Origin of the sequence: Vibrio sp. Y29_XK_CS5, assembly GCF_024181835.1 — a bacterium.
Taxonomy (GTDB): domain Bacteria; phylum Pseudomonadota; class Gammaproteobacteria; order Enterobacterales; family Vibrionaceae; genus Vibrio; species Vibrio harveyi.
Genome location: NZ_JAMZAM010000002.1, coordinates 57,672 through 115,342, shown reverse-complemented (window position 1 = coordinate 115,342; position 57,671 = coordinate 57,672). Strand labels below are relative to the sequence as shown.

At 45.4% G+C, this 57,671-nt stretch carries 56 protein-coding genes, 1 tRNA gene and 1 pseudogene (2 of these 58 cut by a window edge); 30 read left to right on the top strand and 28 right to left on the bottom strand.

Annotated features, from left to right (window positions below; genetic code table 11):
- Positions 1-863 carry the 5' portion of a hypothetical protein gene (locus NL647_RS10810; protein WP_253650133.1) on the bottom strand. Its footprint begins 244 nt before the window's first position, so 863 of the gene's 1,107 nt are visible here — the first part of the coding sequence; its start codon is at positions 861-863; its stop codon lies off the left edge, out of view.
- Positions 864-955: 92 nt separating this feature from the next.
- On the opposite strand from NL647_RS10810, the gene NL647_RS10805 reads away from it, so the two are divergent.
- The gene (locus tag NL647_RS10805; protein ID WP_253650132.1) at positions 956-1,747 is read left to right on the top strand and encodes a 2,3-dihydro-2,3-dihydroxybenzoate dehydrogenase; all 792 of its coding nucleotides are present in this window, start codon (positions 956-958) and stop codon (positions 1,745-1,747) included.
- Positions 1,748-1,771: 24 nt separating this feature from the next.
- On the opposite strand, the gene NL647_RS10800 is transcribed toward NL647_RS10805, so the two are convergent.
- From NL647_RS10800 to NL647_RS10775, 6 genes and pseudogenes are all read right to left on the bottom strand, one after another.
- On the bottom strand, positions 1,772-2,491 hold the full coding sequence (locus tag NL647_RS10800) for a transglycosylase SLT domain-containing protein (RefSeq protein WP_239911750.1): 720 nt from the start codon (positions 2,489-2,491) through the stop codon (positions 1,772-1,774).
- Positions 2,492-2,634: 143 nt separating this feature from the next.
- Complete coding sequence (locus tag NL647_RS10795; RefSeq protein ID WP_026000136.1) at positions 2,635-3,762, bottom strand: HNH endonuclease; 1,128 nt, start codon at positions 3,760-3,762, stop codon at positions 2,635-2,637.
- A gap of 23 nt (positions 3,763-3,785) precedes the next feature.
- Positions 3,786-4,367, bottom strand: a pseudogene (locus NL647_RS10790) (class I SAM-dependent methyltransferase); the annotation flags it as partial.
- Between the two features lie 144 nt (positions 4,368-4,511).
- The gene (locus NL647_RS10785; protein ID WP_050924279.1) at positions 4,512-5,756 is read right to left on the bottom strand and encodes an NAD(P)/FAD-dependent oxidoreductase; all 1,245 of its coding nucleotides are present in this window, start codon (positions 5,754-5,756) and stop codon (positions 4,512-4,514) included.
- Positions 5,757-5,764: 8 nt separating this feature from the next.
- On the bottom strand, positions 5,765-6,832 hold the full coding sequence (locus NL647_RS10780) for a class I SAM-dependent methyltransferase (protein WP_009696050.1): 1,068 nt from the start codon (positions 6,830-6,832) through the stop codon (positions 5,765-5,767).
- A 30-nt stretch (positions 6,833-6,862) separates the two neighbouring features.
- Positions 6,863-7,258 carry a hypothetical protein gene (locus tag NL647_RS10775; protein WP_005446495.1) on the bottom strand — a complete coding sequence of 132 codons (396 nt, stop codon included), beginning with the start codon at positions 7,256-7,258 and terminating at the stop codon, positions 6,863-6,865.
- A 75-nt stretch (positions 7,259-7,333) separates the two neighbouring features.
- Here NL647_RS10775 and NL647_RS10770 point away from each other — a divergent pair, with 75 nt between their 5' ends.
- The 17 genes from NL647_RS10770 to NL647_RS10690 are packed head-to-tail and all read left to right on the top strand — an operon-like array spanning position 7,334 to position 22,575.
- Positions 7,334-8,059 (top strand): beta-ketoacyl synthase chain length factor, encoded by a 726-nt coding sequence (locus NL647_RS10770; RefSeq protein ID WP_050921858.1) that lies wholly within the window; start codon positions 7,334-7,336, stop codon positions 8,057-8,059.
- Complete coding sequence (locus NL647_RS10765; RefSeq protein ID WP_005446490.1) at positions 8,056-8,820, top strand: 1-acyl-sn-glycerol-3-phosphate acyltransferase; 765 nt, start codon at positions 8,056-8,058, stop codon at positions 8,818-8,820. The genes NL647_RS10770 and NL647_RS10765 overlap by 4 nt, the downstream gene beginning before the upstream one ends.
- 16 nt (positions 8,821-8,836) lie before the next feature.
- Entirely contained in the window at positions 8,837-9,109 is a 273-nt protein-coding gene (locus NL647_RS10760) for a phosphopantetheine-binding protein (RefSeq protein ID WP_009696047.1), read from the top strand.
- 15 nt (positions 9,110-9,124) lie between these two features.
- Positions 9,125-9,382 (top strand): acyl carrier protein, encoded by a 258-nt coding sequence (locus NL647_RS10755; RefSeq protein ID WP_005446488.1) that lies wholly within the window; start codon positions 9,125-9,127, stop codon positions 9,380-9,382.
- The gene (locus NL647_RS10750; RefSeq protein ID WP_009700647.1) at positions 9,382-9,942 is read left to right on the top strand and encodes an intracellular septation A family protein; all 561 of its coding nucleotides are present in this window, start codon (positions 9,382-9,384) and stop codon (positions 9,940-9,942) included. The genes NL647_RS10755 and NL647_RS10750 overlap by 1 nt, the downstream gene beginning before the upstream one ends.
- Before the next feature lie 5 nt (positions 9,943-9,947).
- Positions 9,948-11,318, top strand: coding sequence for an AMP-binding protein (locus NL647_RS10745; RefSeq protein ID WP_047513078.1), 1,371 nt, complete (start codon positions 9,948-9,950; stop codon positions 11,316-11,318).
- Positions 11,319-11,329: 11 nt separating this feature from the next.
- The gene (locus tag NL647_RS10740) at positions 11,330-11,689 is read left to right on the top strand and encodes a hypothetical protein (protein ID WP_009700649.1); all 360 of its coding nucleotides are present in this window, start codon (positions 11,330-11,332) and stop codon (positions 11,687-11,689) included.
- Between the two features lies 1 nt (position 11,690).
- A complete protein-coding gene (locus NL647_RS10735; protein WP_253650131.1) occupies positions 11,691-13,433 on the top strand; it encodes a glycosyltransferase family 2 protein in 1,743 nt (580 codons plus the stop codon).
- Complete coding sequence (gene hutH / locus NL647_RS10730; protein WP_253650130.1) at positions 13,417-14,970, top strand: histidine ammonia-lyase; 1,554 nt, start codon at positions 13,417-13,419, stop codon at positions 14,968-14,970. Before NL647_RS10735 ends, hutH begins: the two co-directional genes overlap by 17 nt.
- Positions 14,970-15,416: a thioesterase family protein gene (locus tag NL647_RS10725; protein ID WP_005446478.1), complete on the top strand. Its 447-nt coding sequence runs from the start codon at positions 14,970-14,972 to the stop codon at positions 15,414-15,416. The genes hutH and NL647_RS10725 overlap by 1 nt, the downstream gene beginning before the upstream one ends.
- Complete coding sequence (locus NL647_RS10720) at positions 15,416-16,045, top strand: outer membrane lipoprotein carrier protein LolA (RefSeq protein WP_045490503.1); 630 nt, start codon at positions 15,416-15,418, stop codon at positions 16,043-16,045. The genes NL647_RS10725 and NL647_RS10720 overlap by 1 nt, the downstream gene beginning before the upstream one ends.
- Positions 16,017-18,359 carry an MMPL family transporter gene (locus tag NL647_RS10715; RefSeq protein ID WP_253650129.1) on the top strand — a complete coding sequence of 781 codons (2,343 nt, stop codon included), beginning with the start codon at positions 16,017-16,019 and terminating at the stop codon, positions 18,357-18,359. Before NL647_RS10720 ends, NL647_RS10715 begins: the two co-directional genes overlap by 29 nt.
- Complete coding sequence (locus NL647_RS10710; RefSeq protein WP_239911743.1) at positions 18,356-18,967, top strand: DUF3261 domain-containing protein; 612 nt, start codon at positions 18,356-18,358, stop codon at positions 18,965-18,967. The genes NL647_RS10715 and NL647_RS10710 overlap by 4 nt, the downstream gene beginning before the upstream one ends.
- A gap of 21 nt (positions 18,968-18,988) precedes the next feature.
- Entirely contained in the window at positions 18,989-20,176 is a 1,188-nt protein-coding gene (locus NL647_RS10705; protein WP_239911741.1) for a beta-ketoacyl-[acyl-carrier-protein] synthase family protein, read from the top strand.
- Positions 20,169-20,633: a hotdog family protein gene (locus tag NL647_RS10700; RefSeq protein WP_239911739.1), complete on the top strand. Its 465-nt coding sequence runs from the start codon at positions 20,169-20,171 to the stop codon at positions 20,631-20,633. The genes NL647_RS10705 and NL647_RS10700 overlap by 8 nt, the downstream gene beginning before the upstream one ends.
- Positions 20,630-21,355 carry a 3-oxoacyl-ACP reductase FabG gene (gene fabG, locus NL647_RS10695; protein ID WP_005446468.1) on the top strand — a complete coding sequence of 242 codons (726 nt, stop codon included), beginning with the start codon at positions 20,630-20,632 and terminating at the stop codon, positions 21,353-21,355. Before NL647_RS10700 ends, fabG begins: the two co-directional genes overlap by 4 nt.
- Complete coding sequence (locus NL647_RS10690) at positions 21,352-22,575, top strand: beta-ketoacyl-ACP synthase (protein WP_005446466.1); 1,224 nt, start codon at positions 21,352-21,354, stop codon at positions 22,573-22,575. Before fabG ends, NL647_RS10690 begins: the two co-directional genes overlap by 4 nt.
- A 49-nt stretch (positions 22,576-22,624) precedes the next feature.
- Here NL647_RS10690 and NL647_RS10685 read toward each other — a convergent pair whose 3' ends face one another.
- Both NL647_RS10685 and NL647_RS10680 read right to left on the bottom strand, forming a co-directional pair.
- On the bottom strand, positions 22,625-23,221 hold the full coding sequence (locus tag NL647_RS10685) for a hypothetical protein (RefSeq protein ID WP_005446464.1): 597 nt from the start codon (positions 23,219-23,221) through the stop codon (positions 22,625-22,627).
- Between the two features lie 112 nt (positions 23,222-23,333).
- Positions 23,334-23,410: transfer RNA gene (locus NL647_RS10680), tRNA-Arg, on the bottom strand.
- A 203-nt stretch (positions 23,411-23,613) separates the two neighbouring features.
- Here NL647_RS10680 and folD point away from each other — a divergent pair.
- The 3 genes from folD (at position 23,614) to NL647_RS10665 (ending at position 27,399) form a co-directional block, all read left to right on the top strand.
- The gene (folD, locus tag NL647_RS10675) at positions 23,614-24,474 is read left to right on the top strand and encodes a bifunctional methylenetetrahydrofolate dehydrogenase/methenyltetrahydrofolate cyclohydrolase FolD (RefSeq protein ID WP_005446463.1); all 861 of its coding nucleotides are present in this window, start codon (positions 23,614-23,616) and stop codon (positions 24,472-24,474) included.
- A 196-nt stretch (positions 24,475-24,670) separates the two neighbouring features.
- A complete protein-coding gene (locus NL647_RS10670; protein ID WP_253650128.1) occupies positions 24,671-25,996 on the top strand; it encodes a hypothetical protein in 1,326 nt (441 codons plus the stop codon).
- Positions 25,997-26,385: 389 nt separating this feature from the next.
- On the top strand, positions 26,386-27,399 hold the full coding sequence (locus NL647_RS10665) for a DNA cytosine methyltransferase (RefSeq protein ID WP_005446460.1): 1,014 nt from the start codon (positions 26,386-26,388) through the stop codon (positions 27,397-27,399).
- Positions 27,400-27,506: 107 nt separating this feature from the next.
- On the opposite strand, the gene NL647_RS10660 is transcribed toward NL647_RS10665, so the two are convergent.
- The 4 genes from NL647_RS10660 to NL647_RS10645 all read right to left on the bottom strand — a co-directional run bounded on the left by NL647_RS10660 (position 27,507) and on the right by NL647_RS10645 (position 31,260).
- The gene (locus NL647_RS10660; protein WP_253650127.1) at positions 27,507-28,706 is read right to left on the bottom strand and encodes a NupC/NupG family nucleoside CNT transporter; all 1,200 of its coding nucleotides are present in this window, start codon (positions 28,704-28,706) and stop codon (positions 27,507-27,509) included.
- 236 nt (positions 28,707-28,942) lie between these two features.
- Complete coding sequence (locus NL647_RS10655; RefSeq protein WP_005446456.1) at positions 28,943-29,887, bottom strand: LysR family transcriptional regulator; 945 nt, start codon at positions 29,885-29,887, stop codon at positions 28,943-28,945.
- 71 nt (positions 29,888-29,958) lie between these two features.
- Positions 29,959-30,930 carry a lytic transglycosylase domain-containing protein gene (locus NL647_RS10650; protein WP_005430863.1) on the bottom strand — a complete coding sequence of 324 codons (972 nt, stop codon included), beginning with the start codon at positions 30,928-30,930 and terminating at the stop codon, positions 29,959-29,961.
- Positions 30,931-30,978: 48 nt separating this feature from the next.
- Entirely contained in the window at positions 30,979-31,260 is a 282-nt protein-coding gene (locus NL647_RS10645) for a YcgL domain-containing protein (protein WP_012127285.1), read from the bottom strand.
- A gap of 197 nt (positions 31,261-31,457) precedes the next feature.
- Here NL647_RS10645 and minC point away from each other — a divergent pair, with 197 nt between their 5' ends.
- From minC to minE, 3 genes are read left to right on the top strand one after another with little or no spacing between them, the layout of a single operon-like run.
- Entirely contained in the window at positions 31,458-32,120 is a 663-nt protein-coding gene (minC, locus tag NL647_RS10640; RefSeq protein ID WP_005437686.1) for a septum site-determining protein MinC, read from the top strand.
- A 17-nt stretch (positions 32,121-32,137) separates the two neighbouring features.
- Positions 32,138-32,950: a septum site-determining protein MinD gene (gene minD / locus NL647_RS10635; RefSeq protein ID WP_009700098.1), complete on the top strand. Its 813-nt coding sequence runs from the start codon at positions 32,138-32,140 to the stop codon at positions 32,948-32,950.
- A 2-nt stretch (positions 32,951-32,952) separates the two neighbouring features.
- Positions 32,953-33,216, top strand: a complete 264-nt coding sequence (gene minE, locus NL647_RS10630; protein WP_005437690.1) for a cell division topological specificity factor MinE — start codon at positions 32,953-32,955, stop codon at positions 33,214-33,216.
- A 348-nt stretch (positions 33,217-33,564) separates the two neighbouring features.
- On the opposite strand, the gene rnd is transcribed toward minE, so the two are convergent.
- From rnd to NL647_RS10595, 7 genes are all read right to left on the bottom strand, one after another.
- Complete coding sequence (rnd, locus tag NL647_RS10625) at positions 33,565-34,683, bottom strand: ribonuclease D (protein WP_005437016.1); 1,119 nt, start codon at positions 34,681-34,683, stop codon at positions 33,565-33,567.
- A gap of 87 nt (positions 34,684-34,770) precedes the next feature.
- Positions 34,771-36,462: a long-chain-fatty-acid--CoA ligase FadD gene (gene fadD, locus NL647_RS10620; RefSeq protein ID WP_005437015.1), complete on the bottom strand. Its 1,692-nt coding sequence runs from the start codon at positions 36,460-36,462 to the stop codon at positions 34,771-34,773.
- A gap of 106 nt (positions 36,463-36,568) precedes the next feature.
- On the bottom strand, positions 36,569-37,423 hold the full coding sequence (locus NL647_RS10615; RefSeq protein WP_253650126.1) for an alpha/beta fold hydrolase: 855 nt from the start codon (positions 37,421-37,423) through the stop codon (positions 36,569-36,571).
- A 6-nt stretch (positions 37,424-37,429) separates the two neighbouring features.
- The gene (locus NL647_RS10610; protein WP_045412609.1) at positions 37,430-37,987 is read right to left on the bottom strand and encodes a Slp family lipoprotein; all 558 of its coding nucleotides are present in this window, start codon (positions 37,985-37,987) and stop codon (positions 37,430-37,432) included.
- Positions 37,988-38,012: 25 nt separating this feature from the next.
- Positions 38,013-38,318, bottom strand: coding sequence for a hypothetical protein (locus NL647_RS10605; RefSeq protein WP_054822927.1), 306 nt, complete (start codon positions 38,316-38,318; stop codon positions 38,013-38,015).
- 60 nt (positions 38,319-38,378) lie between these two features.
- Positions 38,379-39,080, bottom strand: coding sequence for a tRNA (adenosine(37)-N6)-threonylcarbamoyltransferase complex dimerization subunit type 1 TsaB (gene tsaB, locus NL647_RS10600; RefSeq protein ID WP_253650125.1), 702 nt, complete (start codon positions 39,078-39,080; stop codon positions 38,379-38,381).
- A gap of 45 nt (positions 39,081-39,125) precedes the next feature.
- On the bottom strand, positions 39,126-41,051 hold the full coding sequence (locus NL647_RS10595; protein ID WP_026000138.1) for an ATP-dependent DNA helicase: 1,926 nt from the start codon (positions 41,049-41,051) through the stop codon (positions 39,126-39,128).
- Between the two features lie 217 nt (positions 41,052-41,268).
- On the opposite strand from NL647_RS10595, the gene purU reads away from it, so the two are divergent.
- Entirely contained in the window at positions 41,269-42,102 is an 834-nt protein-coding gene (purU, locus tag NL647_RS10590) for a formyltetrahydrofolate deformylase (RefSeq protein WP_253650124.1), read from the top strand.
- Positions 42,103-42,418: 316 nt separating this feature from the next.
- Here the strand turns inward: purU and NL647_RS10585 are convergent, their stop codons facing one another.
- A complete protein-coding gene (locus NL647_RS10585; RefSeq protein WP_253650123.1) occupies positions 42,419-43,015 on the bottom strand; it encodes a VOC family protein in 597 nt (198 codons plus the stop codon).
- A gap of 220 nt (positions 43,016-43,235) precedes the next feature.
- Here NL647_RS10585 and argS point away from each other — a divergent pair, with 220 nt between their 5' ends.
- The 3 genes from argS to NL647_RS10570 all read left to right on the top strand — a co-directional run bounded on the left by argS (position 43,236) and on the right by NL647_RS10570 (position 46,223).
- Positions 43,236-44,969, top strand: coding sequence for an arginine--tRNA ligase (gene argS, locus NL647_RS10580; protein WP_239970160.1), 1,734 nt, complete (start codon positions 43,236-43,238; stop codon positions 44,967-44,969).
- A gap of 153 nt (positions 44,970-45,122) precedes the next feature.
- Positions 45,123-45,551 (top strand): HIT domain-containing protein, encoded by a 429-nt coding sequence (locus tag NL647_RS10575; RefSeq protein ID WP_005446436.1) that lies wholly within the window; start codon positions 45,123-45,125, stop codon positions 45,549-45,551.
- 150 nt (positions 45,552-45,701) lie between these two features.
- Entirely contained in the window at positions 45,702-46,223 is a 522-nt protein-coding gene (locus tag NL647_RS10570; RefSeq protein ID WP_005446434.1) for a YqhA family protein, read from the top strand.
- Between the two features lie 109 nt (positions 46,224-46,332).
- Here the strand turns inward: NL647_RS10570 and NL647_RS10565 are convergent, their stop codons facing one another.
- The 5 genes from NL647_RS10565 to znuA form a co-directional block, all read right to left on the bottom strand.
- Entirely contained in the window at positions 46,333-46,563 is a 231-nt protein-coding gene (locus NL647_RS10565) for a FeoC-like transcriptional regulator (RefSeq protein ID WP_005382192.1), read from the bottom strand.
- On the bottom strand, positions 46,560-48,836 hold the full coding sequence (gene feoB, locus NL647_RS10560; RefSeq protein WP_005446432.1) for a Fe(2+) transporter permease subunit FeoB: 2,277 nt from the start codon (positions 48,834-48,836) through the stop codon (positions 46,560-46,562). Before feoB ends, NL647_RS10565 begins: the two co-directional genes overlap by 4 nt.
- Entirely contained in the window at positions 48,836-49,063 is a 228-nt protein-coding gene (locus tag NL647_RS10555) for a FeoA family protein (RefSeq protein ID WP_005426705.1), read from the bottom strand. The genes feoB and NL647_RS10555 overlap by 1 nt, the downstream gene beginning before the upstream one ends.
- 804 nt (positions 49,064-49,867) lie before the next feature.
- Positions 49,868-53,245, bottom strand: a complete 3,378-nt coding sequence (locus NL647_RS10550; RefSeq protein ID WP_009698579.1) for an AraC family transcriptional regulator — start codon at positions 53,243-53,245, stop codon at positions 49,868-49,870.
- 212 nt (positions 53,246-53,457) lie between these two features.
- Positions 53,458-54,339: a zinc ABC transporter substrate-binding protein ZnuA gene (gene znuA / locus NL647_RS10545; protein WP_017188397.1), complete on the bottom strand. Its 882-nt coding sequence runs from the start codon at positions 54,337-54,339 to the stop codon at positions 53,458-53,460.
- 78 nt (positions 54,340-54,417) lie between these two features.
- Here znuA and znuC point away from each other — a divergent pair, with 78 nt between their 5' ends.
- Together znuC and znuB are read left to right on the top strand one after the other, a co-directional pair.
- Positions 54,418-55,206, top strand: coding sequence for a zinc ABC transporter ATP-binding protein ZnuC (gene znuC, locus NL647_RS10540; protein WP_009698581.1), 789 nt, complete (start codon positions 54,418-54,420; stop codon positions 55,204-55,206).
- Positions 55,199-55,984: a zinc ABC transporter permease subunit ZnuB gene (gene znuB, locus NL647_RS10535; protein ID WP_009698582.1), complete on the top strand. Its 786-nt coding sequence runs from the start codon at positions 55,199-55,201 to the stop codon at positions 55,982-55,984. Before znuC ends, znuB begins: the two co-directional genes overlap by 8 nt.
- A gap of 70 nt (positions 55,985-56,054) precedes the next feature.
- Here the strand turns inward: znuB and sucD are convergent, their stop codons facing one another.
- Positions 56,055-56,927 (bottom strand): succinate--CoA ligase subunit alpha, encoded by an 873-nt coding sequence (sucD, locus tag NL647_RS10530; RefSeq protein ID WP_005436989.1) that lies wholly within the window; start codon positions 56,925-56,927, stop codon positions 56,055-56,057.
- Positions 56,927-57,671 carry the 3' portion of an ADP-forming succinate--CoA ligase subunit beta gene (sucC, locus tag NL647_RS10525; RefSeq protein WP_005446426.1) on the bottom strand. 422 nt of this gene lie beyond the right edge of the window, so only the last 745 of its 1,167 coding nucleotides appear in the window; its start codon lies beyond the right edge, outside the window; the stop codon is at positions 56,927-56,929. The genes sucD and sucC overlap by 1 nt, the downstream gene beginning before the upstream one ends.

Sequence of the window (57,671 nt, the reverse complement as noted above, 5' to 3'; positions counted from 1 at the left end):
TTTGGTAATAAATCGATAAACCTCAGATCAGCAATCGGACTTTTTGCGACCTCAAGAAGCGCCGGAGCTTTTACGTCATGAAACGTCTTCACCACTTCTGGTTCCGTCATTGGCCAAATCAAGTAGGTACTATTGGGAAACGCTTGCTCTAATCGTGTCGCCAATGGCCAAGCACTGGCTTGTGTTTTTGCAACGTAATCCCGCGGCGCATTCACCAAATGGAAAGCCCCAAAAATCAACAGTGCTTTCTGATTGTATTGTATACGCTCAGCAGCAACTTGATAAAAATGATCCGTCTTGTTTTTAGCAGCTTGCTGCCATACCTTTTCATCACTCACAGTGCTCCAATCAAACGGTGCTTCGGCTAAATGCACATGGATTTTTTTCCCTTTAGGTAGCGTTTGATTTCGCACTTTTATCGCTTTGAAGAAATCGGCATAAGCATCTGGCATCCAAGCCATAAAGTAGATCGAACCTCGCAAAATTGAGCGAAGCTGTTCATCACTCACGTCCCCACCAGCTAAGTAGTTATCCAGTACAGGTTGGTACTTTGCATTGCCAAACTCCACCACAATATGCGTGACCTGATCTGAAAATGCAGGAGTCGAAACCAGCTCAGTTGCATAGCGCAAGAAAGCATCATTCCAATGATAATCGCCAATACCCACAAAGTTATGTTGCTTAAACGCATTAAGAATCGCAGCGTCTGCTGATTTAGCTTGCTCGACCACTTGTTCGACTTTTTGCTCGGACAGATCTACCTCTGCGTAGTGTGGTAAATACTCACATCCAGCCAACCCGACAAGCCCTAACGTGAGCAACCAAGGTTTGATTTTCCAACCTAGTTTGTTCGTCAATTTCATTACCTCCTTGTTAACATTATGACAACGATAACAAAAATCATTATCATCTATCTAGTTTGGATGTGATATTTGCAGCACGAAGGGAGAGGGTTATGAGTGAAAACAACACAGAATTCAAAAGTAAACTGTGCCTAGTGACTGGTGCAGGGCAAGGTATTGGACTTGCCTGTGCCAAAAGCTTATTGGAACAAGGGGCTACTGTGATTGCCTGCGATATCACGCAAGCTCTGCTAGAGGAATTCAAACAATCTTTGCCAAAAAAACAGCAAGCTCGAACGTTGCTACTTCCCTTTGACTTAGCCAACACCACAGCCGTTCAGTATGCGTGTCATTATCTTGCTCAAGACAAGCTCATTCCTGACTACGTGATTACATGCGCCGGTGCGCTACATCTTGGTTCTGTTCTGGAACTCCCTCCTGAAGCGCTCATTAAAACGTTAGACGTGAACCTAAAGGGGACCATGCTACTGACACAACAACTGGCGAAATTGCTGGTTCAAAATAACAAAAAAGGCGCAATTGTTGCGGTAGGTTCGAACGCAGCAGACACCCCAAGAGTCAACATGTCGGCGTATTGTTCGTCTAAAGCGGGACTTCATATGTGGATGCAATGTTTGGGGTTAGAACTCGCGGCATACGGCATTCGCTGTAACATTGTTAGCCCAGGCTCAACCAGAACAGCGATGCAAGAACAAATGTGGAATGAGTCCTATGGAGAACGAGAAACGATTCAGGGTAACTTAGCGTCACACCGGATTGGTATTCCTTTGAACAAGATTGCAGAAACCAAAGACATAACCAATGCGATTGAATTTTTACTGAGTGAGAAAGCGGGTCACATTACCATGCACGATTTAAGAGTGGACGGCGGAGCAACTTTCTAGTTGCTCCAGATTTAAGAGAATGAGCTAGCCTAAGAACTTAGGATGCAGTCCCTTTTCTAGCTTACGTCTCACTTTATATGACACATCGCCTAGTGTGATTTTCCCAGCGTTATTGCGGTCGATCCCTGCATTCTGGCGATAAGCAATTGATCCTTGTTTAAATAATACATGAGCAGCGGGTTTACCAATAGCCGCAGGATACAGGATCGCCATATACACATCCTCAAGAGAAGACAGGCGGTTTCGGTAAGGCATAAAATACGCTTTCACATAATCGAGTTGCTCTAACGCACTCATTTGAGCAAGCTTCTTTGTGCTCGTACCAAGTGCTTCCGCGGTTGATGGCATAAATTGAATCAAACCCGTCGCCCCACTCCCCGAGCCGTTTTTAATGCTGGGGCTGAATGTCTCTGCTGTTTCAAAAGCCATGCAAGCCATCAGATGATTTGGATCGATGTTGAGATCTCGGGAAATATCATTCACCTTACTTTTAAACTCAGGAGATACGCGACTCCCCCAAGCAAGAGCATCTACAGAAGGCGTCGAAAAGGGCACAGGAACATGACCTTTCTTGTAGAAAAATGAAGATGGAGAGAGGATTTTTAGAATTTTCTGATTCTTTTGAGTGAACGTATCAGAAAGGGGAAAAACCTTATCTTTCTTGTGTTTAAGCTGCTTAATTTTTGTCAACTTATACAATAACTTAGAAACCGTTTTCACGATAAAACCACATTTGGAAAACATGCTCCAAACTGTAATCCATTTCTCACTTATTTAACATCGTTATCAGTAATAACAAACAAAAGTGTGAGATAGATCTTTTTAGCTTTCTGAGAGCGAACGAAGAAAGGACATAAATGCTGATTTCATCTTCATTCGTGTTCAATTTATAAACCTTTAAATATTACCCCTCTATGGTGACCTAAGTAACGCTTATGTCTATGATGCACCTGAAAGGACATGTCTTCTTGTAATCCAAGAACCTCGGGTTTCTCTAGATAACTTGAAATCAAAACCTTCCCACTATCATTGAATGATATGAATCCAAGATCGAATGCCTTATCGATATTTGGAATTAACAACAGCCCGTTAAATCTATCTAATCGCTCTTCGTTATCCGATTCACGCCAAGGCTTAATATGAGATGCCAATAGCAACTGCGTGTTCTTAAAACCCGTAACGGCACAACCCCCCCACATATCAATTAATTTTGACCTGAAGTGCCCCTGTCCCATTCTTGTATTAACTAAAATAGTCTTTTCCGTCGAGCTGAGCTGCTTATCGTTCATTACTTGTCGAATATCTGCATTAACATCTATCTGAGATAAGTCGACAAAAAAGTTTTCGTAGTGAGAAAGCGCAGCACTGTACATCCCTTTCCCCTTGATATCTCGAATTTTAAACTCAGGTAAACTTTGGGCTTTGAGCTTATAGTTCTTAAATTCGCCGTATGATTTCACATCTGTAATTGGTTCTTGAATCTGTCCAGCATCCATAAGCCAGTTCGATATTGAACCACGAATTGCGCCCAAATAGTTTTTCGCTGTTTTCTCTGATTTACCTAGGTCAATCAACCAGCGATAAAACAAAGACGCTAAATCTGAAAGGTTTGAAACAAGAGCATCTTTCAATTCATTTGAAACGATATAGCTACTCATATACTCATAAAGCTCATCATCAAGATAAGCATAAGCAATCGCTTTTGACGAGTATCGTTTGGTAGATTCCGCTTGAAAACCATCATTGTAAGACAAGTGCCAAAATCCCTCACTTCTCAGAAAAAAGTAAGGATTTTCCGGTGTATCTCTATCATTCCCAGTAGCAAAGTTTGCTAAGTGATGAGTGAAACGCTCTTTGAGGACCTGATTAAACTCTATTTTGTTGGAAGAGATATGTCCCGCCTGAATGAGCTCCATAACCGTGAGCAACATGCACACTTTATGAGGGCTCTTTTTCCCATTAGAGCTATTCATATTCAGGCTACGGAATTTATCTACATAATATTGAAGTGACACGGCTTGTTCTTCTTTCACTTTAAAATCACAACGGTTTGCCAGTAAACATCATCCCTCTTGAGCTGATCTTTACTGTCAGAAACTTGTCTAACGATAAGCGCATTGTTCTTTGCCAACTGCTCTAACTCTTGAACAGAAACAGGATAAGCTTTGCGCCCATCAGTGAACTCTCCATGGCGAAGGCTTATGACCAATCGACCATTGGGCGCAAGCAGATTAGAGAGCTTACGGAAAGCACGTTCACGATGAGAAGTAGCAAGATGCATCCAAACCGCGCTCACTAACACAAGATCAAAGCGAAGCCCCAAGTTGGTGGTTTTCTCAAGTGCTGGCAAAGAATCTTCCAACCAAACGACAGAATCATCAGTTTCAGCTTTTCCTAGTTTTAACAGCGACGTTGCAGGTTCCAGCGCAATAACCTCGCAGCCTTTTTTGGCCATCCATTTAGCATCTCTTCCGGAGCCTGCGCCAACATCCAACACACGATCACCAACAAGAGGCCAAAAAGCCTGCCAACTTGTATGCACTTGCTCAAAAGTTGTTGAATCATATTGCTCTGCTAATGAGCCAGCATTCTGATTATAAAAATGAAAAGTCGAAGACATGGTTGTGCTGCTGTTATTAAACTCATTAAATCATAAGGTTAAACGAGGACAGACGCCATCATGAGTGTTTAAAAATTTAGGTTCAACCGACGAAAAAGCCCCGCGATTTTTTGCGGGGCTTCGGTATTAAAAAGAGTGGGAGGATTACATCCCCTCATCTCTCACTAGCTCAGCTAGGGTCGCTAAGCGTTGTTCACTCTGTTTTACGTATGGGTTGGCTTCATCCCACGCGTAACCCGCAAGAATCGCGCTGATCATCTGTTTGATACGTGGATTGGGGTTTTGGTAGAAGATAACATCTTGCAACATGCCGTTGTACCAACCTTCCACGTAAGTACGGAAAGTATTGACGCCCACCATTAGGCGATCAGCATAATCAGATTGCCAATCGACCGTTTCACCATTTAGCTGGCGTTCAATGCAGTCTGCTGCAAATTGTGCTGACTTCATGGCAATAGTCACGCCTGAAGAGAAGACAGGATCAAGAAACTCACCAGCATTACCAAGCAACGCGTAGTGTGGTGTCGCTAAGTGTTTTACGTTCGCTGAATAGCCACCCAGTTCACCAGCAGGATTTGAGTACTGAGCTTGGTTAAGGAGTTGCGCAAGCCCTGGTTCTTCACTTGCTAACTGCTTAAGAGCGGCAATCTTATCCTCGGGATAGTTTTCAAAGAACGTCGGTTCGCCAACCACACCAAATGAGCAAGTACCATTTGAGAACGGGATCAACCAATACCACACATCATGATTTTCAGGATGCACAGAGATCAGGATCTTGTTGCGATCGTATTCAATCCCTTCTGCAGTAATGTTGTCTTCAATGTGCGTAAAAATTGCTTTTCTTGGTGGCAGGCATGAAGGCTCTTCTAGCGCGAGCAAACGAGGAAGAACGCGACCAAAACCACTAGCATCTAGCACGTAATCGGCTTCAATTTGGTAAGCTTGTTTGTCAGCGTCAAGCACATTAAGAATCGACTTGGCACCTTCAAAGTCGATGCTTGTCAGTTCGTGCTGGTAACGAATTTCAACACCTTGCTCCACTGCACTGTCTGCCAGTACTTTATCGAAGTTACCGCGTTGAACTTGGTAAGTGGTACCCGGTCCTGCAGTGAATTTGTCGGTGAAATCAAATTGGGTATAAACGCCATTGCGACGAAACGCAGCACCATCTTTGTACTGGAATCCATATTGGTTCACCGCTTCCAACATACCGGCTTGCTCTACCACTTCCATGCAGGCAGGAAGAAGGCTTTCACCGATCGAAAAACGTGGGAACAACGCTTTCTCAATCACAACGACATTAATTCCGCGCATATTGAGCAATGCGGAAACGGTAGAACCTGACGGTCCTGCACCAACGACGACGACTTGCTTTTGTTCTTTTATCATTCTGCTTTCTAGTTTGCTTGTAGTTTTAATAACGTATGACCGAGACCAATGTTGTCGGTTCTTTCTGTCACGACTAAGCCTGCCGCTTCAACAATTTCCAGGAAATCATCGCTGCGGTAGAAACGACTGTTGCCGTTTGCTAAACAGGTAAAGTAAAGCGAGGTCGCATTCAAGCTATAAGAAGCACCCGCGTATTTTTGTGCATCCCAGAACAGTTCTAAGATATACACCGTATCGCCTTCTCGAAGCTGCGCTTTCACTTTCTTAAGAATATTGAGAATTTCGATTGGTGAGAAGCAATCAAGGAATTGACTCATCCACCAGATATCAGCGTGCTCAGGTAACACTTGAGCTTTATCCAGCATGTTGGCTGGGAATGGAGTGATGCGCTCACTCAGTTGATTTTCCTTGGCATTTGCCATCGCAACTTCTAGCTGCTGAGGAAGATCAACAATTGTAATGTTCACATCTTGATCGTGGTTACAGCACTGCATTGCCCACTTACCAGTATTGCCACCAATGTCCACAATGTGACTTGGTTTATTAGCAAATACTTCTTTAAGTAATAGTGGGAAAGAGCGATCAGAGTAAAAGTGGTCAAACTTGAACCAGCTTTGTTTCGCTTGTTCTGGCAATGTTGATAACCCTTGGTAAATGGTTTCCCAATCACCAAGTTCTTTAAGACCTGACGGCTTGCCTTCTTTGATCGCATCCGTTAGGTGCATCATAGCGGCGTAACAAACATCGGCAGTGAAATCCATGTTTGCTTGCGTCATGCCATCATAAAGTAAGTAAAAGCCTAGGTTAGCCAAGGAATAGTTAGGTTTTTCCCACAAAACAATGTGCGCACTAATGGCCATATCCAACAATACTTTCACGCCGTATTCAGACACACCCGTTTTTTCTGCAATTTCTACAGCGTTCATACCCTTTGAGCCTGCACTGTCGAGCGCGGCTAAGATACCAAGTTCTCTTAATGTTCTCGCAGTGTGGAAAACGATAGGGGCAAAAGATAATTTTTGAGCTTCTGTTTTAGCTTCAAAAGCGTTGAAAGGATCAATATTTTGATTTAACACGAAAAAACCTAACTTCAATTAATATAATTATTACTGGGACTCTGCGCCTAAAAGTGCAAGCGCGCGTTGAATATCAACATTTAAGTTGTTCACCCAACGGTTGTAATTACGATGGATTTTGCCATCACTTGCTTTTAGATTTACTGAGTTGAGATAAATAATTGAATAATATTTGTTGCTATATGGAATTTTTACTTCCGCAAAGTGACTACGAACGTTGATTTTTGCAATTAATACACCTGGGCTTGTTTCTTCAATCGTCCAACCGCGATTAGTTGCTGATTGAACAATCGCCGCTTTTACTTGTTTATTTTGAAGATCATAAGCAACTGGAGTATCCTCCACATTCAATACAGGTTGCACTCGGCCACAACCGACAAGAAGCAAAGTTAATAGCACTGATATAAACAGCTTTAAACGTGACATGATAATTTCCTTTATTATGGTTTCTGCTGAAGCTTAAATTGTATCGAGCGGTAAAATAAAGCAATTTAATCAAATATGCCAAACTCCAAGATCAAAATTTCGTTTAATATCGACGCTTGGTCAGCTAACTCTCAAGGGCTTAGTCAAGTCGATGAGTGGAAACAATGGACCTCTACCGGTCAGTGGCCAGAAGAAGGCAAACTGAACGTATCTGATATCCCACCTATGATGCGCAGACGTATGAGCCAACTGAGTAAGTTAGCGGTTCAAACGGCGATTGAGTTGCTCAAGCAGCACGATGTTGACTACCTTGTTTTCTCTAGCCGTCATGGTGAACTTCATCGCAGTGTGGCGTTGGTAGAAGACATCCTCAAGGGTGAAGAAGCTTCGCCAATGGCATTCTCTCAGTCTGTGCATAATACCGCCGCGGGGCTTGCTACCATCGCAACTAAACAGCCGATCCCTCTCACCTCTATCGCAGCTGCTGAAAATACCTTCCAAAGCGCGTTAATCGAAGCGTGGCTATTCCTGTATGACAACCCTGACAAGAAAGTTCTGATTGTCGATTTTGATGAGCCACTCCCAGAGTCATATTCTGAGTTTGAAACGCACGCTTACCATGGATATGGTTTAGGTCTGGTGCTTTCTCATGGCGATACTTTTAGCGTTCAAGCAACAACCGAGAAAACAGACGAAGATGCCTTTCCGCAAGGGCTTAGCTTTATTCAGCACTTTTTATCATCAGCAAACAATTGGACGATTCATTCGCCTCAACAATCATGGGAATGGCGTCGTCAATGAGAATGTTGAATCAATATTGGCGAGTATTCGCGACAGGATTTTGTTTCTCGGTTTTTGGTTTAGGTGGCTTGGCACTCAGCTTTATCGTCATTCCACTTATTCACCTGACTACATCGGATATAAAACAGAGAGAATATAAAGTTCAAGGGGCGATTCAATATTCTTTCAACACTTTTTGTAATTTGATGAAGCTTTGCGGCGCAATTGATTACCAAATCATTGGTGCCGACATTCTTCAACAAGATAAAAACTGTCTCATAGTTGCGAACCACCCAAGTTTAATTGATTACGTTTTGATCGCATCCCAATTAAAGCGCTGCGACTGTTTAGTTAAGTCCGCAATTTGGGCAAACCCATTTATGAAGCACATTGTTAAGGCTGCAGGTTATATACCCAACGAAGCACCTGATGATTTATTAGCAATGTGTGAAGAAAGATTTGACGATGGTAACGTTTTGCTTATTTTTCCTGAAGGCACAAGAACCACTCCAGGTGTAAAATCGAAATTACAAAGAGGCGCTGCGCAAATAGCGGTTAGAACCGAGCGAGATTTGCGTGTCGTACATATTACGGTCACGCCAAGCTTCCTGACAAAAGAGAAAAAATGGTATCAAGTTCCAAAGACAAAACCATTTTTCAAGGTTGAAGTTAAGGATAAAGTTGAGATTGAGCCTTTTATAAAGCAAACTACGTCCCCAACGATAGCGGCTCGTCGCTTACAACAGCATTTGGCTGAAACTATATTTCCAGAAAATTCGTAATTATAAGCAGGTCCCAGTGGAACAATTACACAACGATATCAAGCAACTTATTATTGACGCTCTAAACCTAGAAGATTTAACCGTCGACGATATTGAAACAGAAGCACCACTTTTTGGTGATGGTCTTGGCTTGGATTCTATCGATGCTCTTGAACTTGGATTAGCAATTAAAAAGCAATACAACATTGTCATTGATGCAGACGATTCGAACACTCGTGAGCACTTCGCTTCTGTAGCTAACCTTGCGAAGTACATTTCTTCTCAAACCTCTTCTCAAGATAATGAATAGTTTTTAGGTATATTCATGACAGACGTAAATAAAGATCAAGTATTTGAACAAGTTAAAGATGCGCTTGTGGAGCTATTCGAAATTGAAGCTGAAGACATTCAGCCAGAAGCCCATCTTTACACCGATCTAGACCTAGACAGCATTGATGCCGTAGACCTTGTTGTACACCTACAAAATGTCACTGGCAAAAAGATCAAACCAGCAGAATTCAGCACAGTTCGTACTGTCGATGACGTGGTTAATGCAGTAACTGAACTTCTCAAGGAAAGTTAATGCGCCAATTGCTGACGGTTTTGTCTGCAATTGTATTATTTGCCTACCCCTTCGCGGTTTACTTCGGTATCGACCGATTTGGTTTAAATCTGGTTGGTGGCTTATTGGTTGCAGCGTTGCTTTTGCGGTTACTCGCTGCAAACAAAACACCACTCAAAGAGTTTAAGTTCCTTGCGATCACCACGGGCGTTGTGGGTATTGTCTTAGTCACCTTAGGTGTTGTTTTTAAGCAGCACGGGTGGCTAAAGTTCTACCCTGTTGTCGTCAACCTTTGCATGCTTGGCGTGTTCTCACTGAGCTTGAAGCAACCGCAAACCATCATCGAGAGACTGGCTCGCCTTCAAGAGCCTGAACTTCCTCAAAGTGGCGTGATCTACACACGAAAAGTTACGATCGTGTGGTGTGGATTCTTTATCTTGAATGCATCGGTAGCACTGTATACCTGTTTTCAACCTATCGAAATCTGGACGCTGTACAACGGCTTAATCAGTTATTTACTCGCTGGTAGCTTGTTTGCTGGTGAATGGATAGTGCGTCAATTTGTACGAAAGGAACATTAAATCGTATGAACACAAGTTCGTTAAACTTCTCCTCTATTGCGACCTTAATGACAGCCAATAGAGAGGCACAATCCACGATTGCGTATGACAGAAACCAAACCATGACGTGGGAGTCTTTTCAGCATAACGTCGCCAGTTTGCGAGCAACGTTAGAAGCGCTTGATGCCCAACGAATCGCGCTCTGTTTTGGCAACAGCTACCTTTTTGCGCTCAGTTTCTTTGCTTGTTGCCATGCTGGAAAATCCATCGTCCTTCCCGGCAATTACCAACCTGAAGCTTTAAAAGAGCTCGACGAGCACTTCGATCTTGTATTGCACGACACTGAAGTGATGATTCCGACAGGGCTCTCAGCTTTGCACGTGAATACAAGTTTCGATTCTCTCATTTGTGAATGGCAAGCCTTGCCACTTGCGAATATCAACGTCACGCTGTTTACCTCAGGTTCAAGCGGTAAACCAAAAGCGATCAGAAAAACACTCAAACAACTGGATGTGGAAGTCGCCATTCTTGACGGCTTATGGGGAGACAAACTGGAAGGTTCTCATATCGAGAGCACAGTATCTCACCAACATATCTACGGATTGCTATTCCGCGTTCTCTGGCCATTGTGCTCTGGGCGCCCTTTTGCCGCTCATAACTTAGAATTTCCAGAGCAGATTGTGCATTTTGCCTCTACTGAGACAACATTGATCAGTAGCCCTGCATTACTTAAACGCCTGACAGAAGAGCATCAACCATCGGCGTTACGCTGCGTTTTTTCTTCTGGAGGTCCTTTACCTAATGATGCTGCCAATCACAGCCAGCAATTGTTTGGTGATTACCCATTAGAGGTCTTCGGCAGTACCGAAACGGGTGGTATCGCTTATCGACAGCAACTATCTGCTACTCAACCTTGGACTCTTTTCCCCGGTGTTGAAGCCGCTCTAAATCATGAAAACTGTTTAAAGCTTCGCTCCCCCCACATTGATGAAAACGCGTGGTATCAAACTGCAGATGAATGCTATTTCCATGATAGTATTTCCTTCGAACTACGCGGTCGCACCGACAGAATCGTCAAAGTTGAAGAAAAGCGCGTTTCGTTGGTCGAAGTCGAGAAGCGTTTAGAACAATTGCCGTGGGTAAAAGAAAGTGCCGTCATCCCGATGGAAGATGCCGGTCGGCTGTCTCTATTTGCAGTGATAGTCTTGACCAACGAAGGCGATCAAACACTGCAAGAACTCGGGAAAGGTAAGTTCTGGTTAGCGCTAAGAAAAGCCTTGCGTAACTGGTTAGAGCCGATTGCTATTCCAAGAAAATTCCGCGTTTTAGACGAGATTCCGCTCAATAGCCAAGGCAAGCGCCAGATCGCTGAAATAGAAAAACTGTTCCAAGAATAAAAGAACTCATCATGGACAAAAGAAAACCAACGCTCAAACAGGTTGATATCGACAATCACATCGCGACGATTAAAATGCGTGTCGATGCCGACATCTTGGATTTCCAAGGTCACTTTACCCATTTCCCATTGTTGCCAGGCGTAACACAAATCGATTGGGCGCTGTTTTATGCGGTCGAATACTTGAACACACCAACACTGTTCAAAGGCATGGAAGTCATCAAATTCCAAGAACCTATCCTACCGGACATGTGCGTTAGCCTCACGCTTTCCTGGGATGCAGAGCGTGAAAAACTGGCATTTAAGTACACGTCGATCTCGGGCGAACAAACCGTAGTTCATTCTTCAGGCAAAATGAAGCTAGGGAATTAACGTGACAAGCGCAAGCAACGAGAACCAATACCACCCTTGTTTTCTTATTCCATGCTACAACCATGGCAGCACGATTGCGGCTGTAGTTGAGTCGTTGTCTGTTTTTTTCCTGCCAGTTTTAGTCGTTGATGACGGCAGTAATGAAGAGACAAAATGTGCTCTAGATGCTTTAGCAAATGAAGAGAAAATCGCCTTGATTCGCCTTTCAGAAAACCAAGGTAAAGGTGGCGCAGTAATGGCTGGTATTAAGCAAGCGCTACTACAAGGGTTCTCTCATGCAATTCAGATAGATGCCGATGGGCAACACGACCTTGAGGCTGTGCCAACGTTATTGCAGGCTTCGCAGGCTAATCCAAACAGACTGATTTCTGGACAACCGGTTTACGACGAAAGCGTACCTAAATCACGTCTCTACGGACGATACGCGACCCATGTTTGGGTGTGGATTGAGACGCTATCGCTTTCTATCAAAGACAGCATGTGTGGCTTTCGAGCTTACCCTCTTACCCAAACTGTGGACGTGCTCCACAAGTACGACATTGGTAAGCGCATGGACTTCGACATTGAGATCTTAGTTCGTATGTATTGGGAAGGCACCGATATTGATTTCGTACCAACACGCGTGATTTACCCTGAAGGTGGCATTTCTCATTTTGATGCACTTTGGGACAACGTAAAAATCAGTTGGATGCACACACGTTTGTTCTTTGGCATGTTGCCTCGCATCCCTTCATTGCTGGCTCGTAAGCACAAGCGTGCAAACGAATCCAAGCAAGCAACATCTCGCGACGCTCATTGGTCAAAGCGAAAAGAACAAGGCACCGTGTTGGGTATCAAAACCCTATTAGCCGTTTATCGAGTATTTGGACGCAAAGTTTTTGACCTCATTTTGAAGCTCGTAATGCGTTACTACCACCTAACAGGTAAGTCTGCTCGACAAGCTTCTGAGATCTACTTAGATCAATTGCAACAACACGCGAAACAACAGAACATCACCCTACCTCAACCTTTGGACAGCTATCAGCACCTGCTGTCATTTGGGCGAACCATGCTTGATAAGTTGGCAGCTTGGCAAGGTGATTTCAGTGTGGACAATCTTACCATTCATGGTCAGCACCACTTCGAAGAGATGGCTGAAAAACAACAAGGCGTGGTCATTCTTGGTTCCCACCTTGGTAACATCGAATTGTGTAGAGCGCTTGGTCGCCGACATTCACACGTGAAAATCAATGCATTGGTGTTCACCGAGCACGCCGAGCAATTTAATGCCGTGATGAAGGCCGTTAACCCAAGCTCCGAGCTTAACCTTATCCAAGTGAGTTCGATGGGACCTGATACCGCCATTTTGCTTCAACAAAAAATAGAGCAAGGTGAATGGGTGGTGATTGTTGGCGATCGCACTTCCACCAGCGTTGAAAGCCGCGTCGTTTGGGCGGACTTTTTAGGCAAGCCAGCGCCCTTCCCACAGGGACCATTTATGTTGGCTTCAGTGTTGAAAGCTCCAGTTTATCTGCTGTTTGGTCTACGAGACGATAACGCCGAAACGCCGCACTTTAACGTATATTTTGAACATTTTAGTGATCAAATCGTCTTACCACGTAAGAGTCGCCAAGAAGCGCTGGACAACGTGGTGCAGCAATATGCGCAACGATTAGAACATCACACACTGCAAGCTCCATTGCAGTGGTACAACTTTTTTAATTTCTGGACTTTAAGTAATCAGCAACATGACAATAAACAATAATCAAAGCATCACCTTTGGTGCAGAACGCCTTTCGATTGAAGATGTCGTCGCGATTGCACATGGTGCAAAAGCAAACATGAATGCGTCACCGGAATTCACATCGAAGATTGATCGCGGTGTGGCATTCCTAGAAAAATTACTTAAAGAAGAAGGCGTAATTTACGGCGTAACCACTGGGTATGGCGACTCTTGCACTGTTGCAATCCCACCAGCATTGGTCGATGAATTACCCCTTCACCTCACTCGCTTTCATGGTTGTGGTTTAGGCGAGATCTTGTCTCATGAGCAAGCAAGAGCCGTGCTGGCAACTCGCCTATGTTCTCTATCACAAGGGGTTTCTGGTGTTTCGCATGATCTATTGAACCAAATCGTCAACCTGATCAACCACGACATTGCACCACGCATCCCGCAGGAAGGCTCGGTTGGCGCTAGTGGCGACTTAACACCACTGTCTTACCTTGCTGCGGCGCTTATTGGTGAGCGCGATGTGCTTTACAAAGGTGAAGTACGCCCAACTCTTGATGTATTTACTGAACTTGGCATTACTCCAATTACGCTCAAACCAAAAGAAGGTTTGGCGCTGATGAATGGCACATCCGTGATGACTGCTCTGGCGTGTATTGCTTACAAACGCGCAGAATACCTTGCTCAGTTGTGCACTAAGATCACGGCGATGGTATCGGTAGGTATGCAGGGCAATGATTTCCACTTTGATGAAGCCCTCTTCGCAGTGAAACCTCATCCGGGTCAACAACAAGTTGCGGCATGGCTACGTAACGACCTTAAAGCGGAACGCCCACCACGCAACAGTGACCGCCTGCAAGATCGTTACTCTCTGCGTTGTGCTCCACACGTGATCGGCATGGTTCAAGATTCTCTTCCTTGGTTGCGTCAATTGATCGAGAACGAGCTTAACAGCGCAAACGACAACCCAATCATCGATGGCGACAACGAACGCGTACTGCATGGTGGACACTTCTACGGCGGTCATATTGCAATGGCGATGGACACACTGAAAACAAACATCGCGAACCTAGCGGATCTACTGGATCGTCAGATGGCTCAGTTAATGGACTACAAGTTCAACAATGGTCTGCCATTCAACCTGACGGGTGCGGAAGGCGAACGTAAGCCAATCAACCATGGCTTTAAAGCGGTGCAAATTGGTATTTCAGCTTGGACAGCAGAAGCGCTAAAACACACCATGCCTGCAAGCGTGTTCTCACGCTCAACAGAGTGTCACAACCAAGACAAAGTGAGCATGGGTACGATTGCAGCTCGCGACTGTATGCGCGTTCTTGAGCTGACAGAACAAGTCGCAGCGGCATCTTTGCTGGCGAGTGTTCAAGCGGTAGAGATTCGTCGCCGCCATAATGAGCTAGACGAACACCACATGAGCAGTAACTTGAAGATGATTCGCGATGCGGTACTGGAAGAGTTCGAGTTTGTTGTCGAAGACCGTCCACTAGAGCACGATCTACGTAACTTCATCGCTAAAATCCAACAACGTCACTGGTTGTTGTACGCGGAGGCGTAATGCAAGAACAAGTCCTTTACCCGCTAGAAACCGAGGTGACAATGGTCACCTCATTTCAGGATGCTGATCCGATGGGCGTCATCTATCACGGTAACTTCTTTCGTTACTTCGAAGAAGCACGCCGAGTGCTAATGGAGAAGATTGAGTACAGCTACCGTGATATGCAAGCGTCGGGCTACATGTGGCCAATCATCGACACCCGCGTGAAGTATGTAAAGGCAATCCCATTCAACCACGAGATTCGCATTACCGCGACGCTCACTGAGTGGGAAAACCGCTTGCGCGTAGACTACGTGATTTATGATGCCAAAACCGATCAGCGCATGTGTAAAGCTCATACCACGCAAGTGGCAGTTTCTATCGAAAAACAAGAAATGTGCTTTGTTTCTCCTGCCGCTTTTCTAGATAAAGTAGAGCAGTGGCATAAGTGTGGGAGCCTATCTTAATGCGCAAATCCTTGTTCTCTTTATTTGTGTCTATGGCTCTGCTCGTATCATTCTCGACTCCGAGCTGGGCAAAAGTGGTGGATCTCGACTCATTGCAGGCGCAGCTGTCACAAAACGAAGTAATCCGCGGCGATTTTAAGCAAAGCCGTCACCTAGAGATGTTTAATCAACCGCTTACTTCAACAGGCATTTTTACTCTCAGCAAATCGCACGGTTTACTTTGGCAACAGCAGATCCCATTTGCCGTAAACTTGGTTTTAACTCAAGACAAGTTACGCCAGACCTTTGCTAACCAAGCGCCAAAAACCATCACCGCACAAGAAAACCCAATGGCATTCTATTTTAGCCATGTATTTCTATCGGTTTTCCATGGTGATACCGCAGCATTGAAAGAACAGTTTACGCTGGACTTTTCTGCTCAAGATAGTGGTCAATGGCAATTGGTTCTCACTCCAAAACAAGCGCCACTTAACGCGGTGTTTAAAGCCATCACGCTCTCTGGTAACACTCATATTGACCAATTAATGCTAGAAGAACTGCGCGGAGACAAAACAGAGATTGAGTTTACTCAACAAGCGTCTTTGCCAAAGGAATTAACGGATGCAGAAAAGGCTCAATTTGATTTCTAAATTCCGTCTAGGTTCATACGCATTGGCTTGGCTTTGGTTAAGCTTAGTTGTGATCGCAAGCGCTCTGCTATTAAAACAATGGGTGGGGAGCGAACACTCGCCGATTGAAACCAACATCCTAAAACTGCTGCCTGAAAATCAGCAAAATCCAATCGCAGAGCAAGCGTTTGAAGCAGTCTCCACCAGCATGAGTGATCAAGTCATCTTTGTGCTGACCGCTGCCGACAAAACACAATTGCTAAAAGCCGCTGGCGCATTTGAAAAAGGGTTAAGAGAAACCCAACAGTTTACCAACGTCATCGGGAAAATATCACCTGACGCTCAACAAGTTTGGGCAAGCTACTACTTCAATCATCGTTTCCAGCAACTGACTCAAGCACAACGAGAGCGATTAAGCCAAGACCCACAAGCTCAAGTGCAATACGTGGTTCAATCCCTTTACAACCCGTTCTCGGGCGTAACAGGTCAAGAGCTACAAAACGATCCGTTCTTACTGTTTCGTGATTACTTAAGTCAAGTCACGCAGCAAACATCAGCGTTTAGACTCGATAATGGCTACTTGTCTGTCGAAAAAGATGGTCAACAATACCTCTTAATCACTGCGACACTCAGTGGTTCTCCATACGCTCTCTCGACTCAAAGTGTCGTCCCAAAAATCGAACAGCTAGAGCAATCCATCGCCGCACAGTTTGGTGCTAAAACCGCGCATACCGGCGTACTGTTTTACGCAGACTTTGGCACTCAGAGTGCGAAATCAGAAATCAGCACTATTGGCGTGTTCTCTTTATTGGGCATCGTCGTGTTGTTCTTGGTTGTGTTCCGCAGTTTAATGCCACTCTCTTTAGCGCTGTTATCCATTTCGGTTGGCTTGCTGATTGCTCTTAGCGTCACCACTTGGGTATTTGGCAAAGTCCATCTATTCAGTTTGGTCTTCGGTGCAAGCTTAATTGGTGTTTCAATAGACTACGCTTTCCATTATCTGACTGAACGTTTATCTGAAGGCAGCCAGTGGGACAGCCGAAAAGGTCTCAAACATATTTTTGCTGCCATCACTTTAGGTCTTATCACCAGTTTGATTGGCTATTTAGGCATGTTGATTGCGCCCTTCCCTGGCTTGCAGCAACTTGCTCTCTTCTCCTCTATCGGACTGATTGCCGCTTACGCAACTGTAGTAGCTTGGTACCCGATTCTCGCAGTGAAACCTTCTCGCAATGCGGTGAAAGTACCGGGTCATCGGTTGTTGTCTGCATGGTTATCTGTGTGGCAACGTCCTAGCGTGAAAGTTGGGCTGCCGCTTACCTGTCTTATCATCAGTGGCTATTTTCTCACTCAGTTGAAGTACGACGATGACATTCGCCAATTGCAAGCCATGCCAGAAACGCTAAAGCAGCAAGAGGCTTTGATTACAAAAGTCAGTGGAATGCAGGCTTCTCAGCAAATGCTTGTGGTCACCACCGACACGGATCAATCTCTGCTTCAACGACTAGAGCAACTTGACCCCACGCTACAGCAATGGCAACAAACCAACATCATTGAAGGCTATCAAAGTTTGAGTAAGTATCTGGGCTCAATCGAACGCCAACAAAGTGATTTTGCTCTGATAGCAAATCTGTACCAAACGCAAGCTTCTGCTTTAGCATCAGGCTTACAACTGGCACACAAGCCAAAACTGACAAACACCCTTGTGCCAGTCAGTTTGCCAGACTATCTAAACAATCCGGTGTCCGAACCAATTCGCTTCCTCTACTTGGGAGAAATCGAAGGTCAATCGGCAGCGGTCATCACGTTAAACAAGTTGAACGACCCAGAAATTGTAAAAGCATTTGCGCAGTCTCAATCAGATATCAGTTACTTAAACAAAGCCGAAGAGATCTCGACATTATTTGGCGAGTACCGCATTAAAATCATGGAGCTGTTATTTGCTGCTGCCGCGATTATTTTTGCCGTTCTAGTCAAACGCTACGGCTTTCACCACGGTTGGCGTATTTTACTCCCTTCAGCAATTGCTTGTATTGGAGGTCTCGCTGCCGCGGTTGCTGCTGGCTCGACACTCAACTTATTTAACTTGTTAGGCTTGATCCTGATCTTGGGAATCGGTATCGACTACACCCTATTTTTTGCTGAGAAAGCACGCAGTTTGAGCACTCTTCTCGCGATTACGCTCTCTGCCATCACAACGGTATTGTCTTTTGGGTTACTCTCTCTCAGTCAAACCCATGCGATTCATAGCTTTGGTGTGACCGTTTTAAGCGGCATTTTCATCGCTTGGCTACTCTCGCCAATTGCTATTATGACTAAGGAAAAATCACAATGAGCACTTCCACGGCCGTGCGTATTTTCATCGCAATGATTTTTGTAACTACGCTCAGTGCTTGCAGCTTAGTACCCAAACAATCAACGCCTAGCGTCGAAATAGAACAAGGCGTCTCTGTCGCGCTCCCTGCCCCGAACGATCTCGGTTATCACCTCACAGCAAGCCAGTTGATTACTGCGACTTGGACCGCAGAAGGAAAAGAGAGACAAGAACAACTGCCAGTGCAATTACAAGTGAACAGCAACGATGTCACACTAGCCGGCTTTTCCTCTTGGGGTACCCGAATTTTATCCCTCAACTACAATGGTGAGCAGATAAATACAGAAGTTTTAACCGGTCTCGATGGCACGTTGCCAGAACCGGAGCAAGTACTATTCAACCTAATGATCACGCTGTGGCCGAGTTCTGCTTGGGAAGCGCCGCTAAATAAGGTAAGGTGGCGAATGATTGATGATGAATATTCTAGAGCCGTGTTTAATAGCGACGGCGAAAAGATCATAGACATCCGCTATGAGAATCACGACAAACTGAAAGGTAAGATTAGCTTTAATCACCTTCAACATCCGTTTTCGATTTCTATTCAAACACTGCAGTATCAATTAAATTAAGAACGATCCTAATACAACACTATGTCTACTCGCTCTCCTCAACCTTTGTATATTCAGGCCTGCGGCTTTCATTCCGCGATGGGTAACGATGATGCAAGCATTCATCAATGTCTATCAGGTTCTAAGCCATCGAACATGGTCGCGGATAAAACCATTCTGAATAACGATCGAGAAACCGTTATTGGACGCGTCTTAGAGCCATTACCAACGCTTCCGCAGGCGTTGCATTCGTTTGATTCTAGAAACAACCGACTCGCACTCTCTGCCATTTTGCAGATCGAACCCAAAGTCCGCGAAGCCATTAGCCAATATGGCTCAGACCGCATTGCCGTGGTGATCGGGACCAGCACCTCCGGCATTGCAGATGGTGAAATTGCCTTTGCAGAAAAGCTCTCAGATGGTGCGTTCCCAGACGATTACCATTACCGTAAGCAAGAGCTTGGTCATTGCAGTGACTTTGTCGCCGCGTATTTTGGATTGACAGGTCCTCATTACGCCGTATCGACAGCTTGCTCTTCCAGTGGACGCGTATTTATCACCGCTCAACGTCTTTTAAAATCGGGGCTAGTCGATGCCGTGATTGTTGGTGGTGTCGACACCATATGTCGCCTGACCTTAAATGGCTTTAGTGGTCTAGAAGCCCTGTCAGACAAACACTGCTTACCATTCGATGCAGATCGTTCGGGTATTAATATCGGAGAAGCCGCGTCCATCATGCTATTGAGCCACACGCCCGCCAAAGTGGCGTTGTTAGGCGCAGGAGACAGCTCTGACGCACACCATATCTCTGCACCACACCCAGAGGGACTCGGTGCAGAAGAGGCCATGAACAAAGCCCTTTCAAACGCTGGCTTAACGGCTGAAGATATTGGTTACATCAATGCGCATGGAACCGCGACCCCATTGAACGATTCGATGGAAAGCAAAGCCATTTTCCGCTGCTTTGGCGATGCTGTATCAGTGAGCTCAACCAAACCGTTAACTGGTCATACTCTAGGTGCCGCCAGCGCAACTGAAGCGGCAATCGCATGGCATATTTTGAATTACGATCTCGATCTCCCCGTCCAGCATTGTGCAAACAAAGCGGAAGATATCGAAATATCCCTCGTTGAAGCACCATCAAAACTTGGTGGAAAAGCGATTTTAAGCAACTCTTTTGCTTTCGGCGGTAATAACGTTAGTCTTATTTTTGGTTACGCTCATGACTAAACTTCCCCCAATTGAACAACTGCTTCCGCACGATAGACCAATGATCTTGGTTGATCGTGCTATCGATATTCAAGAAGACACTATCCATTGTCAGGTTGATATTGGCGAGCACAACCCTTTTTTCAACCGTGATACTCAAACGGTTCCGGCGTATGTCGGTATAGAGTTTATGGCACAGTCTGTTGCCGCTTGGTCTGGCTACCATGCCCTTATTCAAGGACAGGAGCCACCTATTGGGTTCTTATTAGGCAGTCGACGTTACACTTCTGAGTGCGATGCCTTTACTCAAGGTCAACAGCTCGACGTGTATGCCGAGAAAATGATGGAAGACAATGGCATGGCGGTGTTTTCTGCTCGCATGGAGTGGCAAGAAAAAACCATCGCTACCTGTCAGTTGAACGTATACGTTCCATCAGAAGAAAAATTAAAAGAAATGAAAATCAGGAGTCAACAATGACCCGACAAGTCCTCGTAACTGGTGCCAGTAAAGGCATTGGTAAAGCCATCGCCGTTCAACTTGCCAAAGACGGTTTCCACATCGTCGTGCATTACATGGGCGATCAACAAGGCGCACAAAACACTTTAGAGACCATTGAACAACATGGTGGCTCAGGTCGTCTGATCCAGTTTGATATCAGCAACCGCGAAGAATGCCGTACTAAACTAGAAGCCGACATCGCAGAGCATGGTGCTTACTACGGTGTCGTCAACAATGCTGGCATCACTCGCGACACTGCTTTCCCAGCGATGACGGAAGAAGAATGGGATGGCGTGATTCATACCAACCTAGATAGTTTCTACAACGTGCTGCACCCTTGCGTAATGCCAATGGTACAAAAACGCAAAGGCGGTCGTATTGTGACTCTCGCGTCGGTGTCTGGTCTGATGGGCAACCGTGGTCAAACCAACTACAGCGCGGCAAAAGCTGGCGTGATTGGTGCAACGAAATCTCTCGCGCTTGAACTCGCAAAACGTAAGATCACCGTGAACTGTGTGGCACCAGGTCTTATTGATACTGGCATGGTGGATGAGCACGTAAAAGAGCACGCGATGCCGCAAATCCCTCTTCGTCGCATGGGTGAACCAGAGGAAGTGGCTGGTCTGGTAAGCTACTTGATGTCTGATATCGCAGGTTACGTTACCCGCCAAGTTATCTCAGTAAATGGAGGCTTAGTATGAGTCGTCGAGTCGTTGTGACAGGTATGTCCGGTGTTACCGCCTTTGGTAACGATTGGTCAGCAGTAGAGCCTAAACTGCGCGACTGCCAGAACGCCACTCAATACATGCCCTCTTATGAGCAATATGATGGTTTGAACACCAAGCTTGCTGCACCTGTAACTGACTTCGAACTACCGAAGCATTACAAACGCAAACAAGTCCGCGGTATGGGTCGTGTCTCTAAGCTTGCGACTGTCGCAACAGAAAACGCGCTAAGCCAAGCCGGTCTGATTGGCAATGATGTTCTCACTAACGGTCAAACCGGTATTGCTTACGGCTCATCTACAGGCAGTACCGATGCCATTGGCGCATTTGGTGTAATGCTAAATGACAAAACCACCAAAGCGATTACCGCGACAACTTACGTACAAATGATGCCACACACGACTGCAGTTAACGTTGGTCTGTTCTTTGGCTTAAAAGGTCGCGTGATCCCAACCAGTAGCGCATGTACTTCTGGCAGCCAAGCGATTGGTTACGCCTACGAAGCCATTAAGCACGGTTACCAAACCGTGATGGTTGCAGGTGGCGCTGAAGAGCTTTGCCCAACAGAATCGGCTGTGTTTGATACCCTTTTCGCGACCAGTTTGAAAAACGACGCACCGAAAAGTACCCCAAGACCCTACGATACCGAGCGCGATGGCTTAGTAATTGGCGAAGGCGCAGGTACATTGGTTTTAGAAGAGTACGAACACGCAGTGGCTCGCGGCGCGAAAATCTATGCCGAGATCATTGGTTTTGCAAGCAACTGCGATGCTGCACACGTAACACAACCTCAAATGGAAACCATGCAAATCTGTATGGAGATGGCGCTACAGAACGCAGGCATTTCGGCAGATCAAATCGATTATGTATCGGCGCACGGTACGGCGACTGACCGCGGCGACATTGCAGAAAGCAACGCCACGGCAAATGCACTCGGTAAAGTGCCAATCAGCTCATTGAAGAGCTACTTTGGTCATACCCTAGGTGCTTGTGGTGCTATCGAGGCGTGGCTAAGCCTAGAGATGATGCACGGAGGTTGGTTTAACCCGACCCTTAACCTAGAGAACCTAGACCCACAGTGTGGCGACCTAGATTACATCTCAGGACAAGGTCGCGAGCTCAATGTTGAATACCTAATGAGCAATAACTTTGCGTTTGGCGGTATCAACACCTCACTCATCTTTAAAAAGATCTAAACCCCTTTTAAACAAAAAGCGCTAGCTTCTTAGCTAGCGCTTTTTTGTTCTATTCGTAAGCTACAGAGCGGTGCTTACAGCGATAAATATCTGCTGAAACTGACGTTGGATTTTGTCCATCGGTTTCTATCACCTTCACCACGTGATATCGGTTACCACCCGCCATATAAACTTGGTTTGCAAGTTCCTCAAATAAGGAACCTTTTTGTTGCTCAGACACAACTTGGTTACCGATGACTTTACACTCATTGTTTTCCACCTCTGCAAATGAGATTGGCTGCACCTCATTGGCACCAGGCAGTAACATGGTTTTGGTTGCTTTAGCCACACTTACGCTCGGTGCCGATGGACAGTGATACAACTCAGCAACCACACTGGAAGGACGACCACGACTGGTATCGAGCACGGTAGCAATGTGATAACGGTTACCTCCCGATGCGTACGTTTGATTCTTCAACATACGGTCAACGTTGTTAGGATGGATATCTTCAATCGTGTAAGAGTCCACCATCTGACAATTAAGATTTTTAATTGCTACGTCAGTAATCGGAGAAATATTGACAGCTTGTGGAAGCACACGAACTTTACGCGTGACACATCCACTTAAAATAGAAAGCACAACTGCGGTTAGAATTATTTTTTTCATGATTTACTAAATGGAATAGAAGAGAACCAAATTCTATGAAATGAGTCATTTTGGACAATCCAAAACGACAAAACCCCGACAACTCAGAGAGTTATCGGGGCTTTTGAATAAATGGCACGCCCTATAGGATTCGAACCTATGACCACATCCTTAGAAGGGACGTGCTCTATCCAGCTGAGCTAAGGGCGCGCTACAGGGACAGGATTATACGAGTTCAAGCGCTTAAATCAACGAGTTTTCATAACATTCTGATCTGAATGCCTAAAAAAAGGGCACCAAAAGACTAAATGTTCAAAAACACCACAAAGCAAACGTTTGCGTATGGATGTTAAATAGATTTTCTGCGACAATGCGCCGCAAATAATTTGCCTTCTCAATTTAAAAGGAAAGTCATGACTGCTCAAAATATAGATGGAACTCTTATTTCCCAAACTGTTCGATCCGAAGTTGCAGCACGTGTGAAAGCTCGTATTGAAGCTGGTCTTCGCGCTCCTGGTCTTGCAGTTGTTCTAGTTGGTGAAGATCCAGCTTCTCAAGTATACGTTGGCAGTAAGCGCCGTGCGTGTGAGGAAGTTGGCTTTGTCTCTAAGTCTTTTGACCTTCCTGCGACAACGTCGGAAGAAGAATTGCTGGCTCTAATTGATGAGTTGAACAACGACGCAGAAATCGACGGTATTCTTGTTCAGTTACCTCTTCCTGCTGGCATCGATGCAACGCACGTTCTTGAGCGCATTCACCCAGAGAAAGACGTGGATGGCTTCCACCCTTACAACGTGGGTCGTCTAGCGCAGCGCATTCCTAAGCTTCGTTCTTGTACACCAAAAGGCATTATTACGCTTCTTGACCGTTACAACATAGAACTACGTGGCAAACACGCAGTTGTGGTTGGTGCATCAAACATTGTTGGTCGCCCAATGACTCTTGAGCTGCTTCTTGCTGGCTGCACAACAACGACTTGTCACCGCTTTACCAAAGACCTAGAAGGTCACGTTCGCCAAGCAGACCTTGTTGTAGTTGCGGTTGGTAAGCCGAACTTCATTCCTGGAGAGTGGATTAAGAAAGGCGCGGTTGTGGTTGATGTGGGTATCAACCGTCTTGAGTCAGGCAAACTAGTGGGTGACGTGGAATACGATAAAGCGCGTGAAAACGCGAGCTTCATTACCCCAGTACCAGGTGGTGTTGGTCCGATGACAGTGGCAAGCCTAATTGAGAACACAATGCTGGCATGCGAACAGTTCCACACCAAAAAGTAAGTACGCCCCCCGATGAAAAAAGGCTCCAGCGGAGCCTTTTTTATTGGCTGTAACTCTAACCCCAGCCGTTAATAACAATATGACTCAATAGAGAGTGAGTATTTTTTGAACCACTTCTAAGTTCATTCAAACACAGCCAATACACAATTTAGTCGCGGTATAGTGGTTTTCATTTGTTTCTGTACAGCTAAATACCATGCGAGAAAGAATACTGTTTGATGGTCCATCACCAAAACAAAACCTACCGGATTATGAGTTTTACGCGGAAGGTGGAAGCCCCAAATTTACTGATTTCATTTGCGATTTTATCGACCAACAGAAAGAGCAGCTCGAAGAGATCAATCTCGCGTTGTATTTATGCAATAACAAATTGATGCTGGAAAGTATGATTGGATCAGCGTTGAAGGCTGGAATTACATTGAATATCTTCTCTATTCCTTTAGAGGGCTACGATAAAACTCCGGCGCAATCTCCCACTTTCGCACCCAAGCTAAGCAAAAACAAAGCACTACAAAGTAAACAGGAAAAACTGTTCTCCAAAAAGGACATCGCCCAATATTTATATGGCAGATTTGCCAAGTCTGAGAATCCAAAAATCAACTTGTACATCTGTGATCATATGTATGTCCGATCGAAGTATGTTAAGCCCTTCTCTCGAGGAAGAATGCCCTACTCTCTCCATATCAAACACCTATTTATTAAGTTCAAATCGGGGTCTAGTCACTCCATGGTCACGTCTTCAAATATGGCAGTCAGGGACTTAATTAAGCATGAGTTATTGGTTCATACGGAAAATTCAGAACACGATCATCAAAGGTGTCAGGTGTTTTTTGACCACTTAAAAATCAATAGCGCAAATATCAAACATTACGAGGAAAAACGAGGGTATAGCTATCAAGAGAAGACACAAGAGAGATTGTCTTCCCCCTCATGGGATCAAGGCATCTACTTTACCGCTCACTTTTTAAATGAATCCAATACCATTGTGCAGGATAAAATTTATACCCTGATTCGCAATGCGAGAAAAAGGGTCATTCTGTGTGCACAGCACATTAATGATCAGAACTTAATACCTAACCATCCCGATGTCGAACTGCGCGTCATTTCCCAAACCTATACGGATGAGCACAAAATTAAAAAATCAGGTAAACACTACGTTTGCATCAACCAGCAGTTAGTGGAAACGCGGATGCCTTCTAATACCACTAACTTTCTCCAGATGGTCAACTTCCTCAAACAAAGACCAAACACGGCGTATTACTTCAACACCTCTTTGCACGCTAAATTTATCGTCGTCGATGACACAATCATTATCTCCACGGGTAACCTGACAGAGACTCAATTTATTTACCGTTATGTTGCATCAATGAATCTCGTCAACATGCCTGATACCACCTACGAAGGGACACATTCCGAGGTGAATGCCTACTATTTGAGTCGCAACAATCCAAAACTTGCCGATGAGCTTGTCACTTATTTTGAAGTATTAACTCAATGCCCTCTCACCCATCGCGCTTTCTGAGTCTAGCTTCTACTATACCCAAGTGACTTCAAGATGCAGGATTCAGAGCGTTGTCATTGATTCGAGAGTAAGGAAAACAACGCAGTGTAATAGCCAGCTCTTTCCAAGTTGTTTGACGCAGCAATCGGGTCAATGACACGCTCCCAAAGGGCGAGCTGCCTTGGCTTGTATACTTTGTTGCCGATTCTTGATTTAGAATGACTAGATCTTTAAATCGCCGCCGCGTCTACAAACCAAGTCATTCTCGCTGAACCTAGCATCTCGAGGTTACTTGGGTATAAGTGCAGCCATACATTCAACTTATTGAAATAACGCGAGAAAAAATCACTGGCCTTATGTACAGTAAGTTGGTACAATACGCCCATTATTTAGACGACATATATCAGAGCATGACACAACGAATCGTTTCTTTTTTTGCTGGGGCTGGTGGCTTAGACCTAGGGTTCGAACAAGCCGGGTTCAATGTAACTTGGGCTAACGAATACGATAAAGATATTTGGGCGACATACGAGAAGAACCATCCTCACACTACGTTGGACAGACGTAGTATCACAAACATTGATGCGGATGAAGTGCCTGAATGTGATGGTATTATTGGTGGCCCACCATGCCAAAGCTGGAGTGAAGCGGGTGCGCAACGTGGTATCGAAGACAAGCGTGGTCAGCTGTTCTTCGATTTTATCCGTATCCTAGAAGCGAAAAAGCCTAAGTTCTTCTTGGCTGAAAACGTAAGTGGTATGCAGCACACACGCCATGCAAACGCGCTCAACAACATCAAGCAGATGTTTAAAGATGCTGGTTATGATTTGTATTACCAGATGATGAACGCGGTTGACTACGGTGCTGCGCAAGACAGAAAGCGCGTTATCTTTATTGGCTTCAGAAGTGACTTAAACATCAAGTACACATTCCCAGAACCAATGGAAAAAACAGAACGTCGCACCTTGAAGCACGTGATTGCAGACCTTGATGGAACGGCAGTGCCTGCATTAGACAAGCAGAAGCCAAACCCAGATGTAAAAGTGCTAAACCACGAGTACATGATTGGCGGTTTCTCTACGATGTTTATGTCTCGAAACCGAGTGAGAACTTGGGATGAGCCTTCTTTTACCATTCAGGCTGGCGGTCGCCACGCACCGATTCACCCAGGCGCGCCAAAAATGGAAAAAGTAGAGACAGACAAGTTTAAGTTTGTGGAAGGTCACGAAGACAAATATCGCCGTCTGAGTGTGCGTGAGTGCGCACGAATTCAGGGCTTCCCGAATGACTTTGAGTTCGTTTACAACAATGTTGCAGCGGGCTACAAGATGATTGGTAATGCTGTTGCTGTCCCTTTTGCAAAAGCATTGGCTTTAAGCATTCAAGAGCACCTAGCTCAAGCAAAAGATCTTAAAGCCGCTTAGCGAAAAAAAGTATCCCTAAATGCCTTTAGGGATACTCATTTCTTCTCTTTCTATTACTTCAATTGGAAGAAGATCCCCACTTAAGGGAACCTTCCATCGCCTTTCAATTAAAGACTCAAAATCACGCCAGCGATTGATGCGCTCATCAGGTTCGCCATTACGCCTGCTGCGATTGCGCGGAAGCCGTATTTCGAGATGAATGAACGCTTCTCTGGTACGAGTGAGCCTAGACCGCCAATCAGCACTGCCATGGTTGAGATGTTTGCGAAACCACACAGTGCGAAGGTTACGATAGCTTGTGAGTGTGCGCTTAGCTGAGACTTCACTTCCATCAGTTGGATGAAGGCTACGAACTCGTTTACCACAATCTTGTTACCGATTAGTGAGCCAGCCACGATAGCTTCATTCCAAGGAATACCTAGCAACCATGCGATTGGTGCGAATAGGTAGCCAAGTACTAGCTCGAAGCTCAGTTCCATACCGAATAGACCGCCGAACCAGCCTAGAATGCCGTTTAGCATCGCGATAACGCTCACGAACGCCAGTAGGGTTGCACCTACCGCCACTGCGATGCGTAAACCAGACATTGCGCCGTCTGCCATTGCTTCAACCACGTTGGTTGCGCGTGGCATTTCTACTTGGTCTAGGTCGATATCTGGTGTTGTGGTGTCTGTCTCTGGCATCATGATTTTTGCCATCAGAAGACCCGCAGGCGCAGACATAAATGCCGCTGCGATTAGGAAGTTAAGATCCACACCCAGTGATGCGTAACCTACTAGCGTGCCACCAGCAACCGATGCCAAACCACCAGTCATTACTGCGAAAAACTGAGAATCACTCATGTGCTTCAGGTATGGCTTTACTACAAGCGGCGCTTCAATCATACCAACGAAGATGTTCGCTGTTGCAGATAACGATTCTGCACGACCTGTACCTAGCAAACGCTGAAGACCACCACCGATTAGGTTGATCACTTTTGGCATTAGACCGATGTGGTACAAACCAGAAATCAGTGCCGAGAAGAAGATGATGATACCAAGTACGTTAATCGCGAAGGTAAAGCCGTTGGTCGCAAGACCGCCGAATAGGAACGCGATGCCCTCTTGACCGTAGTTGATTAGGTTAGAAACCGCGCCAGTTACTGCGTTAAGCGCTTCTTTACCCGCTGGTACGTAAAGTACCAATAGCGCAAAGATTACTTGCAGAGCAAAAGCCAAAGACACCGTTCGTAGACGAATGTTCTTACGGTTAGTCGAAAGCAGCCATGCTACGAATAGGATGGCTACGATACCAAGAATTGAGTTCATAAAATGAATCCGACAAAAGGGGGAACAGGAAAGGCGTCGGATTGTATAGAGCGTAAAAAAAGGCGCAAGTTGGGGATGTTAACAGGCTGAGAATCTTGTCTGCTCACTCTTTAATCAGCAAAATAACTCTTTGAATTAAATAAAGATAAACGTTTGCCTAAAGTTATTATTTCCAAATGGAAAAGATGTTTCTGGATTTGGAAAAATTTTGTGATTCAAATCACCTTATGCATTCCCTACTTCGGAATCGAAATATACGGTGCTAATCGCTGATCCCAATGGCAAGGCGATCCGATCTTTTGTTTGATGAATTCGATCACTGCTGAGATCTTTTTCGGCATATGTTGACGGCTTGGGTACACCGCATAAAACGGCATGGATTGGCTGGCTCTCCAATCAGGTAGAAGCTGTATTAGTTTGCCTGAGCGGAATTCATCCCCCAGCAAATAAGTGGCTAAGTAAGCAATCCCCCACCCTGCGATTGCGGCATCACGCACCGCTTCTGCTAAATCGACCGAGTAGTTGCCAGAGACTTTCACGTTGAGCTCTTGCTCGCGATTGGTGAACGCCCAACTGGTGTAGTCACGCTCCCAACTGCGGTAAATAAGGCAGTTGTGCTGCGACAAGTCATTCGGTTCGGTTGGCGTATCGAACTTAAGTAAGTAATCTGGCGAAGCAGCAACCACAAATTGGCAATCTGCTAAGCGCTGAGCAATGTAGCCTTCTGGCAAATGTTCATTATTGGTGATCCACAGATCCAAGCCTTCTTCGAGCATATCGACTTTGTAATCGAACAAATGCACTTCGACTTGCAGTTGCGGGTATTTCTCACGAAGTTCTTGAATGGCAGGGATGATGTGCAACGTGCCAAAAGACTGTGACAAACCGAGACGAACCAAACCGGCGACTTCATCACGTTGGCTTTCCATCTCTAACGTGGCACTGCTAACGGCTTGCACCACTTGTTCACAATGGTGATAGAAGGTTTGCCCCGCTTCGGTTGGCGTGAAGCTGCGCGTGGTGCGTTGCACGAGCTTGATACCCAGTGAAGCTTCCAACTGGCTGAGCTGTTTACTGACGTGAGAAACAGACACGCCTAAGCTCTTTGCCGCAGCGGTAAAGTTTTTATGTTTGATCAACGCTGAGAAGATCACCATTTGTGCAGCACGTTCAGATAACACGCAAACCTCGTTTCAAATAGAGAAAACAAAGGGCTCCGAAGAGCCCCTTTTTATTCGCTTATATATTCAATCTAGAATGTGATGCGGTCAGCTAAATGACTTACCGCTAGTGCGAAGTAGTAAGAGCGGTTCCACTTCATCAACACATTGTAGTTGTTGTACACCAAGTAAGTACGACCGTTCTCATCGTCTGGCATGATCAACCAAGCCTTGATGTCTTCGTCCAGCTTAGGAAGTGGACTGCCATCGTATTTGGTGATGCCAAGTTTGCTCCACTCTTGCAGATACTTACCTTTTTCCGCTTCGCGACCTTGCAGGTTGTGGTCAATGCCGTGTGGCACTTTAACCTGACGACCCCAAGTGAACTTATCATCCCAGCCAGATTTGCTTAGGTAGTTCGCAGTAGAAGCAAACACGTCAGCTTCTGATTGCCAGATGTCCTTCTTACCGTCGCCGTTACCATCCGCGGCAAAGCGTAGGAATGAGCTTGGCATAAACTGACATTGACCCATCGCACCAGCCCAAGAACCTTTGAAGTTCTCTAGCTCGATATGACCTTCATCTAGGATTTGTAGTGCCGCCATGGTTTCTTTACGGAAAAACTCTTCACGGCGACCCTCAAACGCCATGGTCGACAACGCGTCGATCACGCGGAAGTTACCAGTGAACTTACCGAAGTTACTTTCTACGCCCCAAAGTGCAACGATAAAGCGCGGCTGCACGCCAAACTCATCACCAATACGTTTTAGCTCAGCGTAGTGTTCTTTATACAGTTGCTTCGCTTGTTTTACCTTCCACTCAGGTACCGCGCGCGGAATGTATTCATCTAACGTCAGTTTCTTCTCAGGTTGGTTACGGTCAGCTTTTACGGCGCGTGGTTTGTATTCCACATCAGCAAAAGCGGCACTGATCACCTGTTCGGAAATGCCTTTATCACGCGCTTCTGCACGCAATTTGTTTAGGTATTCATCAAAGCCATCGCTACTTGCAAAGGCTGAAGTGCACATACCAACGCTGAGCATTGCTGCCAGTATCTTTTTCATATCGCCCTCCTTGAGCGAGGCAGAATTCCCAGATGAAAAGCGGTGACGTTATTCGCCTTTCTGCTGGGCTTTTTGTTCTTTGTATTTTTCTAGTAGGTTTTCCGGCGGAGGCGGAACCTGTAGGAAGAAACCATCATTAATTAATGACGCTTTCACTTTCTCGACATCAACTTGTGCCAAAGTACGACCATCAAGTTTGATTGTCATCACCGGCATAGGCTTACCGAACATCTGCATTAGCGTGTCAGGAACCTGTGAGAAATCATCCTTTTTCGGAATATAGAGATAAGTGCCTTCTTTTCTGGAACTTTTATAAATAGAACAAAGCATGACGAGCCTTTTGTGCTAATTTACCCGCTTTGAATGCGGATTTTGTTGAAAACGTAAAATTCTCGCAAACTTGATAGCAAATTTGAGATTAATTCACTTATTTGCCCGCTTGAGAACTTGCTGCGCTAAAGGATGAAATATAACATGACAGACCTAGTTTAAGGCAACGCTCTTTCAATAAAGGCAAGAAGTCCACGATGACCCATTCACCTGACCTTAAAGGTAGCAGTTTTACATTGTCAGTTTTACACCTTTCTGACAACGAGATCGCTAAGACTGTCGAATTTTTGCAAGAAAAGGTTTCTCAAGCCCCCTCTTTCTTCGCATCCGCACCTCTGGTTATCAATATAGCAAAAGTAGAAGGCGATATTGATTTCACCGCACTTAAACAAGGCATCGCCGATGCTGGGTTTATTCCGGTTGGTGTGACTGGCTGTAAAGATAAGCGCGTTCAAAACCTTGCCTCAGAAGCGGGCTTCGCCATCATGTCTGCGAGCAAATCTCCAACTCAAGCACCAGCGAAAATGGCGCCGACCAAAATCGTTCGTACACCTGTACGTTCTGGTCAGCAGATTTACGCCAAAGACGGTGACTTGGTTGTACTGGCGCACGTAAGCGCTGGTGCAGAAGTGATTGCTGATGGCTCTATCCACATTCATGGCACCCTACGCGGACGCGCCATTGCTGGAGCGAGCGGCCAACAAGAAGCACGAATTATTTGTCACGATTTACAAGCTGAACTGGTTTCCATTGCAGGAGATTACTGGTTGAGCGATCAAATTGAGAGTGAGTATTGGCAAAAGAAAGTAATGATCAGTAAAGCCGAAGAATCATTACATCTAGAAACACTCACGATTTAGTCTAAAAAGGAAATAAAATGGCACGCATTATTGTAGTAACGTCTGGTAAAGGTGGCGTTGGTAAAACCACTTCAAGCGCAGCCATCGCCTCTGGTCTGGCTCTTAAGGGCAAAAAGACTGCGGTGATCGATTTTGATATCGGCTTGCGTAACCTCGATCTTATCATGGGCTGTGAACGCCGCGTGGTGTATGACTTTGTTAACGTCATCAACGGTGAAGCAACGCTTAACCAAGCGATGATCAAAGACAAGCGCACAGATAACCTATTCATTCTTCCAGCTTCTCAAACACGTGATAAAGACGCGCTAACCAAAGATGGCGTGCAACGTGTGTTCACTGAGTTGGATGAAATGGGCTTCGAATTCATCATCTGTGACTCTCCAGCAGGTATCGAGCAAGGTGCTCTGATGGCACTGTACTACGCAGATGAAGCGATTGTAACGACCAACCCAGAAGTGTCTTCGGTACGTGACTCTGACCGCATCCTAGGTATTTTGGATTCTAAGTCTCTACGTGCTGAGCAAGGTCTTGAGCCTGTTAAGCAGCATCTATTGCTGACGCGTTACAACCCATCTCGCGTAACACAAGGTGAAATGCTAAGCGTTGAAGACGTAGAAGAGATCCTACACATTTCTCTACTGGGCGTGATTCCAGAAAGCCAAGCCGTTCTAAACGCATCAAACAAAGGTGTGCCAGTGATCTTTGACGAGAACACAGACGCAGGCATGGCTTACTCTGATACGGTAGACCGCCTACTGGGCAACCAGGTTGAATTTCGTTTCCTTACCGAGGAGAAGAAAGGAATCTTTAAACGACTATTCGGAGGCTAGAAATGTCACTATTAGAATTTTTCCGCCCGCAAAAGAAAACTTCAGCGAATCTAGCCAAAGAGCGTTTGCAGATCATCGTTGCTGAGCGTCGTAGCCAGAACGATCCTGCGCCTTCTTACTTGCCTCAATTGAAAGAGGACATCTTGAAGGTGATCAGCAAATACGTTGCGATTGATCCAAACATGGTGGATTTGACGTTTGAGCACAAGGACGATGATATTTCGGTTCTTGAGCTAAACGTGAAGTTGCCAGAAGACGAGAAGTAATTACTTTTCGACTTTGCTTGAGAGTCTTCCTCTTCGTCATTCTGGACAGCGAGGTACGAGCGCGATTCAGAATCTATTGCCAGAGTACTCGGCTTGGTGAAAGAAGGTTTTGGCTTTAAAGCGGGCTGTCAGTAGATTCCTAGTCTCACTTAAGCTTTTGGCTTTCACCCAACTTCGCTGGAATGACTCAAGACCCCTTCGTCATTCTGAACAGCGAGGCACGAGCGTGATTCAGAATCTACGACTAGCGTGCTCGGGTTGTTGAAAATAGGTTTTGGCTTCAAAGCCAATTACAAATGCGTGTTACAAAAAAGGTTGGCGATAATGCCAACCTTTTTTATTTGGTACTTATTTCAGCACCTTATTCATCTTCTCGCCGAGTAATTCAAGACGCCAGCCTTGCATCACATCCGGTAGACGCGCTGGATCGCGGTCTTTCTTCCATACCCAACTGATGATTTGGTTGATCTGCTTTTTAGACGCCAAGAACTCGGTCGCCAAGCCTGATTTTTGCGATGCTACCTTCACCACATCTTTCATGTTCTTGAAGATTTGCTTGTAGCCTGGGTAATCCATCAAACGCTCGATTTTAGCTGGGTAATCATCGGCAGGTGTTTGCTTTGCACTTTTCACGATAGCAGCAATTCGTGCGCCATGGCGGTTAATCGCACGAATGTCGATGCCTTCCGCTTCCATCTTCTTAAAGTTTGTCAACCCAAGGCGAGCCACCGTCAGCAAGTCGCCTTCTTTGAAGATGAAGTTCAACGCTAGGTCACGCTTAATCGCTTCGCGGTAGCGCCAAGTCGCCAAAGGCTTAAGAATCGCAAGTTCAGCCGGTCTTAGCTGCCATGCACCTTTGATGTCGAGGTAGACGGTTTCTTCATTTAAGTTACGAATACGCTTTGATACAAGCAGGTCACTCTCTTGCTGAACCGCTTCCCACCAGCCAGCTTCGTTGACTTTATCTAATAGCTTCTCGTAAAGAGGCATTAGGTAGTGCACGTCAGCCGCGGCGTAATCAAGCTGCTTTTGAGTAAGTGGGCGCGCCATCCAATCAGTGCGAGATTCGCTCTTGTCTAGCTCCACGCCTAGGTATTCTTCCACCAGCGTAGCAAAGCCCGTCGACAGACCGTGACCCAAAAATGCCGCCATCAGCTGAGTATCCACCATTGGGAATGGTGTGCAGCCAAAGGCATTTTGGAAGACTTCTAAATCTTCACCACACGCGTGCAGCACTTTTAGCACTGAGGTGTCTTTTAGCAACTCGACGAACGATGTCATGTCAGTCAGTTCGGTCGGATCGATAAGGGAAAGTTGTTTGCCATCGAAAAGCTGAATCAAACCTAGTTGCGGATAGTAAGTCCTGATTCGCACGAATTCGGTATCCAGCATAACTACGTCGGCTTCTCTTGCTAGAGCGCAGACTTCTTCTAGGTCTTTGTTTTTCGTAATGATCTGATAGTTCACATGCTTCTCGCTATAAAAAAATGCCAGCAAAACGCTGGCATTCTAACACTATTTGGCAATAAATGATTGTTGCACAAAGAAATCCGCTTATGCGCTCTTCTTCGCTAGCTCTGCGTCGTTCTCTTCACGCAGTACGCGACGAAGGATCTTACCTACGTTGGTCTTCGGTAAGTCTTCACGGAACTCAACCAACTTCGGCACTTTGTAGCCAGTTAGGTGTTGGCGACAGTGTGCAATCACTTCGTCTTTGGTTAGGCTTGGATCGCGTTTTACAACGTAGATCTTCACCAACTCGCCGGACACTTCGTGAGGCTGACCGATTGCCGCGACTTCTAGCACTTTACCGTGCAGTGCGACTACGTCTTCGATTTCGTTCGGGTAAACGTTGAAACCAGACACAAGAATCATGTCTTTCTTACGGTCAACGATGTGCAGGAAGCCTTCATCATCAAACTTAACGATGTCACCCGTCGATAGCCAACCGTCTTCGTTGATCACTTCTTTGGTCGCTTCTGGGCGCTGCCAGTAACCTTGCATCACTTGAGGACCGCGAACTTGAAGCTCACCTGTCTCAGTATTTGCTAGTGGGTTACCTTCTTCATCAACAATACGTACTTCAGTTGATGGCACAGGCAGACCGATAGAACCGTTGTATTCCACTAGGTCGTGCGGGTAAGCCGCCACCAATGGAGAACATTCTGTTAGACCGTAACCTTCTAGTAGATAACAGCCCGTGGTCTTTTGCCATTTTTCAGCGACGGCACGTTGTACTGCCATACCACCACCTACTGCTAGGCGAAGATTGCTGAAATCTAGCTCATGGAAATCTTCGTTGTTCACTAGCGCGTTAAACAGGGTGTTAACGCCAGTAATCGCAGTGAACTGGTATTTTTGTAGCTCTTTCACAAAGCCCGGAATATCACGTGGGTTAGTGATAAGCAGGTTGTTGCCACCCATTTCGACGAACAGTAGACAGTTCACCGTCAATGCAAATACGTGGTAAAGAGGCAGTGCCGTAACAACAAGCTCGCGACCCGGAGACAATACAGGACCATAAGCGCCTTTCGCCTGCATTACGTTAGCGATCATGTTGCGGTGCGTTAGGATGGCGCCTTTCGCTACGCCCGTTGTACCACCAGTGTACTGTAAGAATGCAATATCATCGCCAGACATAAATGGTTTCACGTACTGAAGACGACGACCTTTGTGCAGCGCTTTACGCATTGAGATTGCACCCGGTAGATCGTACTTAGGCACCATGCCCTTCACGTACTTAACCACGAAGTCGACAAGCGTACCTTTTGCACGTGGCAACATTTGACCAAGGCTGGTCAGAACCACGTGTTTCACTGGCGTGTTTTCTACGATTTGCTCTAGTGTGTTCGCGAAATTAGAAACGATAACGATCGCCGTTGCGCCAGCATCGTTTAGCTGGTGCTCAAGCTCACGAGGAGTGTAAAGTGGGTTCACGTTCACAGCGATACAGCCTGCACGCAAAATACCAAATAGCGCGACAGGGTATTGAAGCAGGTTTGGCATCATAAGAGCAACGCGGTCGCCCTTCTTCAGCTTAAGTTCGTTTTGTAAGTATGCGGCGAATGCGCGGCTACGCTCTTCCAATTTGCGGAAGGTCATGACCGAGCCCATGTTCATGAATGCCGGTTGGTCTGCGTATTTTTGAACAGACTGCTCGAACATTTCTACCAAAGACTCATATTGCTCTGGATTAATGGTTTCAGGTACGTCACTTGGATAACGTGAAAGCCATGGTTTATCCACGATGTTACTCCTCGTTTATAACTGGCTAAAAAATAGCGTCCTTTTTATTTTGAGCACTATTACAGCACAGCAAACGTGCTTGAGCACGTAACTCTCAAACACTTGTTTAAATTTTGTTAACTACACCAAGAATTCGCTTTGCGACCTCGAGTGTTTGCTCTAAATGGCAATGATGCCCACCCGCGACAGAAACCACATTCGGTGGATTTTCGCCCCAATCGACTTGGTTAGACTGTAAATGCTGAAATCCTTTGTCACCCAATATGATTAGGTGCGGACAGCGTATTTGGCTGGTGATCGAGTTCGCGTGATCCTGTGCCATGCGATAAAGAGAATCGCATTTTAATTTGGCATCGTGTCGCCAAAACCACTGGTTCTCACGACATTCAGTTCCGCGCTCTACGATTGGCATCAACTGCTCGGCGGTCAGGTGATTCGCTTGCATGCGTAGCTTTAACGCCAGATCGAAAGAAGCGATAGCTCGCTCCGGTTTGTTGCGTTGACGTTGCCGGCTAAGGACACCATCACGCAGTCGTTTTACGCTATTGGAAGGCTGTTCTGCGAGTGGACCCGCTCCTTCAATTTGCACTAACGCTTCGACCTGTTCAGGAAAGGCAGCACTATAGCAACTTGCGATTAAAGCGCCTAGTGAATGACCTACTAACACCAGTCTGTTTGGCGATAATTCATCCAATAATTGGTGTAAATCAGCAATGTAGTCGTGGAAAGGGTAGTAATTGTCTGAGGATTTATGACTGGATAAGCCATGACCAAATAGGTCAATTGCTAGTAAATGAAGATCAGGATTGCACTGATGGATAGCTTTCATCAAGGCTTTGAAGCTACCCGCGTTATCCATCCACCCATGAAGAAAAACGACTGAACAAGCAGTCGTTTTTTCGTTTCCGATCTCTAAGGCTGCCATACTCCCGTTTGGGAGTTCGAAACGGCGCTCATTCATCACAGATTATTTAACCTTCTTGATCACCTTGCCGTCTTGAGGGAAATCATTTCGCCACATGCGGCAGTTAATGGAGTAACAAGGGTAGTAATAGGTTGGCGTGTCGTACATACGTACACGCTCTTCAATCTTCCATAAGCGGTAACCATCGCCTTTGATGACTGGGAAGATGTATTGGTGTTCACCAATTTTGCCTTCTTCTTCGCCCGCACCTTTACCCACCACAGTAATGATTCGACCTTTACTGAAAGCTACTGGCTCTAGGTAACCATCAAAATAAACCGCGAAGCGACCCGTTGGTTCTTGGTCGATGTCCGGTTTGCCTGATTTGCTGATTGGTAGGTTTACGATCTCCAGACGCGTTTGGTCTTTCAAGTTATCCACTTTCGCGATAACACCACCAAGACGGACATCGTTAGCAGCCTGTCCTTGGTCTTCAGCAAAGGTTTTGTAATCCGTCACAACCTGCTCGGTGCTAGCATTCAGTTCTTCAGGAAGAGAACTACAGGCAGAAAGCCCGAATGCTGCGATAATAACCAGAAAAATACGTCCAGAAAGTTTCATAAACCCCCACTATAAATTCGTTGTTTTACACATAGATATCGACACCAAGTAATTGAGCAAGTTCCTCTTTCTTCGCTCGATTCATGACGTCCATATACTGTTCCATTGCTTTGCGAGCATGACCCTCGGGCAAATCATATTGCACTTGAGTGCGATGAATCTGAGACTCATCCACTTGCTTAATGGAATGCGCGACAGCGTTCGCCACCTTAGAAGGTTGACCAACGGGCTGCTTATCTTGAGCTTTCTTTACCTGCCCTTTTTTACCGACTTTATTGGTGCGATTTGCACCCGGTATTAACGCAGGAGGTAAACCATTGATAGACGCCATAACGCTCCATAAAAATACAGGGCAAACGCCCTGCACTTTGTCATGTCATTGAAAGACCGATTATTCGCGACCCGGAAGTTTCTTCCACGTCACATTATCACGCAGATAAACCGGGCTCGATTCTTCTACTGGGACTGTGTTGCCTTTCTTAAGTTCCTGCTCAGCAAGAATCACAATGTCTTGTGAATCAGGGTAAAGAATATCGCCACTGGTGACGTTGAATGGCAGTTTGCCAAGCTCTTCTTGGTAAGCATCCCAACCAGTACCCGCTTTAGTCCACGTTTTGTCGTCTGCTTGTGCTTCTTCCGCTAGACGCGCTGGTGGGATAACACATTCTGCATCCACACCTGCCCATTCACCGTTTTCTTGGCGAGTATAACGTGCCCAGTAAACTTCACCCATGCGCGCATCAATCGCAACAGCGGCATCCGTTGCACCGTGCAGGCGGTAGCTTGCTTGTGCCATCGCAGCCAGCGTTGAAACGCCGATCATTGGTAAGTCAGCACCGAACGCCAAACCTTGCGCGATACCAATACCGATACGAACGCCAGTAAAGCTGCCCGGACCACGACCAAACGCCAATGCGTCTAGATCTTGTAGAGTCAGACCTGCTTCTTTCAGTACTTCGTCTACCATAGGCAGTACTTTCTTAGTGTGGTCACGAGGAGCCACTTCACTGCGTGAAATCACTCGGTCATTAACCAGTAGCGCAACTGAACAGTTCTCAGTTGCCGTATCGATAGCAAGAATTTTTGCGCTCATGTAACTCTCTACAATTCTTCTTTAATTTATTGATGCCACAGCGCATTAGTCTGCGGCAGGTTGTTCTGTTTTTAGGAATGTTTTGATTCGTTCTAAATCCCGTGTTCTTGGGATTGGCGGTAAACTGCCGAGGAAGATGCCACCATAATCACGCGTCACCAAACGGTTGTCGCAAATGATCAAGGCACCATGGTCTTTTTGGTCTCGAATCAAACGTCCTACGCCCTGCTTTAACGTAATAACCGCATCTGGGATTTGCACTTCTGCAAACGGCTCACCACCACGTAATCGACAATCTTCGATTCGGGCTTTGAGTAGCGGGTCATCAGGGGCAGTAAACGGTAATTTGTCGATGATAACACAGCTCAGCGCATCACCTCTAACATCGATCCCCTCCCAGAATGCACCAGTCGCCACCAGCAGCGCATTACCCAGTTCCATAAACTCGGCAAGGGTCTTTTGTTTGCTCATCTCACCTTGCATCAGCACAGGCAGATCCAGTACTTCACGGAAGCGTTCACCAAGCTCACGCATCATGCTGTGCGAAGTACACAGGAAGAAACAACGCCCGTCGTTCTCTTCAATCACAGGCGCAAGCATTCGCACCAGTTTGTCAGCTAAGCCAGGGCTGTTTGGCTCTGGTAGATAACGAGGTACACACAAGCGTGCTTGCTTCTCGTAATCGAACGGAGATGGCAACGAAAACTGCTGCTTCGGCTTCAATCCAAGACGGTCGGTAAAGTGTTTAAAGTCACCCGAAACCGCTAGGGTTGCAGACGTGAAAATCCACGCGCCTTGTTTGATTTCGATTTGCTCATGGAATTTATCCGCCACCGATAGCGGCGTAATGTGCAGAGCGAAATGACGGGGAGACGTGTCGTACCAGTATGAGTAACCGGTAATATCGACATCACAAACCCGATCAATTCGTCCTTTGATCAGGTTGGCACGCTCAAAGGCAGTATCCAGCAATTGGCTTCGACCTAGCGCCAGTTTCAACACATCAATCGCCAAATCTAAACTATCGGTTAAACGCACCAACTCACGCTTGATCGATTCTGATTGCAACGCCTCACGCCAGTTACCACGAAAGCCCGGCTCACCCAGTACGATGCGCATATCCATTGCACTTTGCATCAGCTTATCGCCGACTTTTTGTAGCTGGCGCATGTCTTTTGCTTCTGTGCGGTAAGCAATCTCAATGTCTTTGGCGAGCTCTTGGATCTGACGGCTAGAGATCGATTGTCCGAAGTATTCGCTGGCAATGTCAGGAAGCTGGTGGGCTTCGTCGAAAATGAATACGTCAGCTTCTGGGATCAATTCACCGAAGCCGGTTTCTTTGATCGCAAGGTCTGCAAGGAACAAATGGTGGTTAACGACAACAATGTCTGAATCCATCGCGCGTTTGCGTGCTTTTAAGACGAAACAATCGGTGTAGCTCGGACACTCTTTGCCCAAACAGTTGTCGTTGGTTGAAGTAATGGTCGGGATAATCATGCTGTCTTCTGGCAGATCATCACAATCCCCTAAATCGCCCGTTTTGGTTTCAGACGACCAAGTACGGACTTTAACCAATTGAGTCAACAGTGTTGGATCAGCTTCATTAGTATGGCTCTCGACCATTTGTCGGCTTAGACGATCCAAACATAGGTAGTTGGAGCGACCTTTTAGTAGCGCGACTTGTCCATAAAAGCCCAAAGCACTGACCATCAACGGTAGGTCACGGTGATACAACTGCTCTTGCAGGTTCTTCGACCCCGTACTGATGATGACTTTTTTGCCGCTTAATAGCGCTGGCACAAGGTAAGCGAAGGTTTTACCCGTTCCCGTTCCTGCTTCAACCACCAGCTGAGTTTGGTCTTTGATCGCACTGCTGACAGCTTCTGCCATATCAATTTGTGGCTGGCGAGCTTGAAAACCCGGAATGGCTTTGCCTAACGCGCCCTCAGAGGAGAATGTTTTTGCGATCATGCCTGACATCTGGTTAGAAAAATTGTCGAGAGTATATCAGGAGTTGAGCGTAAACATCAGCCAACAAAAGCACTAGGTTTTAGCATCGCGCGGATAATTTGTTGAAACCGCGCCGAGAATAGATTATTTATGAAGTCAGATTGCAGTACGATTCACGCTTCTGACGTGACCCCTTTATTCGTACGCTAGAAAAATAATGCATGGAAGTATCTGATTTATGGAAAAGAAAACACTGTTAACCCATTGTTCTGACGCACCGGGTTTGATCTCAAAAATCACCAATATCTGTTATAAGCATCAGCTGAATATCGTTCATAATAACGAGTTTGTTGATAACACCAGTGGGCACTTTTTCATGAGAACCGAGTTGGAGGGTTACTTCAACGATCAAACGCTACTCGCCGATTTAGACCAAGCGCTGCCACAAGGTGCAAAACGCAAACTTATCAGCTCTCGCCGCAAACGCATCGTTATCCTAGTAACTAAAGAAGCGCACTGTCTGGGTGATATTCTGATGAAGACTTACGATGGCAGCTTAGATGTTGAAATTGCTGCGGTTGTTGGTAACTACGACAAACTTCAAACACTCACTGAGCGTTTTGATATCCCTTACCATCACGTTACTCACGAAGATCTTAGCCGTGAAGAACACGAGCAGAAGATGCTTAAAGTGATTGATCAATACGATGCCGATTACCTTGTACTAGCGAAGTACATGCGTGTTCTCACTCCGACTTTCGTAGAGAAATACCGTCACAAGATCATCAACATTCACCACAGCTTTTTACCCGCTTTCATCGGTGCGAAGCCATATCAGCAGGCTTACGACCGCGGTGTGAAGATCATCGGTGCGACGGCGCACTTCGTGACAAATGACTTGGATGAAGGTCCAATCATCAAGCAGGACGTTATTCCAGTGGATCACACGTTCAGCGCACAAGATATGGCGCAAGCAGGTCGCGATGTAGAGAAGAACGTATTGAGCAAAGCTTTGAATAAAGTGATCAATGACCACGTTTTTGTTTACGGCAATAAGACGGTTATTCTTTAAATTCGCAGCTGATTGCTAGCTGCTAAAAACGCGTAATTTGAGAAGGCATTGTCTTTTCGTTACGCGTCTTTTTATCTTTCGGTGGATGCTTTATTGAAGTGCTTGTAAGAGATTCCCGACTACGCTCCTTCGTCGCTTTCGGGAATGACGTAAATGAGGCATGAGCATGAAAGCTAATTAGTGCCCATTACTTAACCAAACACAAACAACTTGAACTTCGTCAGTCCAACGAGCTTAAGCAAGATCAGGAATCTCATATCCGCACACTGTGAGTTTAAGTGACCCCTCTTACTAACAGCGCACGACGTAAAGAAAGTTAAGCCTGCTCAGACTCAACAATACGCTTAAGTGAATGTGGGTGCAGCTTGATACAAATACCTTGATACTTAAACGCCACGGTTGGGTTGTTCAAGCGTTCGCCTTCCCCTTTCGGGCTCGACAGTTTGATCTTCACACCTAGCTCTTCTAGCTCGTCAAAACGCGCGCCAAACGCTGGGTAAGTGTGTTTCAAATCAGCAAGAAACTCATCTGCGGTATCGGCGTGAGATGGAATCACAAACTCCACATGCTCCCAACTTTCGCTTGGGTAGATTTTTCCTTCCGCAGGGTATGGCAGCTCCAGACACTCTATCTTCCAGCCACGGCTTTCTAACGCTTTGTCGAATTCAATAACAATAATCGGGCGACCGTTGATTTTCGCTTGTGAAATCACCTTACCGTATTGATTCCATGCTTCATGCACGGCTTTCGCTGTTTCAGTATCATTAATACGCAGCGCAATATGGTCAGCTTGAGCAAAGCTCAGATCCAGTTTTAGCAGGGATGCAAGCTCTTCAATCTTCGCCATAAATGTATCCAGATCTTGGATCATCAATTCAGGCGCTAGGCGTTTTTCAACTAGTTGAGTCGTCATTGTGGCTCTCTTATCGGGCGATTTATCTCATTACTCTGAGCGCAATAGTAAACGCAAACCAAGCCACATTTCCATTCAATCGAAAAAGTATAAATTTCCCCAATTCCTCTCTGTATGAAAAGCAATAAAGTTGTTATCATTAGCCCCATTTTTGTGAACTCCAACAGAACTCGGCACTTACTTCGCCGAGTTCTTCGTCCTTGAATTGAAGGAAACGCGTGTGAATATCCAAGCACTTATTAATGACAAAGTATCTCAGGCTCTAGAAGCCGCTGGCGCACCTGCAGGCAGTCCTGCGGCAGTACGCCAATCAGCAAAGCCACAATTTGGTGACTACCAAGCAAACGGCGTAATGGGCGTTGCTAAAAAACTGGGTACTAACCCACGAGAATTTGCACAGAAAGTACTGGATGTTCTAGACCTAGACGGTATTGCGAGCAAGACAGAAATCGCAGGTCCTGGTTTCATCAACATTTTCCTAAGCGAAGAGTTCCTAGCGAAGCAAGCGGAAGCAGCATTGGCGGACTCACGTCTTGGCGTTGCAGCAGACGAAGCTCAAACTATCGTTGCTGACTACTCTGCACCAAACGTTGCGAAAGAAATGCACGTTGGTCACCTACGTTCAACCATCATCGGTGATGCAGTAGTACGTACTCTTGAGTTCCTGGGTCACAAAGTGATCCGTGCGAACCACATCGGTGACTGGGGTACTCAGTTCGGTATGCTTATCGCAAACCTTGAGCGTGTACAACAAGAGTCTGGCGAAGTTTCTATGGAACTTGCTGACCTTGAAGGCTTCTACCGTGAGTCTAAGAAACTGTACGACGAAGACGAAGAATTCGCAGTGAAAGCACGTAACTACGTTGTGAAACTGCAAAGCGGCGACGAGTTCTGCGCAGAAATGTGGAAGAAGCTGGTTGACGTAACCATGATCCAAAACCAGCGTAACTACGATCGTCTAAACGTATCTCTATCTCGTGATGACGTAATGGGCGAGAGCATGTACAACGACATGCTACCTAAGATCGTAGCAGACCTTAAAGCACAAGGTCTTGCGGTTGAAGATGACGGCGCGCAAGTTGTGTTCCTTGAAGAATTCAAGAACAAAGACGGCGAAGCGATGGGCGTTATCGTTCAGAAACGCGACGGCGGCTTCCTATACACAACAACGGACATCGCATGTGCGAAATACCGTTACGAAGAACTAGGCGCAGACCGCGTACTTTACTTCATCGACTCTCGTCAACACCAACACCTAATGCAAGCTTGGACTATCGTTCGTAAAGCGGGTTACGTGCCAGAGTCAGTATCTCTTGAACATCATGCGTTCGGTATGATGCTAGGTAAAGATGGTAAGCCATTCAAGACTCGTGCAGGTGGTACGGTTCGTCTTGCTGATCTTCTTGACGAAGCAGAAGTTCGTGCAGCACAGCTGATCGAATCTAAGAACCCAGAACTAGCAGAAGACGAGAAGAAAGCGATCGCAAACACAGTTGCAATGGCAGCAGTTAAATACGCAGACCTTTCTAAGCACCGTACCACGGACTACGTGTTCGATTGGGACAACATGCTAGCGTTCGAAGGTAACACTGCACCGTACATGCAATACGCTTACACTCGCGTAGCATCTGTATTCGCTAAAGCTGGCGTTTCTATGGATGATCTACAAGGTGAAATTAAGATCACTGACGAGAAAGAAAAAGCGCTTATCGCAAAACTTATGCAGTTCGAAGAAGCAGTTCAATCTGTTGCTCGCGAAGGTCAACCACACATCATGTGTAGCTACCTATTCGAACTAGCAGGTCAGTTCTCTAGCTTCTACGAAGCATGCCCTATCCTAGTTGCTGAAGACGAAGCAGTGAAACAAAGCCGTCTGAAACTAGCAGCCCTAACAGCGAAGACCATCAAGCAAGGTCTATCTCTACTAGGTATTGATACTCTAGATCGTATGTAAGCAAATCGAGAATCGAGAATCGAGAATCGAGAATCGAGAATCGAGAATCGAGAATCGAGAATCGAGATGATTTCGAAAGGTTGGCGTGAAAGCGTCAACCTTTTGTTTTATCTGGCGTATACTGATGTCATTCAATTCAAATCGGATAATATAATGAGTTTTGAACTGCACCCTCAATTGGCAAAAGACACTACCGTTATCGGTCACTTCCCACTGTGTGTGGCTCTTCTACATAAAGACAATGCCGTGCCATGGGTTATCTTGGTACCAAAACGTGCAAACCTAAAAGAGCTTCACCACTTGCCAATGAAAGAACAGCAACAGTTTTTGCTAGAGTCTCAGGCAGTAAGCCAAGCACTAGAAGCAACATTCCGTCCAGACAAGTTAAACCTAGGCGCACTAGGTAACATGGTACCTCAGCTACACATTCACCATATTGCTCGCTTCAAAGATGACGTAGCATGGCCGGGACCAGTTTGGGGCAACACCAAAGGTGAATTCCGTACAGAAGAAGAGCAAAACGAATTGCTTGGCCGTATTAAAAACGTGCTATCACTGAGCTCTATTTTCCAAAAAGCATAGCCGCTGCCAGCGAAAATAATTCGCCTTTGAATACGGCTGAAACAGACAGAGAAAGATTAATACGCATTTGTAACAATCTTTCTCATTTTTCTAGGATTATCACTAAAGTAAAACTTGTTTAGACTGCCAACTCAGTTAGAGAGGGTCATCATGAAACAAGTCTTCAACACATTCCGATACGTCAGCTGGATCGCCATCATCTGTTCTATGGCTGCTTCATTCTTGCTTTTTCTTATGGGCGCAGCAAAAACCTATTCGGCATTTGCGGTCTTCATTCTTAATCAAACACCTCCAGAAGCACTCGCACATTTAGATAAAGCAGACATCGCGATCGCATATTTGATCAAATCACTGGATACATTTCTTGTCGCACTAGTTTTGTTCATCTTTGCTCACGGCATCTACACACTGTTTATTTCCAACAAAGCTAAAGCGAAAACACAAGAACCGTCGGTTTTGCATTGGATCAGAACCCCAAACATAGGCCACCTAAAAAACATTTTGGCTGAAGTCATCATCGTGATCTTGTTTGTGAAGTTCTTAGAGCTCGTGCTGATTAACTTCGACAGCTTAGATTGGACGATCTTAACATTACCTATTTCGATTTTAGTTTTAAGTCTTGGTTTGAAGTTCCTAGGGTTAGGCGCGACTAAACACTCTGAAGAGCATTAATTTCGCTGTATTCACAAACAATAACCAGCAAAAGAAAAGCCGCATCATTGCTGATGCGGCTTTGTCGTTTTTACGTAATAACTTTTTAGGTGACTAATTTTGACAATCGCTACATGGTGACTGTCAAAGACAAACCATCTTGTTTAGTCACTGAGTAGCGAACACGAGTCACGTCATGAGCTTTATTAGTGTCGACTAGGCGGCTAATTTTGCCCTTCTTAATCCACACGTTTAACATCGCGTCGGCGCCATCTTCACTCATCCCAAACTGTTTAGCCAGATCTGACTGGGAGACGGTTCCTTTGTCTGCAATGTATTGATAAAGCTCTTTTAAAATCATGCTACTTGCGCCTCTAATGCACCGTTTTGTTTCTTACCAACTTGTTTGAACACGCGGTAGGTACCAAAGAAGATAGCAACGATCACAGCCATCCAAATACCACTTGTCACTGGGCTATCTGCGAAATGCGTCAATTGGTTGTAGAACGTCGCACATAGGTAAGCTAAGCCCATTGTCCAAACCGCGATAAAGCGTGCGAACTTATGACCAAACTCACGTACGTAAGCACCCATCGCCGCCACACAAGGTGTGTACAGTAGGATAAAGATTAGGTAAGCAAATGCGGCATTGCCAGAAGCAAACTGCGATTTGATGTTACCGAAGATAGAAGCATCGACTTCTTGTTCTTCTGCAACTGCATTTGAGTCAGTTAAGTCACCCACTTCAATGCCTAGTGGATCTGAGTAGCTCAAACCGGCTAGGTTTTCAGGGATACTCATTACTGCCTCTTCTAGGCTGCCCATTAGGTCAAATTCTGCGTCTTCACCATCGCTTGGTGTAGTGTATAGGCTGTTAAGCGTACCAACTACCGCCTCTTTTGCGAAGATACCGGTAATGATACCTACCGTCGCCGGCCAGTTGTCTTCTTGAACACCGATTGGCGCGAATACTGGAGTCACAACTTGCGCTGCTTTAGAAAGCACAGAGTTTTCGCTGTCTTCGTTACCAAAGCTGCCATCAGTACCCAATGAGTTGAAGAAACTCAGAATAGCAACAACGATAACGATGGTTTTACCTGCACCAAGAACGAAGCGCTTTAGCTTTTGCCAAGTTTTGATCACCACGTTTTGTAACGTCGGAAGCTCATAGTCAGGCATTTCCATTACTAGGCTGTCACTGCTACCTGGGTAAAGCGTGTGCTTAAGGAAAAGCCCCGTGAAGATCGCTGCCACAATACCAAGTAGGTAAAGTGCGAATACAATGTTCTGACCAGAGCCTGGGAAGAATGCCGCAGCGAATAGTGCGTATACTGGTAGACGAGCACCACATGACATAAATGGCGCCATAGATGCAGCTAGTTTACGCTCACGTTCTTGGTCTAGAGTACGAGTTGCCATGATTGACGGTACGTTACAACCGAAACCAAGAACCAACGGTACAAATGCTTTGCCCGGTAGACCAATCTTCTGCATCACTTTATCTAGTACGAATGCGGCACGAGCCATGTAGCCTGAGCTTTCAAGTACCGCTAAGAACAGGTACAAACACGCGATAACTGGAATAAAAGTTGCAACCGTTTGGATACCACCACCAATACCATCAGCAAGCACCGTCACTAACCACACAGGCAAATGACCGTCTAACAAGTGGTGTCCACCATCAACCAACAGAGCACCGACACCGATATCAAAGAAGTCGATGAACGCACTACCAATGTTGATAGAGAACATGAACATTAGGTACATAACAATGAAGAAGAATGGAATGCCCACCCACTTGTTCAAGATAAATTGGTCTAGCTTTTCAGTCACACTGCGACTTAGCTTGCCCTCACTGCGACGTACTTTCTTGCACTCTTCATGAAGGTGTGTGTATTTTGTATCTGCAACATGTAAGTCAACATCAAGCTCAAGTTCTGCAATTGTGTTTTCAACGCTATTGCGATCAGCATCCGACATGCTGTTAAGAACCAGTGCGTCTTTTTCTAGTGCACGAATTGCTAGAGCACGGTTAGAAACGGTTTGATCATTAAAAAGAGCCGAAACGTTGTTGATCGCCGCTTCCATTTGTTCGCCGTAATTCAAAGCGATGTCTTTTAGTGCAACACCTTGAACCACTGACTTGTGCAACTTCTCTTTAAATTCTGCAACTTGTGCTTTATTTGTCGCTGATAGGCTAACGACTGGACAACCCAAGGTTTTTTCTAGTTCTGCAACATTGATGACTTGGCGTTCACGCTTAAGTGCGTCCATTTTGTTTAATACAACAATCATAGGACGACCAAGTTCACGCAGTTGTAGCGTCATGTATAAGCTGCGCTCAAGACTCGTTGCGTCTACTACGTTGATAATCAGATCAGCAGGGTGCGTCAAAACCGCACGCGATGCGATAGATTCGTCGATACTATTGCTATCATTGCCACTGTCGAGAGAGTAGATACCCGGAAGGTCCGTCAGAAGAAATTCATCACCAGCATGTTTGAACTGACCAGTTTTCTTTTCAACCGTTACACCAGCCCAGTTACCAACTTGTTGTTTTGCACCAGTCAGGCCATTAAAAAGTGTGGTTTTACCGCTGTTTGGGTTACCAACAGTAAGAATTTGGTATTGCATTATGCTCGCTCCACTTCGATGTTTTGCGCAATAGTCTCTCGTAATGCAACAGAAACACCACGAACTTCAACTTGCAGTGGGTCTCCCATTGGTGCGCGTCGAATAACTTTAACCTCAGTATTAGGAAGTAGTCCCATTACCATTAGCTTTTTTCTGACGTCCGACGTAAGTCCTTCTAACAACCGAATTGTCACTGTTTCGCCAGGTTTGATTTCTGATAGCTTCATAGTGGCCCTTAAGAGTAGTGCAAATGATAAATATTATTATTAATAGTATAGGGCGCTAATGTTACTCTTCTATACCCTCTCATTCATTGTGTGAAATCAAAGATTTCATTAATGCTTTTGGCGAAATCTAACGTCAACTCCGTTAATTAATTTCACGTCATTTTCGTCAAAATTGAATATTTTCAGACAAATACAAATTAACACAAGCGTAACATTTGCAGTTTCGAAAAATTAAAAAATCAATAAATTCAGTATCTTAAATAGAAAAAGGCAACTTGTCGCTTTTCTCACATAAAGCTGTCGTTATTTTTATAAGAAAAATAAGTAAGGTCTCGTATAGTTAACCCATCGAGAGACAACAGCCTCTCAAAAGAATTCCAGAGGTGGCATGGCAACATGTCACTCCGGCAGCAAGCGAAGGTGTCATTGACACCCGTGGTATAGTCCCCCCGGCTATACCACGATATTTTTTTTCTTCTCTTTCTTCATTCGCTTCTCAATTAAGTCCCAATAATTCCTAAACGTTTTACTCGAACAAATCCCTGTTATTCTCATTATCTATCACAACACTATATCGCCATTGTGCTGCACGTACTCTGCGTTATATAGCTCGAGCCCTTTATCACGCATCACGCATCACGCATCACGCATCACGCATCACGCATCACGCATCACGCATCACGCCAGACTAAATGTCATTCCCTTGTGTCCAGAATCTATATTGAGCTCTTTACGATACCGTTTACCTTACAGACGTAAAAAAGCCCAACGCTAAGGCTGGGCTCGGTAATGTCGAATTAAGAGCTAGAGGCTTGTTTGGCTCTCTTGAGTCATTGCGAACTTAGAAGGTGGCAGCCCGAAATGTAGCTTAAACTTCTGGCTAAAGTACGACGGGTCATTAAAGCCGCAGTTAAAGGCAACTTCACTGATCTTCTCACCAGCGAGCAATTGTTCACATGCGGTTTCCAACCTAACTTCCGTTAAGTAGTCTTTCAATGTTCGTGAAGAAGCAGATTTAAATCGTCGTTGTAGGCTTCTTTCTGACATATAGAGCATCTTCGCTGCAGACGCTGTACCAAATTCTGGGTCGTGATAATGTTCTGCGACAAGTTGATACACTTTCATCAACCATTCTTGTTCCGGCGATGTATCTTGCTGTGGTTTCTCTACTTCTGCAAACTCCGGCAAGACCTCTTCGACATGACTCGGTTCTTGAGCACATGGCCACGTGATTTCAATTTTATTTTGAGCATCCGACGCAAACATAGATAAATGACCACCGCTGACCGCCACCAATTGAGGCAAATTATCCATACTTAAATCAACATTGCTGCTGTTTGATGGTCGCATCGTCGAAGCCTTACTCGGTAACTGGGTACCATGATCGATAAAACTTAACGAGACAATGTCATTCCCCTCCTCCAATACCAACTTAACCGACTGCCCTCTAAAAGAGCGTTTAATAATATTGGCGAAGATGCTGTTAAAAATGACATCAAGATTAAAGCTTTCGAGTGAAATACGGCTCGCTTTGTTGTCATCTTCTAACTCAACACTAATGCCAGCTTTAGTGAAGTCCTCTCGCCACACATCAACGACGGACTGGGTAATCTGGCTTAAGTTATAGTTTTGACTACCATTGCTGGTATCTTCTGGTGAGCTCTTAAGCTCGTTCAATTGCCAATAGGTTTTAGAAAGGTGATCTTGAGTTACTGAATCTAAATCCAGTGGAAGCTTATGGGCAATCGAATCCACACTAGATTTAATTGATTGTGCAACATGGTCCACCAGCAAGTTTCTCACTTGAATTTGCTTTCTAAGCTGTTGATTGCTCGTCAATAGAACTCGACTTTGATGACGTAACTGATTGGTTTTTAATGTCACCTGCGCCGCTAGATCACGGTTCGCTTGCAATACAAATCGCGAACGCCAGTACATCAGGAGTGCTAACGTTGCGATCGTAATTAACGTAAATCCAGATATTGCCAACTTTGACAAATACCAAGGCTTGAGTACCGTAAACTTAGATTCAAGTCCAATCAAACCAGAGGCGAGTTGTGAGTCATTACTTACTTGAAGGTGATAATCTCCGGAATTTAAGTGCTCTAGTGTTAACTGTCCACCTTCCAGAGATTGCCATTGTTCACTCTCATTCAAGCGATAGTAGAGGTTTTGGTTATCTGGTTTTGGCATCACACCAAACAAGAAACTCAATGAAGACCCATAAGGCAACTTCATATCTTCTAAGTCAGAGCTTCCTACTTGAACAACATCATTTTCCAACATGACTTGGCTAACAATAAGTTTGGACTCTGGCGTATTAGACACTAGCAGTTTTGATGAATCAGCTTTCACTAAACCGTATTGAGATCCAAAGATAAGTTGGCGGTCACTATCCTCTGAACGTCGAATCAGATTACAAACGCCTGGAAGAAATTCATTATTAATTAAGCCTGAAGAAGAGGAATAGTGCTTCATCAACTGACCGGAGAGATGGTAATAGCTTAACCCTACCGATGAAGCGAGCCAAACCCCTTCAGAATCACTCAGTAAACAAGTGGGCCGAGAGTTTGAAACACTCATTTCCATCACCTGCTTTTCGTTACGACCCGGGATGGTTCGAAAAACACCGTAAGCAGATGCAAACCACTGGGAGCCATCATTGGCAGTAATGATATCAAGCGACTCTCCGTACTTTTCAGAGAAACGGTTAAAACGAATCCGCTCTCCATCATACTCATAGACACCGTGATCGGTACCAATCAGCAGCAACTCTTCTTTGTCATACAAACGAGTAATTTTGGCAGGTAGATACTGACTCACTAACCAGTCACTGCCAAAGTTACGCATTTCTTGCTTTTCAGCGTCGATATTAAACAGTTGATAACCACTTGATACCCACAATCGACTCGCCCCGTCAGCCACAATATGATCAATGGCTCGTCCTGCAATGACTTGCAAATACGGGAAGGTCATTGGGGTTAAGTTCTCAAGATCGAATATCTCAAGGCCATTTGCTGTCGCTATCCATAACTTATCACCTTGAAAAGCGAACTCATTAATCTGAGAAGATAAATCTAAAACCTCACTAATTGCCTTGGGTCCTGAGCGATAAAGCTTATGATCATCAGCAAACCAAAGCGCACCATCAGGTCCCGTCAACGTTTGGCGGATTCGCCCAGAAAGTGTCAATTGATCGTAACTACTGAACGTTGTTCGCTCGAATTTTTTACTAAATAATGAGTAATAACGAATGCCTTGGTTGGTAGCAATCCACATACCGCCCATGTTGTCGTTCAATAACGAGTAGATCTTAGTGGTCGCTAATTCCAGCTCAAGGAAGCTTGCCGGGGTGACTTGAGTTACATCTCCGCTTAAGAACGAATACAAATAAAGCCCTTGCTCCGTTCCGACCCAATACTCTTGGTTGGTTTCTGCAAATGTAAGAACGTGAGATGTACCAATTCGAATGACAGGTTTATCTGGTTCGGAGATATTAAAAATCAGCGCGCCTTTTAGCGTTCCGACCAGAATCTCTCGACGAGTATGTGAGTAATACACTTTTTCTATGTAGTGTTTACCCGACGAAACAACATGGTTGAACTTGCTCCCCTCTGATAGATATACACCTGATGTCGTCGCTAACGCCCACTTCGTTTCGACGAAAATGGCGTCATTAATATAGACGTAACTGTTGTTACTATGCTGATAGAGTTGCAGTAAAGAGAAGGAGTTAAGTTCACTGGTTTCAATATTGTAGGTATAGAAATGCGCGCCGTCACTAACCCAGATAAAATTGCCAGATGAGCCAATCTTACGAATTTGAGAACCAGGATTGAGACTAAAGACCAAGCGACGTTCTTGGTTAGGGTAAGTCTGATATACCTCGTTTTCGATAAACGTCCAGAATGAGCCTTTGTGGTATGCCAGTTGTTCTACTTTCGCTCGTAGAAAACTGCCTGATTTTGGCAAAGTGGTTTGCCCATCATAAAACAGCACCCGTCCGTGGACATCGTGAATCCAAAGCCCACCATGCTCACCCGGGAACAATTTTTTTGCCGCAATAAAAGTCCCCTTAACCTGATTTGGCAAAGGGTAAAAGATCGCATTCGCTTCACTTGAAGCAAACGCTTGAAATGAGAGGATAAAAGCCCAGAAAAAGAGGGCTAATTGGCGCAGCAAGATAAAATCCTTACATGTATCAATACGTGCGACTCATGGTTCACTCATGCCTTCCATAGCTAAGTGTCTATATGGTTATTTTGAGCCGCTAATTATTGATAATGATATCTCAAATCCTTTGATAGAAAAGACTCACTGCGCTTAAGGTTTGTAATTCTTACTGCCAGATCACGTTAAAAACGTATTCCGTGTAGAGAAGCACAACACAATTGTTACTTTTCGCTCAAACATTGACTAAAGCTGTTGGACATTCCTTTAAGAAATTCGAAGTAACTTCCAGATTTCACCTCAACCTCACTACCCAGCGGATCAAGAACACCTGAACGAACGTCACTGCCGCGCATCACACTCTCAATAACCGCCGGAGTAAACTGAGGTTCAGAGAACACGCACGCTACATCACCGGTTCCCAACGTTTTACGGATACGAATCAGTGTTTTTGCACCAGGTTTACGGTCCGGTGAAACGGTGAAGTGACCCATTTGATTCAAACCATAACGCTCTTCAAAATACCCATAAGCATCATGGAATACGAAGTAACCTTTATCTTTGACTGGAGCAAGCTGCTGTTTAATCTCAGAATCAGTCGCGTTCAACTTTACTTCAAATTTCTTCAGGTTGTTGGCGTACGTATCGGCATGTACTGGATCAACTTCCGCTAACTTGTGTGCAATTGCATTAGCGACCTGTTGTACTGTTTCAACACCCAACCAAAAATGAGGATCATGTGTACCATGGTCATGACCATCGTGATCATGAGAATGCTCGCTACCAAACTCTCGCAGCGACAAACCTGGAATTTGGCTTAGTGTTAGTGTGTTCCCTCTATCTGTCACCACTTTTTCAAGGAATGGTTCGAGGTCGTGCCCATACCAAATCACCAGATCCGCTGCTGCTACTTTCTGGACATCAGAAGGGCGCAACGCGTAATCATGCGGAGATGCATTGTTTTGTAGCAATACGTCCGGAGCCGTTACGCCTTCAGTAAGCTCGGTCGTGATCATTTGAATTGGTTTGATACTGGTTAACACAGTTACCGCGTGAGCAGGTAACGTTAATATTGCTGAGACAGCAAGAATAATAGCTCTTTTCATAGTTTTACTTGGGGTATGGCGTGGAAAGTGAGATAATGTTACATTATAACATTATTATTTTGCAAATGAGTTTCATTCATGTCTTCACTAGTCCGTCTTGAGCAACTGTGCGTCGAGTTTGACGAACGCAGAGTTCTCGACAATATCACTATGGAATTAGAAAAGGGCAAGATCACCACCCTAATTGGTCCCAACGGAGCGGGAAAATCGACATTAGTTAAAGTCATTCTAGGTCTCCAAAAACCGACCAGCGGTAAGTTAACGAAGCAACGTAAACTGAAAATTGGTTATGTTCCTCAGAAACTGAAACTCAACGATTCACTGCCACTCAATGTCATTCGCTTTTTGAACCTTGCTGGCAAGTATAGCAAGCAGGAATGTCTCGATGCGCTACGCCTTGTTGGAGCTGAGCATCTCATCGCAAGTAACATGCACCGTCTATCTGGCGGAGAGAACCAACGAGTATTGCTCGCACGCGCCCTACTACAACGTCCAGAATTGTTGGTATTAGATGAACCCGCTCAAGGGGTCGATGTTCAAGGTCAGATCGATCTCTATGACTTAATTGAGAGCATCCGCCACCGATTTGACTGCGGTGTGTTCATGGTGTCTCATGACTTGCACTTAGTGATGGCTAAAACTGACGATGTGATTTGCTTGCATCATCATGTGTGCTGCTCTGGCTCACCGGCAACCATCACCCAGCACCCTTCTTACATTGCGCTGTTTGGTAATGCGACTCGAGAATCTCTGGCTTTTTACCATCATGATCATGAGCATCACCACCACGATTTAGCGGGTTCACCAGTCACTGGCGATGCTACATCTTGTTCAAACCATTCTCACGGACATCATCATCATGATTGAGTTTTTATTGCCTTCAATTCTGGCCGGTATTGGTATTGCGCTCATCGCAGGTCCACTTGGCTCATTCGTGGTTTGGCGAAAAATGGCTTACTTTGGCGATACCCTTGCTCACGCCTCGTTAATGGGGTTAGCGCTGGGCTTTTTACTCAATGTGAACCTATATCTTGCGCTACTAGTTTGCTGTTTAGCGTTAGCGGTCCTGCTTGTGACTCTGCAAAAACAACAGCTTGTGGCGACAGATACCTTGCTTGGTATTTTGGCGCACAGTGCACTGTCCATTGGTTTAGTGTCCGTCAGTTTCTTAGACAACGTTCGCGTAGATCTTATGAGCTACCTATTCGGTGACTTGCTTGCGGTCTCGCCACAAGATCTGATGTTCATCTACGCTGGTGTTGTTGCTGTAAGTGCGTGTTTGTACATCTTTTGGCGCCCACTGCTCTCCAGCACAGTCAGCGAAGAGCTTGCCGCCGTGGAGGGCGTGAATACCGATCTAGTGCGTTTGGTATTAATGCTGATGGTGGGTGTGGTCATCGCTGTAGGTATGAAGTTTGTTGGCGCATTGATCATGACTTCTCTACTGATTATCCCTGCAGCCACTGCGCGTAAAGTTTCCTCATCACCAGAGCAAATGGCATTGTTTGCCTCGATTATCGGTTCGATTGCAGTGTTAATGGGGTTAAGCCTATCTTGGCACTTCGATACGCCAGCAGGTCCTTCTGTTGTCATTAGTGCAACATTCCTGTTTATGCTTAGCCAATTGATTAGACGTAAAGCCTAATGCACTGATAGAAAAAGAAAAGCCTGCGAAATCGCAGGCTTTTTTGATGCTTTTGTAATGGTTTGGTTGATTACCAACCTGTCACTTCACGTAGACCTTTGCCAATCTCTGCTAGAGATTTCACAGTCTTAACGCCAGCCGCTTCTAGTGCTGCGAATTTGTCTTCAGCAGTACCTTTGCCACCAGAGATAATCGCACCAGCGTGACCCATACGTTTACCAGGAGGAGCCGTTACACCAGCAATGTAAGAAACCACAGGCTTCGTTACGTTTTCTTTGATGTAAGCAGCAGCTTCTTCTTCCGCAGTACCGCCAATTTCACCAATCATTACGATTGCTTCAGTTTCTGGGTCTTCTTGGAAAAGTTTAAGGATATCGATAAAGTTTGAACCAGGAATTGGGTCACCACCGATACCAACACACGTTGATTGACCGAAGCCTTCATCCGTTGTTTGCTTAACCGCTTCGTACGTTAGAGTACCTGAACGAGAAACGATACCTACTTTACCTTTCTTGTGAATATGACCAGGCATGATACCGATCTTACATTCATCAGGTGTGATAACACCCGGACAGTTTGGACCGATCATGCGAACGCCAGTTTCTTCTAGCTTCACTTTAACATCGATCATATCTGTTGTTGGGATGCCTTCCGTGATGGTCACGATAAGCTCAATACCCGCGTCAATCGCTTCTAGGATTGCATCTTTACAGAATGGCGCTGGTACGTAGATTACTGTTGCTGTTGCGCCAGTCACTTCGACTGCTTCACGTACAGTGTTGAATACAGGAAGACCAAGGTGAGTTTGACCACCTTTACCTGGAGATACACCACCAACCATTTGTGTACCGTAAGCAATTGCCTGCTCTGAGTGGAAAGTACCTTGACCACCCGTGAAGCCCTGACAGATTACTTTAGTGTCTTTGTTAATTAGTACAGACATTATTTAGCCTCCGCAGCAGCAACAACTTTCTGAGCAGCATCTGTTAGCGACTCAGCAGCAATGATATCAACATCAGAATTAGCAAGAACTTCGCGACCTAGGTCAGCGTTAGTACCTTCAAGACGAACAACAACAGGTACCGTTACACCAACTTCTTTCACTGCACCAATGATGCCTTCTGCGATCATGTCACAACGAACGATACCGCCGAAGATGTTGACTAGAACTGCTTTCACGTTGTCATCAGATAGGATGATCTTGAACGCTTCCGCTACACGCTCTTTTGTTGCACCGCCACCTACGTCTAGGAAGTTAGCCGGCTTGCCACCGTGTAGGTTTACGATGTCCATTGTACCCATCGCCAGACCTGCACCATTAACCATACAGCCAACGTTGCCGTCTAGTGCTACGTAGTTCAGTTCCCACTGAGCTGCGTGCGCTTCACGCTCATCTTCTTGTGAAGGATCGTGCATTTCACGAAGCTTAGGCTGACGGTATAACGCGTTTGAGTCGATGTTGATCTTACCGTCAAGACACAGCAGGTTGCCTTCGCCAGTAATAACCAGTGGGTTGATCTCTAGTAGCGCTAGGTCGTACTGAGAGAACATAGTGCCAAGACCCATGAAGATCTTAACGAATTGTTTGATTTGGTCACCTTCAAGACCAAGTTTGAACGCGAGCTCACGACCTTGGTAAGCCTGAGGACCTACTAGTGGATCGATTGCTGCTTTGTGGATTAGCTCC

Bases quoted from the DNA above. Each gene is read 5' to 3' on its own strand.
- NL647_RS10585 (WP_253650123.1), bottom strand. From the start codon at position 43,015: ATGACGACTCAACTAGTTGAAAAACGCCTAGCGCCTGAATTGATGATC.
- NL647_RS10765 (WP_005446490.1), top strand. From the start codon at position 8,056: ATGAGAATGTTGAATCAATATTGGCGAGTATTCGCGACAGGATTTTGT.
- NL647_RS10665 (WP_005446460.1), top strand. From the start codon at position 26,386: ATGACACAACGAATCGTTTCTTTTTTTGCTGGGGCTGGTGGCTTAGAC.
- NL647_RS10800 (WP_239911750.1), bottom strand. From the start codon at position 2,491: ATGTTTTCCAAATGTGGTTTTATCGTGAAAACGGTTTCTAAGTTATTG.
- minC (WP_005437686.1), top strand. From the start codon at position 31,458: ATGACCCATTCACCTGACCTTAAAGGTAGCAGTTTTACATTGTCAGTT.
- sucD (WP_005436989.1), bottom strand. From the start codon at position 56,927: ATGTCTGTACTAATTAACAAAGACACTAAAGTAATCTGTCAGGGCTTC.
- NL647_RS10650 (WP_005430863.1), bottom strand. From the start codon at position 30,930: ATGAAAAAGATACTGGCAGCAATGCTCAGCGTTGGTATGTGCACTTCA.
- NL647_RS10645 (WP_012127285.1), bottom strand. From the start codon at position 31,260: ATGCTTTGTTCTATTTATAAAAGTTCCAGAAAAGAAGGCACTTATCTC.
- NL647_RS10750 (WP_009700647.1), top strand. From the start codon at position 9,382: ATGCGCCAATTGCTGACGGTTTTGTCTGCAATTGTATTATTTGCCTAC.
- NL647_RS10610 (WP_045412609.1), bottom strand. From the start codon at position 37,987: ATGAAACTTTCTGGACGTATTTTTCTGGTTATTATCGCAGCATTCGGG.
- NL647_RS10575 (WP_005446436.1), top strand. From the start codon at position 45,123: ATGAGTTTTGAACTGCACCCTCAATTGGCAAAAGACACTACCGTTATC.
- feoB (WP_005446432.1), bottom strand. From the start codon at position 48,836: ATGCAATACCAAATTCTTACTGTTGGTAACCCAAACAGCGGTAAAACC.
- znuA (WP_017188397.1), bottom strand. From the start codon at position 54,339: ATGAAAAGAGCTATTATTCTTGCTGTCTCAGCAATATTAACGTTACCT.
- znuB (WP_009698582.1), top strand. From the start codon at position 55,199: ATGATTGAGTTTTTATTGCCTTCAATTCTGGCCGGTATTGGTATTGCG.
- NL647_RS10705 (WP_239911741.1), top strand. From the start codon at position 18,989: ATGTCTACTCGCTCTCCTCAACCTTTGTATATTCAGGCCTGCGGCTTT.
- folD (WP_005446463.1), top strand. From the start codon at position 23,614: ATGACTGCTCAAAATATAGATGGAACTCTTATTTCCCAAACTGTTCGA.
- NL647_RS10755 (WP_005446488.1), top strand. From the start codon at position 9,125: ATGACAGACGTAAATAAAGATCAAGTATTTGAACAAGTTAAAGATGCG.
- NL647_RS10565 (WP_005382192.1), bottom strand. From the start codon at position 46,563: ATGATTTTAAAAGAGCTTTATCAATACATTGCAGACAAAGGAACCGTC.
- NL647_RS10690 (WP_005446466.1), top strand. From the start codon at position 21,352: ATGAGTCGTCGAGTCGTTGTGACAGGTATGTCCGGTGTTACCGCCTTT.
- NL647_RS10745 (WP_047513078.1), top strand. From the start codon at position 9,948: ATGAACACAAGTTCGTTAAACTTCTCCTCTATTGCGACCTTAATGACA.
- NL647_RS10775 (WP_005446495.1), bottom strand. From the start codon at position 7,258: ATGTCACGTTTAAAGCTGTTTATATCAGTGCTATTAACTTTGCTTCTT.
- NL647_RS10715 (WP_253650129.1), top strand. From the start codon at position 16,017: ATGCAGAAAAGGCTCAATTTGATTTCTAAATTCCGTCTAGGTTCATAC.
- NL647_RS10740 (WP_009700649.1), top strand. From the start codon at position 11,330: ATGGACAAAAGAAAACCAACGCTCAAACAGGTTGATATCGACAATCAC.
- NL647_RS10670 (WP_253650128.1), top strand. From the start codon at position 24,671: ATGCGAGAAAGAATACTGTTTGATGGTCCATCACCAAAACAAAACCTA.
- NL647_RS10555 (WP_005426705.1), bottom strand. From the start codon at position 49,063: ATGAAGCTATCAGAAATCAAACCTGGCGAAACAGTGACAATTCGGTTG.
- NL647_RS10660 (WP_253650127.1), bottom strand. From the start codon at position 28,706: ATGAACTCAATTCTTGGTATCGTAGCCATCCTATTCGTAGCATGGCTG.
- NL647_RS10770 (WP_050921858.1), top strand. From the start codon at position 7,334: ATGCCAAACTCCAAGATCAAAATTTCGTTTAATATCGACGCTTGGTCA.
- tsaB (WP_253650125.1), bottom strand. From the start codon at position 39,080: ATGAGCGCAAAAATTCTTGCTATCGATACGGCAACTGAGAACTGTTCA.
- fabG (WP_005446468.1), top strand. From the start codon at position 20,630: ATGACCCGACAAGTCCTCGTAACTGGTGCCAGTAAAGGCATTGGTAAA.
- NL647_RS10805 (WP_253650132.1), top strand. From the start codon at position 956: ATGAGTGAAAACAACACAGAATTCAAAAGTAAACTGTGCCTAGTGACT.
- NL647_RS10710 (WP_239911743.1), top strand. From the start codon at position 18,356: ATGAGCACTTCCACGGCCGTGCGTATTTTCATCGCAATGATTTTTGTA.
- NL647_RS10700 (WP_239911739.1), top strand. From the start codon at position 20,169: ATGACTAAACTTCCCCCAATTGAACAACTGCTTCCGCACGATAGACCA.
- hutH (WP_253650130.1), top strand. From the start codon at position 13,417: ATGACAATAAACAATAATCAAAGCATCACCTTTGGTGCAGAACGCCTT.
- NL647_RS10785 (WP_050924279.1), bottom strand. From the start codon at position 5,756: ATGATAAAAGAACAAAAGCAAGTCGTCGTCGTTGGTGCAGGACCGTCA.
- minD (WP_009700098.1), top strand. From the start codon at position 32,138: ATGGCACGCATTATTGTAGTAACGTCTGGTAAAGGTGGCGTTGGTAAA.
- NL647_RS10570 (WP_005446434.1), top strand. From the start codon at position 45,702: ATGAAACAAGTCTTCAACACATTCCGATACGTCAGCTGGATCGCCATC.
- minE (WP_005437690.1), top strand. From the start codon at position 32,953: ATGTCACTATTAGAATTTTTCCGCCCGCAAAAGAAAACTTCAGCGAAT.
- NL647_RS10685 (WP_005446464.1), bottom strand. From the start codon at position 23,221: ATGAAAAAAATAATTCTAACCGCAGTTGTGCTTTCTATTTTAAGTGGA.
- NL647_RS10595 (WP_026000138.1), bottom strand. From the start codon at position 41,051: ATGATCGCAAAAACATTCTCCTCTGAGGGCGCGTTAGGCAAAGCCATT.
- znuC (WP_009698581.1), top strand. From the start codon at position 54,418: ATGTCTTCACTAGTCCGTCTTGAGCAACTGTGCGTCGAGTTTGACGAA.
- purU (WP_253650124.1), top strand. From the start codon at position 41,269: ATGGAAAAGAAAACACTGTTAACCCATTGTTCTGACGCACCGGGTTTG.
- NL647_RS10605 (WP_054822927.1), bottom strand. From the start codon at position 38,318: ATGGCGTCTATCAATGGTTTACCTCCTGCGTTAATACCGGGTGCAAAT.
- NL647_RS10725 (WP_005446478.1), top strand. From the start codon at position 14,970: ATGCAAGAACAAGTCCTTTACCCGCTAGAAACCGAGGTGACAATGGTC.
- NL647_RS10615 (WP_253650126.1), bottom strand. From the start codon at position 37,423: ATGAATGAGCGCCGTTTCGAACTCCCAAACGGGAGTATGGCAGCCTTA.
- NL647_RS10720 (WP_045490503.1), top strand. From the start codon at position 15,416: ATGCGCAAATCCTTGTTCTCTTTATTTGTGTCTATGGCTCTGCTCGTA.